The sequence below is a fragment of the Caulobacter sp. 10L414 genome (assembly GCF_056395525.1).
On sequence record NZ_JBFTJR010000017.1, the window covers coordinates 1 to 56,413 of the forward strand.

General features: G+C 68.8%; 53 protein-coding genes and 1 pseudogene (1 of these 54 cut by a window edge). 28 read left to right on the forward strand and 26 right to left on the reverse strand.

Translation table 11 applies throughout. The features are described from left to right. Positions 1-182 (reverse strand): annotated as a pseudogene (locus tag AC1DCG_RS09110) (acetyl-CoA carboxylase biotin carboxyl carrier protein); the annotation flags it as partial. Positions 183-220: 38 nt separating this feature from the next. After that, positions 221-664 (reverse strand): type II 3-dehydroquinate dehydratase, encoded by a 444-nt coding sequence (locus AC1DCG_RS09115; RefSeq protein WP_058346515.1) that lies wholly within the window; start codon positions 662-664, stop codon positions 221-223. 78 nt (positions 665-742) lie between these two features. Here AC1DCG_RS09115 and thiS point away from each other — a divergent pair, with 78 nt between their 5' ends. Then, positions 743-943, forward strand: coding sequence for a sulfur carrier protein ThiS (gene thiS, locus AC1DCG_RS09120; protein WP_058346516.1), 201 nt, complete (start codon positions 743-745; stop codon positions 941-943). An 855-nt stretch (positions 944-1,798) separates the two neighbouring features. Next, positions 1,799-2,614, forward strand: a complete 816-nt coding sequence (locus tag AC1DCG_RS09125; RefSeq protein ID WP_165255896.1) for a thiazole synthase — start codon at positions 1,799-1,801, stop codon at positions 2,612-2,614. Positions 2,615-2,876: 262 nt separating this feature from the next. Here the strand turns inward: AC1DCG_RS09125 and AC1DCG_RS09130 are convergent, their stop codons facing one another. From AC1DCG_RS09130 to AC1DCG_RS09145, 4 genes are all read right to left on the reverse strand, one after another. After that, positions 2,877-3,206 (reverse strand): hypothetical protein, encoded by a 330-nt coding sequence (locus AC1DCG_RS09130; RefSeq protein ID WP_477030121.1) that lies wholly within the window; start codon positions 3,204-3,206, stop codon positions 2,877-2,879. Positions 3,207-3,393: 187 nt separating this feature from the next. Beyond that, positions 3,394-4,131, reverse strand: a complete 738-nt coding sequence (locus AC1DCG_RS09135; protein WP_165255892.1) for a DsbA family protein — start codon at positions 4,129-4,131, stop codon at positions 3,394-3,396. A 29-nt stretch (positions 4,132-4,160) separates the two neighbouring features. After that, complete coding sequence (locus tag AC1DCG_RS09140; RefSeq protein WP_165255891.1) at positions 4,161-5,567, reverse strand: M48 family metalloprotease; 1,407 nt, start codon at positions 5,565-5,567, stop codon at positions 4,161-4,163. A 151-nt stretch (positions 5,568-5,718) separates the two neighbouring features. After that, positions 5,719-8,400 carry an Rne/Rng family ribonuclease gene (locus AC1DCG_RS09145; protein ID WP_477037016.1) on the reverse strand — a complete coding sequence of 894 codons (2,682 nt, stop codon included), beginning with the start codon at positions 8,398-8,400 and terminating at the stop codon, positions 5,719-5,721. Between the two features lie 539 nt (positions 8,401-8,939). Here AC1DCG_RS09145 and AC1DCG_RS09150 point away from each other — a divergent pair. From AC1DCG_RS09150 to prfB, 3 genes are all read left to right on the forward strand, one after another. After that, positions 8,940-10,136 carry an N-acetylmuramoyl-L-alanine amidase family protein gene (locus tag AC1DCG_RS09150; RefSeq protein ID WP_477037015.1) on the forward strand — a complete coding sequence of 399 codons (1,197 nt, stop codon included), beginning with the start codon at positions 8,940-8,942 and terminating at the stop codon, positions 10,134-10,136. A gap of 283 nt (positions 10,137-10,419) precedes the next feature. Continuing rightward, positions 10,420-12,801 carry a penicillin-binding protein 1A gene (locus AC1DCG_RS09155; RefSeq protein ID WP_477030125.1) on the forward strand — a complete coding sequence of 794 codons (2,382 nt, stop codon included), beginning with the start codon at positions 10,420-10,422 and terminating at the stop codon, positions 12,799-12,801. Positions 12,802-12,875: 74 nt separating this feature from the next. Further along, positions 12,876-13,995 (forward strand): peptide chain release factor 2 gene (gene prfB / locus AC1DCG_RS09160; protein WP_165255884.1). Its coding sequence is split into 2 segments (ribosomal slippage): positions 12,876-12,944 and positions 12,946-13,995, totalling 1,119 coding nucleotides; the frame shifts between segments, so codons are not numbered across the junction. 67 nt (positions 13,996-14,062) lie between these two features. Here the strand turns inward: prfB and AC1DCG_RS09165 are convergent. The 7 genes from AC1DCG_RS09165 to tyrS form a co-directional block, all read right to left on the reverse strand. Next, positions 14,063-14,308: a hypothetical protein gene (locus AC1DCG_RS09165; RefSeq protein ID WP_477030126.1), complete on the reverse strand. Its 246-nt coding sequence runs from the start codon at positions 14,306-14,308 to the stop codon at positions 14,063-14,065. Between the two features lie 86 nt (positions 14,309-14,394). Further along, positions 14,395-14,889: a bactofilin family protein gene (locus tag AC1DCG_RS09170; RefSeq protein ID WP_477037014.1), complete on the reverse strand. Its 495-nt coding sequence runs from the start codon at positions 14,887-14,889 to the stop codon at positions 14,395-14,397. Next, positions 14,870-16,021, reverse strand: a complete 1,152-nt coding sequence (locus tag AC1DCG_RS09175) for a M23 family metallopeptidase (RefSeq protein ID WP_477037013.1) — start codon at positions 16,019-16,021, stop codon at positions 14,870-14,872. Before AC1DCG_RS09175 ends, AC1DCG_RS09170 begins: the two co-directional genes overlap by 20 nt. Positions 16,022-16,235: 214 nt before the next feature. Beyond that, positions 16,236-16,511, reverse strand: coding sequence for a type II toxin-antitoxin system RelE/ParE family toxin (locus AC1DCG_RS09180; RefSeq protein WP_165255878.1), 276 nt, complete (start codon positions 16,509-16,511; stop codon positions 16,236-16,238). Further along, the gene (locus tag AC1DCG_RS09185; RefSeq protein WP_477030130.1) at positions 16,511-16,762 is read right to left on the reverse strand and encodes a CopG family ribbon-helix-helix protein; all 252 of its coding nucleotides are present in this window, start codon (positions 16,760-16,762) and stop codon (positions 16,511-16,513) included. The genes AC1DCG_RS09180 and AC1DCG_RS09185 overlap by 1 nt, the downstream gene beginning before the upstream one ends. A 47-nt stretch (positions 16,763-16,809) precedes the next feature. Further along, positions 16,810-17,274, reverse strand: a complete 465-nt coding sequence (locus AC1DCG_RS09190; protein ID WP_165255875.1) for a peroxiredoxin — start codon at positions 17,272-17,274, stop codon at positions 16,810-16,812. A gap of 69 nt (positions 17,275-17,343) precedes the next feature. Continuing rightward, on the reverse strand, positions 17,344-18,672 hold the full coding sequence (gene tyrS / locus AC1DCG_RS09195) for a tyrosine--tRNA ligase (RefSeq protein ID WP_477041459.1): 1,329 nt from the start codon (positions 18,670-18,672) through the stop codon (positions 17,344-17,346). A gap of 198 nt (positions 18,673-18,870) precedes the next feature. On the opposite strand from tyrS, the gene AC1DCG_RS09200 reads away from it, so the two are divergent. Then, positions 18,871-19,977, forward strand: coding sequence for an anhydro-N-acetylmuramic acid kinase (locus tag AC1DCG_RS09200; RefSeq protein WP_477037020.1), 1,107 nt, complete (start codon positions 18,871-18,873; stop codon positions 19,975-19,977). Between the two features lie 154 nt (positions 19,978-20,131). Here the strand turns inward: AC1DCG_RS09200 and AC1DCG_RS09205 are convergent, their stop codons facing one another. Further along, positions 20,132-21,412, reverse strand: a complete 1,281-nt coding sequence (locus AC1DCG_RS09205) for an NAD(P)/FAD-dependent oxidoreductase (RefSeq protein ID WP_477037011.1) — start codon at positions 21,410-21,412, stop codon at positions 20,132-20,134. 229 nt (positions 21,413-21,641) lie between these two features. Further along, positions 21,642-22,295 carry an alpha/beta hydrolase gene (locus tag AC1DCG_RS09210; RefSeq protein ID WP_101717897.1) on the reverse strand — a complete coding sequence of 218 codons (654 nt, stop codon included), beginning with the start codon at positions 22,293-22,295 and terminating at the stop codon, positions 21,642-21,644. A gap of 195 nt (positions 22,296-22,490) precedes the next feature. On the opposite strand from AC1DCG_RS09210, the gene AC1DCG_RS09215 reads away from it, so the two are divergent. The 8 genes from AC1DCG_RS09215 to AC1DCG_RS09250 are packed head-to-tail and all read left to right on the forward strand — an operon-like array spanning position 22,491 to position 29,311. Further along, entirely contained in the window at positions 22,491-22,943 is a 453-nt protein-coding gene (locus tag AC1DCG_RS09215; RefSeq protein WP_101711976.1) for an Rrf2 family transcriptional regulator, read from the forward strand. Continuing rightward, entirely contained in the window at positions 22,940-24,076 is a 1,137-nt protein-coding gene (locus AC1DCG_RS09220; RefSeq protein WP_477037010.1) for a cysteine desulfurase family protein, read from the forward strand. Before AC1DCG_RS09215 ends, AC1DCG_RS09220 begins: the two co-directional genes overlap by 4 nt. After that, positions 24,076-25,545, forward strand: a complete 1,470-nt coding sequence (sufB, locus tag AC1DCG_RS09225; RefSeq protein ID WP_116563600.1) for a Fe-S cluster assembly protein SufB — start codon at positions 24,076-24,078, stop codon at positions 25,543-25,545. The genes AC1DCG_RS09220 and sufB overlap by 1 nt, the downstream gene beginning before the upstream one ends. Continuing rightward, on the forward strand, positions 25,546-26,295 hold the full coding sequence (gene sufC, locus AC1DCG_RS09230; protein ID WP_477041460.1) for a Fe-S cluster assembly ATPase SufC: 750 nt from the start codon (positions 25,546-25,548) through the stop codon (positions 26,293-26,295). Next, positions 26,295-27,320, forward strand: coding sequence for a Fe-S cluster assembly protein SufD (gene sufD, locus AC1DCG_RS09235; protein ID WP_477041461.1), 1,026 nt, complete (start codon positions 26,295-26,297; stop codon positions 27,318-27,320). The genes sufC and sufD overlap by 1 nt, the downstream gene beginning before the upstream one ends. Beyond that, positions 27,317-28,537 carry an aminotransferase class V-fold PLP-dependent enzyme gene (locus AC1DCG_RS09240; RefSeq protein ID WP_477030137.1) on the forward strand — a complete coding sequence of 407 codons (1,221 nt, stop codon included), beginning with the start codon at positions 27,317-27,319 and terminating at the stop codon, positions 28,535-28,537. The genes sufD and AC1DCG_RS09240 overlap by 4 nt, the downstream gene beginning before the upstream one ends. Positions 28,538-28,541: 4 nt before the next feature. Continuing rightward, the gene (locus AC1DCG_RS09245; protein ID WP_165255866.1) at positions 28,542-28,892 is read left to right on the forward strand and encodes an SUF system Fe-S cluster assembly protein; all 351 of its coding nucleotides are present in this window, start codon (positions 28,542-28,544) and stop codon (positions 28,890-28,892) included. 8 nt (positions 28,893-28,900) lie between these two features. Beyond that, positions 28,901-29,311, forward strand: a complete 411-nt coding sequence (locus AC1DCG_RS09250; RefSeq protein ID WP_477030138.1) for a HesB/IscA family protein — start codon at positions 28,901-28,903, stop codon at positions 29,309-29,311. A 250-nt stretch (positions 29,312-29,561) separates the two neighbouring features. Here the strand turns inward: AC1DCG_RS09250 and mazG are convergent, their stop codons facing one another. From mazG to AC1DCG_RS09275, 5 genes are all read right to left on the reverse strand, one after another. Then, a complete protein-coding gene (mazG, locus tag AC1DCG_RS09255) occupies positions 29,562-30,392 on the reverse strand; it encodes a nucleoside triphosphate pyrophosphohydrolase (protein ID WP_165255862.1) in 831 nt (276 codons plus the stop codon). Next, on the reverse strand, positions 30,346-31,743 hold the full coding sequence (locus AC1DCG_RS09260) for an MFS transporter (RefSeq protein ID WP_477037006.1): 1,398 nt from the start codon (positions 31,741-31,743) through the stop codon (positions 30,346-30,348). Before AC1DCG_RS09260 ends, mazG begins: the two co-directional genes overlap by 47 nt. Before the next feature lie 89 nt (positions 31,744-31,832). Continuing rightward, positions 31,833-32,333 carry a hypothetical protein gene (locus AC1DCG_RS09265; RefSeq protein ID WP_477030140.1) on the reverse strand — a complete coding sequence of 167 codons (501 nt, stop codon included), beginning with the start codon at positions 32,331-32,333 and terminating at the stop codon, positions 31,833-31,835. Between the two features lie 29 nt (positions 32,334-32,362). Continuing rightward, positions 32,363-33,538 (reverse strand): Na+/H+ antiporter NhaA, encoded by a 1,176-nt coding sequence (nhaA, locus tag AC1DCG_RS09270; protein WP_477030141.1) that lies wholly within the window; start codon positions 33,536-33,538, stop codon positions 32,363-32,365. A gap of 71 nt (positions 33,539-33,609) precedes the next feature. Then, on the reverse strand, positions 33,610-35,067 hold the full coding sequence (locus AC1DCG_RS09275; protein WP_477030142.1) for a cobyric acid synthase: 1,458 nt from the start codon (positions 35,065-35,067) through the stop codon (positions 33,610-33,612). Positions 35,068-35,156: 89 nt separating this feature from the next. Between AC1DCG_RS09275 and AC1DCG_RS09280 the strand changes: the two genes are divergently transcribed. The 7 genes from AC1DCG_RS09280 to AC1DCG_RS09310 all read left to right on the forward strand — a co-directional run bounded on the left by AC1DCG_RS09280 (position 35,157) and on the right by AC1DCG_RS09310 (position 45,113). After that, positions 35,157-35,450: an FAD assembly factor SdhE gene (locus tag AC1DCG_RS09280; protein WP_477030143.1), complete on the forward strand. Its 294-nt coding sequence runs from the start codon at positions 35,157-35,159 to the stop codon at positions 35,448-35,450. Between the two features lie 70 nt (positions 35,451-35,520). Beyond that, positions 35,521-38,985: a transcription-repair coupling factor gene (mfd, locus tag AC1DCG_RS09285; RefSeq protein WP_477041462.1), complete on the forward strand. Its 3,465-nt coding sequence runs from the start codon at positions 35,521-35,523 to the stop codon at positions 38,983-38,985. 206 nt (positions 38,986-39,191) lie between these two features. Further along, positions 39,192-41,519: a methyl-accepting chemotaxis protein gene (locus tag AC1DCG_RS09290; protein WP_477030145.1), complete on the forward strand. Its 2,328-nt coding sequence runs from the start codon at positions 39,192-39,194 to the stop codon at positions 41,517-41,519. Positions 41,520-41,558: 39 nt separating this feature from the next. Beyond that, positions 41,559-42,056: a GAF domain-containing protein gene (locus AC1DCG_RS09295; RefSeq protein ID WP_165255849.1), complete on the forward strand. Its 498-nt coding sequence runs from the start codon at positions 41,559-41,561 to the stop codon at positions 42,054-42,056. 69 nt (positions 42,057-42,125) lie between these two features. After that, on the forward strand, positions 42,126-43,265 hold the full coding sequence (locus AC1DCG_RS09300; RefSeq protein ID WP_477030146.1) for a GNAT family N-acetyltransferase: 1,140 nt from the start codon (positions 42,126-42,128) through the stop codon (positions 43,263-43,265). Then, on the forward strand, positions 43,265-44,185 hold the full coding sequence (locus AC1DCG_RS09305; protein WP_477030147.1) for a glycosyltransferase family 2 protein: 921 nt from the start codon (positions 43,265-43,267) through the stop codon (positions 44,183-44,185). Before AC1DCG_RS09300 ends, AC1DCG_RS09305 begins: the two co-directional genes overlap by 1 nt. 10 nt (positions 44,186-44,195) lie before the next feature. Beyond that, positions 44,196-45,113, forward strand: coding sequence for a hypothetical protein (locus AC1DCG_RS09310; RefSeq protein ID WP_477030148.1), 918 nt, complete (start codon positions 44,196-44,198; stop codon positions 45,111-45,113). A gap of 11 nt (positions 45,114-45,124) precedes the next feature. Here the strand turns inward: AC1DCG_RS09310 and AC1DCG_RS09315 are convergent, their stop codons facing one another. After that, entirely contained in the window at positions 45,125-46,027 is a 903-nt protein-coding gene (locus AC1DCG_RS09315; RefSeq protein WP_477041463.1) for a LysR family transcriptional regulator, read from the reverse strand. 119 nt (positions 46,028-46,146) lie between these two features. Here AC1DCG_RS09315 and AC1DCG_RS09320 point away from each other — a divergent pair, with 119 nt between their 5' ends. The 5 genes from AC1DCG_RS09320 (at position 46,147) to AC1DCG_RS09340 (ending at position 51,009) form a co-directional block, all read left to right on the forward strand. Further along, on the forward strand, positions 46,147-46,902 hold the full coding sequence (locus AC1DCG_RS09320; protein ID WP_477030150.1) for an SDR family oxidoreductase: 756 nt from the start codon (positions 46,147-46,149) through the stop codon (positions 46,900-46,902). A 174-nt stretch (positions 46,903-47,076) separates the two neighbouring features. After that, a complete protein-coding gene (locus AC1DCG_RS09325; RefSeq protein ID WP_477030151.1) occupies positions 47,077-47,790 on the forward strand; it encodes a DUF2786 domain-containing protein in 714 nt (237 codons plus the stop codon). 126 nt (positions 47,791-47,916) lie between these two features. Next, positions 47,917-48,441 (forward strand): flavin reductase family protein, encoded by a 525-nt coding sequence (locus tag AC1DCG_RS09330; protein ID WP_101717335.1) that lies wholly within the window; start codon positions 47,917-47,919, stop codon positions 48,439-48,441. 89 nt (positions 48,442-48,530) lie between these two features. Then, positions 48,531-50,027: a CoA-acylating methylmalonate-semialdehyde dehydrogenase gene (locus tag AC1DCG_RS09335; RefSeq protein ID WP_477030152.1), complete on the forward strand. Its 1,497-nt coding sequence runs from the start codon at positions 48,531-48,533 to the stop codon at positions 50,025-50,027. Positions 50,028-50,046: 19 nt separating this feature from the next. Further along, on the forward strand, positions 50,047-51,009 hold the full coding sequence (locus AC1DCG_RS09340; RefSeq protein ID WP_477030153.1) for a M15 family metallopeptidase: 963 nt from the start codon (positions 50,047-50,049) through the stop codon (positions 51,007-51,009). Between the two features lie 12 nt (positions 51,010-51,021). Here the strand turns inward: AC1DCG_RS09340 and AC1DCG_RS09345 are convergent, their stop codons facing one another. The 5 genes from AC1DCG_RS09345 to AC1DCG_RS09365 form a co-directional block, all read right to left on the reverse strand. Next, entirely contained in the window at positions 51,022-51,453 is a 432-nt protein-coding gene (locus AC1DCG_RS09345; protein WP_477030154.1) for a hypothetical protein, read from the reverse strand. A gap of 17 nt (positions 51,454-51,470) precedes the next feature. Continuing rightward, a complete protein-coding gene (locus tag AC1DCG_RS09350) occupies positions 51,471-52,193 on the reverse strand; it encodes an endonuclease III domain-containing protein (RefSeq protein WP_477030155.1) in 723 nt (240 codons plus the stop codon). A gap of 64 nt (positions 52,194-52,257) precedes the next feature. Further along, positions 52,258-52,827 (reverse strand): NUDIX hydrolase, encoded by a 570-nt coding sequence (locus AC1DCG_RS09355; protein ID WP_477036850.1) that lies wholly within the window; start codon positions 52,825-52,827, stop codon positions 52,258-52,260. Further along, on the reverse strand, positions 52,824-53,825 hold the full coding sequence (locus AC1DCG_RS09360) for an inorganic phosphate transporter (protein WP_477030157.1): 1,002 nt from the start codon (positions 53,823-53,825) through the stop codon (positions 52,824-52,826). The genes AC1DCG_RS09355 and AC1DCG_RS09360 overlap by 4 nt, the downstream gene beginning before the upstream one ends. 12 nt (positions 53,826-53,837) lie before the next feature. Then, entirely contained in the window at positions 53,838-54,482 is a 645-nt protein-coding gene (locus AC1DCG_RS09365; protein ID WP_477030158.1) for a DUF47 domain-containing protein, read from the reverse strand. Positions 54,483-54,705: 223 nt separating this feature from the next. On the opposite strand from AC1DCG_RS09365, the gene AC1DCG_RS09370 reads away from it, so the two are divergent. Beyond that, positions 54,706-55,170: a (2Fe-2S)-binding protein gene (locus tag AC1DCG_RS09370; protein ID WP_477030159.1), complete on the forward strand. Its 465-nt coding sequence runs from the start codon at positions 54,706-54,708 to the stop codon at positions 55,168-55,170. A gap of 4 nt (positions 55,171-55,174) precedes the next feature. Next, a protein-coding gene (locus AC1DCG_RS09375) for a xanthine dehydrogenase family protein molybdopterin-binding subunit (protein ID WP_477036848.1) crosses the window boundary here: on the forward strand, positions 55,175-56,413 show its 5' portion. 927 nt of this gene lie beyond the right edge of the window; 1,239 of the gene's 2,166 nt are visible here — the first part of the coding sequence; its start codon is at positions 55,175-55,177; the stop codon falls past the right edge of the window.

A 56,413-nucleotide genomic window follows, 5' to 3' on the forward strand; every position in this document is an offset into this window, starting at 1 on the left:
GCCTGGACGTAGGCGGCCGGGGCGACGGTCACTTCACGGGCGACGCGGATCTTCAGGCCGATATGCTCGACCTCGATCTCGGTCAGGCCGGTGTCCTTCAGGATGTCGGCCAGCTTGCGGACCAGGCGGGCGTCGATCGACGGGGTTTCGGCCGTCTCGGCGGGGGCCTTCGGATTAGACATTGAAGCTTACCTTATCAGTTGGGGCCGGGGCGCGGACGTCAGTCGACGCTGATCAGTCCGGCGGCGGCCTCGATGGCCAGTTCATAGCTCGCAGCGCCGAAGCCGGAGACCAGGCCGGTCGCCGCGAGCGAAACGAAGGTGTGGCGGCGGAACTCCTCCCGCGCCGCAGGGTTCGACAGGTGACACTCGATGACCGGGATATTCAAGGTCTTCAAGGCGTCGAGGAGGGCGATGGAGGTATGTCCATAACCCGCCGGATTGATCACGAGCGCGCTGGCCTCGGTGCGGGCTTCCTGCACCCAGTCGATCAGCACGCCTTCGTGATTGCTCTGCCGGAACACGACGGAAAGCCCCCTGGCCGCGGCCCGCGCTTCGCAGCGCACGCGCACGTCATCCAGGGTGTCCTTGCCGTAGATCTCGGGCTCCCGCGTTCCCAACAGGTTGAGATTGGGCCCGCTCAGCACATGGATCGGTTTGACCATTCGGCTCCGCCGTCGATTCCGGAGGTCTTGTATAGCCGGTTCCGCCGCGTCACAAGCAGGGCTCGCTTCGGAGGTGAGATGAGACTTCTACTGAACGGCGAAGACCGCCAATTCGACGGCGTCGCCAGCATCGCGGACCTGGTGGCCGCCCTGGGCCTGGACGCGCGCAAGGTGGCGGTCGAACGCAACCTCGAGATCGCGCCGCGCTCGCTTTATGCGGACACCGCGCTGGCCGATGGGGATCGGATCGAGATCGTGACGTTTATAGGCGGCGGGTGACCCCCTCCGGCCCTTCGGGCCACCTCCCCCTTCAGGGGGAGGATCTTGGCTGGCGCCTTGCGTCCTTCGAGGCCCGCTGCGCGGGCGCCTCAGGATGAGGAGATCAGCGCACCCGACGTCCTCATCCTGAGGCGCGAGGCGAAGCCGAGCCTCGAAGGACGCACGGCTTCTCAGCCTCTCGTGGAAACCACGGAAGTTGATGGAGAGGGCGCGGGGCGTCCGGGCCTCGCCCGGATGTGTTTGTTTAAAGTACCGTTTCGACGAAGCTGAACGCCCCGCACGATCGTTATTCCTCAGGCCGGGGCGCGCAGGCCTCTTCCACCTTTTGCCCCTTCCCCATGCAGTGCGCCCCGTTTCTTGGCGGCCAGGCGTGCATGGCGGCGCGGACCCTTGGACGGGCGGAGGTCCATACCGACGGACCAACCGATGGATGGGTTTACGTCCCCCATCCTCATTTAAGCCTTCAGGCCCGGCTCACGCCGCTCCTTCAGCCCCGCTCGATCGCATCCACGTCGCACGCTTCGGGCCGGATCCTTGCGCCCTCTCCCCGCGACGGGACCCAATGATTATGCGGGCGTTCTGAGCGCGTCTGATCCAGGCGCGTGAGAAAGTTGCAAGCGGCTGAATTGGTTCAGGACTTTTCGGCGAACGCCGAGGATCGACAGGGCTCTATCCCCGTCCGATCCACAAATCCGTCCAATCCCCGCTTTCGCGGGGATTTTACGGATGGGGAAGCTGCACAGCCCCCTCCGGCCCTCTGGGCTGCCTCCCCCAGAGGGGGAGGATCTGGGGGAGGTTCCCGATCCGCGCCTCTACGGATTTGAAACCCAGGCTGCCCAGGCGTAAACCGGCCGCATGAACGCGCACGTCTCCCCCGAATCCGCCGCGCCGGCCGCCTCCGCCGACGAAACCTGGACCGTCGCTGGTCGCACCTTCCGCTCGCGCCTGATCGTGGGCACGGGCAAGTACAAGGACTATGCGACCAACGCCGCCGCCGCTCGCGCGGCCGGGGCCGAGATCGTCACCGTGGCCGTGCGCCGCGTGAACCTGACCGACCCGAGCCAGCCGCTGCTGGTCGACTACATCAAGCCGACCGAGTTCACCTATCTCCCCAATACGGCGGGTTGCTTCACCGGTGAGGACGCCGTGCGCACCCTGCGCCTGGCCCGCGAGGCCGGCGGCTGGGACCTGGTCAAGCTGGAGGTCCTGAGCGACCCCAAGACCCTGTTCCCGGACATGGAAGAGACCCTGCGCTCGCTGAAGCTGCTGGTCGCCGACGGCTTCCAGGTGATGGTCTACTGCTCGGACGACCCCGTCTACGCCAAGAAGCTGGAAGAGGCCGGTGCGGTGGCGATCATGCCGCTGGGCGCGCCGATCGGCTCGGGCCTGGGCATCCAGAACCGGGTCAACCTGCGGATCATCGTCGAGAACGCCAAGGTCCCGGTGCTGGTCGACGCGGGCGTCGGCACCGCCTCGGACGCGGCCATCGGCATGGAGCTGGGCTGCGACGCCATCTTGATGAACACCGCCATCGCCGAAGCCAAGGACCCGATCCGCATGGCCAAGGCCATGAAGCACGCCGTGATCGCCGGTCGCGAGGCCTACCTCGCCGGCCGGATGCAGAAGCGCCTGTACGCGGATCCCAGCTCGCCGCTGGCGGGGCTGATCTAGCGCCTATCCTCGTCATCCCGGGCGGAGGCGCGAAGCGCCGCAGACCCGGGACCCAGGGGACTGGGCTTTGCGGCTAGGTTTTCTACTGGACGGCGGCCGGCGCGTTGCGGCCGCCCCTGGGTCCCGGCTCTTCGCTTCGCTGCGGCCGGGATGACGATTGAGAGGCGGGCAGGGGTGTAGGCCTGCCCTCTCAGCACCAGCTGAAAACGGCCCCCCTCCGTCCGCTTCGCGGACACCTCCCCCAGAGGGGGAGGATCTTCTTCTAGGCCTTGAAGTCGACTAGCACGCCTTTCTTTTCCTCGGCCTGCTGGGTGACCTCGTCCTTGATCATCTGCTTGATCTTGGCTTCCAGCTTCTCGCGCTCCTTGGAATCCATCGCCGCGACGTCTTCCTCGGTCAGGCCCAGCTTGCCGAGGATCGCCGCGCGCATCTTCTCGGCCGGAGACTTGGCGGCGTAGTCGTAGAGGTCCTGGCGGGCGGAGGCGCCGCCGGTCCCGGTCGTGGCGGGCGTGAAGGCCGAGGTGACGCTGTCGACGCGGCTGGCCGCGTTGGTCGACATCGTCGCCCAGGGATTGGAACCGGAGACAAGCATGAGAACTCCCGCCGCTGATCTGGCGGGAGGCGCCAAGCAAACGCCGTGCAAGCAGGGGCTGGCACGGCGTTTCCAAAGATTTCAAAAGGTTGCGACAGCGTGTCGCGGAAGCCAAGGCCCGTCGCGGCAAAGCTTGCCGCGACGTTTCAACCGCCGGGCGATCCTTGCCGCCCGATCGGCCGGAGCGTCAGCCCTTCTTCTTGGCGGCGATGCGGGCTTCCTCGATGGCCAGGCTAAGGGCCTTCATGTCGGCGCCCGGGATCATCTTGTCGCCGACGATGAAGGCCGGCGTGCCTTCGATGTGCAGCGCCTGGGCCAGGCCCTGGACGTCCTGCAGCTGCTGGGTGACCGCGGCCGAAGCGCCGTCCGCGCGGGCCTTCTCGACGTCGACGCCGGCGGCCTTGGCGATGCGGGCGATGGCCGCCTCGTCGAGGCTCTTCTCGGCCATCATGCCCTTGTAGACGGGCAGGGTCTTGCCTTGGGCCTGGGCGCCGATGGCCATGCGGGCGGCCAGTTCGGAATCACGCCCGAAGATCACGAACTCCTTGAAGACGAAGCGGACGTCGGGGTTCTTCTCGATGATCTCGACCACCTGCGGGGCGGCCAGCTTGCAGTAGCCGCACTTGTAGTCGAAGAACTCGGTGACGGTGATCGTGCCGTTCGGGTTGGCCACGAAGTCGCGCGGATCACGCTCGATGGCCTGGCGGTGCTTGGCGATCGCGCCCTGCGACTTCGAGGCGGCCTGGGCCATCTGCTTTTCCTGCAGCTTGGCGCTGACCTCCAGCAGGACCTCGGGGTTCTCCAGCAGATAGGCGCGGACCTTCTTGCCGAATTCCTCGTCGCTCTTGGGTTGGCTGCAGGCGGCCATGCCGGTCGTCAGGACGAGGGCGGCGGCGGCCAGGGCGAGGGAGCGGCGAAGAGGCATTCGGATCTCGGTCTTTGGGGAATCGGCGATCAGGGATTGGACGCCGTCAGGCCTTCCTTGGCCAGGGCCTTGAGGTCCTGGTCGCTGGGGCGGGAGGCCAGCACGATGTCGGTGGCGCGCCGCCAGTCGGGCGTGTCCTTCTTCAGGAGCTCGCGGGCGCGCATGGCGAACACCCGGGCTTCCTGCACGGCGCCCAGGTTGAAGTACTGCTCGGCGGTGGCCAGGCGGGCCTCGCCGTCCTTGCCCTGCTTGTCGTAGGCCTGGGCCATCAGGCGCCAGGCGACGGCGTTGTCGCCCTCGTTGATCAGGGCGCGCTTCAGCTCGGCGACGCCTTCCTCGATCTTCTTGGGGTCATCCAGGCCGATCAGGGTCTGGCCGAGGTTGATGCGCAGCAGGGCCGCGTCGGGCTTGAGCGCCACCGAACGGCGCTGGGGCTCCTCGGCCTGGGCCACGCGGTTGAACTCAAACAGGATCTGGCCCTTGAGCTCCCACAGGTAGGGGTTCTTGTCGTTCTCGGCGATCAGGTCGTCGAGGATCTTCAGAGCCCGGTCTGGCTCCTTCATCTGGTAGTAAGCGATCGAGCGGGCGTAGCGGGCCGGGAAGCTGCGATCGGTTTCCTTGTACTTGATCAGGGCCGTCTGGGGATTGATGAACCCCTCCAGCTTGGCCTTCATGATCTCGTGTTCGGCCAATTCGTCGGGGGTGTCGACGGCGTCGTAGTGCGGCAGGCGCTCGACCTTGGCCCGCAGCGCCTCGATGCGGTCGGACGACAGCGGGTGGCTGCGGAAATAGGCGAAGCGCCGCGACTGGTCGAAGACCTCCTGGTAGCGGAAGTTGTCGAAGAACTCGACGAGGCCGCGGCCCGACTGGCCGGTGGCCTCCAGGAAGTTGGCGCCGGCCTGGTCGGCGCGGGACTCCTGCTCGCGGCTGTAGCCCAGCGCGCCCAGGGTGCCGAAATAGCTGGCGTTGCCCATCAGCACGGCGCCCGCGTCGGGAGCCCCGGCCAGGGCGGCCAGAACCCCTAAGCCCATGGTCAGGATCATCGGCTTGAGGCCGGCCTTCATCATCTCGTCGGAGCGCAGCGGATGGGCGCCGGCGAGGTGGCCGGTTTCGTGGGCGATGACGCCCTTGAGCTGGTTGGGGGTCTCGGTCTGCAGGATCAGGCCGGTGTTGAGGCCCATCATCAGGCCCTGGGTGGCGAAGGCGTTCAGTTCCTTGTCGCCGACCAGCAGGATGCGGACCGTCTTGGGGTCCAGGCCCGCCGCCGCGTAGATGGGATCGGAATCGCGGTGCAGGATCTCTTCGATCTCGGTGTCGCGGATCAGCGACAGGCCCTGGGCGCTGGCCGCGATCGGGGCGGCTGCGGAGGCCAGCAGGGCGAGGGCGGAAAGGCCGGCGCCGAACGTCTTGCCGACGGTCCTCTTGCGGGACGTCATCGATGGTCTCCTGGTCGCGCCCCCGCGCCGTCCGGCAGTCTAGCGTGCCCGGGGCACGGCTGGAAATCGCTAGGGCGTGGCTTGTCTAGGAGGGGATATAGGCGCGAACCGCGGCGACGCCATGGCGCCGCCGCGGTCCTTTGCGGTCGGATCAGCCGCGACGCCACCAGCCGCGCTTGGGCTGGGCGGGCGGAGCGCCGACCTCGTTCGGATCGGGCTCGGCGGCGATCGGCGCGGGTTCGGGCTCGACAGCCGCCGGAGCGGCTTCGGCCACCGGCTCGGGAGCCGGCTCAGGGGCGATCTCGACGTCGGCGGCGACGATCGGCGTGGCGTCGACGACGGCCTCGACGACCGGCTGTTCGGCGACGGCTTCGACCGTTTCCACGGCTTCCACCGTTTCGACGGCCTCGGTCGTCTCGACCTCGGTCTCGGCGGCGGCCTTGCGGCCACGGCTGCGCGAGCGGCGCGGCTTCTTGGCCGGGGCGGCCTCTTCCGGCGTCGGCAGTTCGACCCAGACGTCGGCCGGCGGGCCTTCGATCACCGGCGGCTCGAGCACCAGCGGGGCGACGTCCTCGACCACGACCGGGGCGATCGGGGTCTCGGCGGCCGGCTGGCGGTCACGACCGCCGCGACGGCGTTCGCGGCGCTCCGAGCGCTCGGCGCGTTCCGGACGTTCGGCGGCCTCGGCGCGTTCCTGGCGCTCGGGGCGTTCCGGACGCTCGCCGCGGTCGCGACGGCCTTCGCCGCCACGGGCTTCGAGGGCTTCCGGGTCGTGCCAGACATAGGGGTTGTCGCCGAACGGAACGCGCGGGCGGTTCCAGACATAGACGTCGGCGGCGCGATCGCCGTCCTCGCGACCTCCGCGGCGACCGCCGCGACGGCCACGACGGCGGCGGCGGCGGCGCGAATCCTCGTCGTCGCCGTCGGCGTCGCCTTCAGCGTCGAACTCGGCGCCTTCGCCGTCCTCGGCGGCCTCGTCGGAGGCCTCCTCGTCACGGCGGCCGCGGCGGCGGCGCTTGTTGCGGCGACCGTTGCGGTCGTCGTCCGAGCGGGCCTTGCGGGGCGCTTCGTCCTCGTCTTCGTCCTCGTCGCCTTCGTCGGCGATGATTTCTTCTTCCTCGTCTTCGTCCTCGTCGTCGAAGACGTCGTCGAACACCGGATCGGGCTCGTAGGCGATGGCCGGCGGCGCGATGCGATCGCCCAGCTCGGTGCGCTCGATCTCGTGCTCGGCCTGGCGCAGGCCGTCATCGACCAGCACGGTGACGAACACGCCGTGGTTCAGCTGCAGGCGCTGCAGGTAGGCGCGCTTTTCGTTGAGGATGTAGATGCCGACGGCGCGGCTGACCTTCAGGGTCACGGCGCCGCTGCCCTTGAGGGCCTCGACCTCGACGCCGCGCAGGGCGGCCAGGGCGCTGGATTCCACCGAGCGGACGCGGCCGGTGCCTTCGCAGTGCTCGCAGACGTGGGTGGTGCCTTCCAGGACGCCGGTGCGGCGACGCTGGCGGCTGATCTCCATCAGGCCGAAGCCCGAGATCTTGCCCATCTGGATGCGGGCGCGGTCGTCCTTGAGGGCGTCCTTGAGGACCTTCTCGACCGTGCGGTTGTTCTTGGCTTCATCCATGTCGATGAAGTCGATGACGATCAGGCCGGCCAGGTCGCGCAGGCGCAGCTGGCGGGCGGCTTCTTCAGCCGCCTCGATGTTGGTCTTGAGGGCCGTGGCCTCGATGTTGCGCTCGCGCGTGGCCTTGCCCGAGTTGACGTCGATGGCGACGAGGGCCTCGGTCTGGTTGATCACCAGATATCCGCCCGAACGCAGCGGAACGACCGGCGAGTAGATCTGCGCCAGGTGGTCCTCGATGCGGTTCTTGACGAACAGCGGCGTGGCCTCGCGGTACGGGAAGACCTTCTTGGCCTGGCTGGGCATCAGCATGCGCATGAAGTCGCGCGCTTCGCGGTAGCCGGCCTCGCCCTCGACCCAGATGCCGTCCAGGTCCTTGTCGTACATGTCGCGGATGGCGCGCTTTACGAGGTCTTCCTCCTCGTAGATCAGCGCCGGCGCGACCGAGTGCAGCGTGTTGTCGCGGATGTTCTCCCACAGACGCAGCAGGTATTCGTAGTCGCGCTTGACCTCGGCCTTGGTGCGCTTGGCGCCGGCCGTGCGGACGATCAGGCCCATGCCTTGCGGCACGTCCAGGCTCTGCACCACGCTCTTGAGGCGCTTGCGGTCGGTCACGGCCGTGATCTTGCGGCTGATGCCGCCGCCGCGGGCGGTGTTGGGCATCAGGACGCCGTAGCGGCCGGCCAGCGACAGGTAGGTGGTGAGCGCCGCGCCCTTGTTGCCGCGCTCTTCCTTGACGACCTGGACCAGCATGATCTGCCGACGGCGGATCACTTCCTGGATCTTGTACTTGCGCATCAGGCGGCGCTTGCGGCGCGCCAGCTCTTCCTCGACGTCGTCTTCCTCGTCGTCGATGGCGTGATCGTTGGCGTCGTCCTCGTCGTCGCCGCCGGTGGCGCGGCGCGAGATCGGGGTGTCGTCCTCGTCGTCGTGCGAATCATCGCGCATCAGCGCTTCGCGGTCGGCGACCGGGATCTGGTAGTAGTCCGGGTGGATCTCGTTGAAGGCGAGGAAACCGTGGCGGTTGCCGCCGTATTCGATGAACGCAGCCTGGAGGCTGGGTTCAACGCGGGTCACCTTGGCGAGATAGATATTTCCACGAAGTTGTTTGCGGGTCTGGCTCTCGAAATCGAATTCTTCAACCCGCGAACCGTCCACGACCACCACACGCGTCTCTTCGGCGTGGGCGGCGTCGATCAACATCTTCTTCGACATACAGGGAATCTCCACGGCGCGCGGCGGGCGCGAGGCCCGGGCGCCGATATGAAAGGAGGGCGCGCGCATCGCAGACCGCGACTTCGCCGGAGCGAAGTTCGAAGGGCGGTTGCCAGAGGCGATCGGGTGCGGCGCAGCCCATGGGGTTTCGTTTGTTTCCTTTGACGCGCCGAATGGCGCGGATCGGATGACGCGTCGTCGCCGGGAACGGCCAGGGCCCGACGCGGGCCCTTTTGGGCTCAGGCCGTCGAGACATCCGCCCCGCGCCGACCATCGCCCGCAAACTCAAAAGTCCGGCGGTTCCGGCTTGAGGGCGCTATGGACGCGTCCGTCATTTGGGAACCACTCACGCAAAGCGCCATGTCTGACGACGTCGCTCTGCGCACGGCGCCACTTTAGCAACATCGGAAGACAAATGAAAAGCGCCGTGGAGCAACCGGCGAAATTGATGAAGTCGACGGTTTCCTTAACGGTTTCTCTACCCGCCCCGGGCGATATCCGTCATTGGTTTTTCAGGTAACGCCATTGGCTGGGCGGTAATGCGTAAGGTCGTCATCGGAGCAGCGCGAACGGGTTGGGCGAAGGCGGCCGTGATCGTCGGCGCGCTGGCGCTCGCCGGCGTGGCCGTCGCCACCGTGCAGGGCCCCGCGCCCGCCGCCGGCGTCCAGAAGGTCCGCTTCGGCGGCGATCGCGCCGAGACCCGAGTCGTTATCGACCTCGACCGCGCCGCGGTCGGCAAGCTGATCGGCGACGGCGCCGCGGCCAGCCGAGTCGTCGTGGGCCTGCCCAACGTGACGGTCTCCGGCGACCTGCAGGGCGCCGGCCATGGGCTGGTCGACCGCTGGGTCATCGACGAGGCGGCCGGCGGCGCGCGCCTGTCGCTGGATCTTTCGTCCAAGGCCGTGGTCAAGCGCCGCTTCCTGCTGCCGCCCGCCGACGGCGCGACCGCCTTTCGCTACGTGATCGACCTGGCCGCCGCCGATCCGGCCTCGGCCGGGGCCGCCGTCATGCGTCCGACCACCATCTCGACCCCGGCCAAGCCCGCGACGCTGAAGCTGAAGAAGACGATCGTCATCGACGCCGGCCACGGCGGCAAGGATCCCGGCTCGGCCGGCGCCAACACCAACGAGAAGGACGTCACCCTGGCCGCGGCCAAGGCGCTGAAGGCCAAGCTGGAGAAGTCCGGCCGCTTCAACGTCGTGCTGACCCGCGACACCGACACCTTCATCCCGCTGGAATCGCGCGTGCAGATCGCCCGCCGCTCCGACGCGGACCTGTTCATCTCGCTGCACGCCGACTCGGGGCCCGACGTCGGCACCCGCGGCGCCAGCGTCTACACCCTGTCGGAAAAGGGCGCCGAGCGCGCCGCCCGGGTGCTGGAAAAGGACGACTGGCTGATGAAGGCCAGCCTGCCGGGCCGCGACCGCGCGGTCGGCCAGATCCTGCTGGACCTGTCGCAGCGCGCCACCAAGAACCGTTCGGCCGCCTTCGCCGAGACCCTGCTGGAAAAGGTCGGTGACGAGACCGTGCTGCTGCGCCGCAGCCACCGCGACGCCGGCTTCATCGTGCTTCTGGCGCCGGACGTGCCGGCGGTGCTGCTCGAGATGGGCTTCATGACCAATGTCGAGGACGAGAAGCTGCTGAAGAGCCCGCACGGCCGCGAGCGGCTGATGAACGCCGTCGCCAGTTCGATCGAGAGCTACTTCGCGACCCAGACCCGGATCAGCGCCCGCTGAGGCGGGGGCGTTTTCTCCGGCAGTAACAGCTAACAATCCTCGTCATCCCGGAAGCCTCGCAGAGGCTATCCGGGACCCAGGGGACTGGGCGCTGCATGCAGTCCATCTCCCCGGCGGCGGCCAAGGCAACGCGGCGGCCCCTGGGTCCCGGCTCTGCGCTTCGCTTCGGCCGGGATGACGTCCGTTGGGAGGGCAGGGGCGTTGGCGCCTCGCCCGATGCGGGTTACAGCCATCCTCTGGATGATTTGAGCGCGCGGCCGTCGCGTCGCTCGACGGAGGCCGTGTGGACTTGAAGCCCGCCGAAAGATGGATCGCCATAGCCGGCGTCGCGGTGCTGTCGACGATCGCGGTGGCGGGTTTCGCCATCGCCATCTATGCCGCGTGGCTGTTCCACGACATGCCCGACGCCGGCGAGCTGCAGGATTATCGTCCGCCGACGGCGACGCGCGTMTATGCCTGGGACGGCACCCTGATCGGCGAATACTCCAAGGAACGCCGGATCTTCGTGCCCTACGACCAGATCCCGCCGCAGCTGGCCCAGGCCTTCATGGCCGCCGAGGACCGCAACTTCTTCAAGCACGGCGGCGTCGACGTGGGCGGCTTCTCGCGCGCGATGCTCAAGAACGTCGGCAACGCCATGCGCGGTCGGCGCCTGGAAGGCGGCTCGACGATCACCCAGCAGGTGGCCAAGAACGTCCTGTTGACCAGCGACGCCACCGTCGGCCGCAAGTTCAAGGAAGCGATCCTGGCCCGGCGCCTGGAACAGTCGCTCGACAAGCAGCAGATCCTTGAGCTGTACCTCAACGAAATCTGGCTGGGTTACCGCTCGTTCGGCGTCGGCTCGGCCGCCTACAACTACTTCGGCAAGTCGCTGCCCGAGCTTTCGCTGTCGGAAGCGGCGTACCTGGCGGCGTTGCCGAAGGGGCCGGACAACTACCACCCGATCCGCAACAAGGCCAAGGCGATCGCCCGCCGCAACTGGATCCTCGACCAGATGGCGGACCTGGGCTGGGTCAGCCGCGCCGAGGCCGAGAAGGCCAAGGCCGAGGACCTGGTCGTGCAGCCGGCGCCCAAGCGCGCGGCCTATGCCGACGCCGACTACTTCGTCGAGGAAGTGCGCCAGCGCGGCATGGCCACCCTGGGCGAGCGGATCAGCGAGGGCGGCTACTACATGCGCACCACGCTGGACCCGACGCTGCAGACCGCGGCGCGGGCCTCGCTGATGGACGGGCTGGAGAAGTACGACCGCCGCCACGGCTGGCGCGGGGCCTGGGGCCATGTCGAGAGCCTGGACGAGGGCTGGGAGAAGGCCGCCCAGGCCAAGCGTCCGCCTTCGGAGCGGCGCGGCTGGCGCGCGGCGGTGATCACCTCGGCCGGCGGCGGCGTGCGCCTGGTCAAGGACGAAGGGGAGGGGAGCCTCACCGGCGAAGACGTCGCCTGGGCCAAGGCCGGCAAGGGCCTGAAGGTCGGCGACCTGGTGTTCGTCGAGCAGGTGGCGGGAACCTCGTCCTATCGCCTCAAGCAGATCCCGGCCGTCAACGGCGCCCTGGTGGCCATCGAGCCCTATACCGGCCGCGTGGTGGCCCTGGTGGGCGGCTATTCGTTCTCGCTGTCGAACTTCAACCGGGCGACCCAGGCGATGCGCCAGCCCGGCTCGTCGTTCAAGCCGTTCGTCTACGCCACGGCGCTGGAGAACGGCTACACGCCGGCCAGCGTGATCCTGGACAGCGCCATCACCTTCAAGGGCGCCAACGGCCAGGACTGGAGCCCCGAGAACTACGAGAAGAAGTTCTACGGCGCCCTGCCGCTGCGCAAGGGCCTGGAGCGGTCGGTCAACGCCATGACCGTGCGCCTGGCCCAGGGCGTGGGCATGAAGAAGATCATCGAGATGTCCAAGAAGACCGGCGTGACGCGCGACATGGCGCCCGTGCTGGCCATGGCGCTCGGGGCCGGCGAGACCACGCCGTTCAAGATCACGGCGGCCTACGCGCCGTTCGCCAACGGCGGCCGTCGCATCGAGCCGCACCTGATCGAGCTGGTGCAGGACCGCGAGGGCAAGGTGATCTTCCGCGCCGACAAGCGTGACTGTTCGCGGTGCGACAACGGCTTCAACGGCGACGAGAGCCCGCGCATCACCGCGCCGGGCGAGCAGGTCATGGACCCGGTCACGGCCTATCAGATCACCTCGATGCTGCAGGGCGTGGTCCAGCGCGGCACGGCCGCCTCGGTCAGCCAGTTGGGCTATCCGCTGGCGGGCAAGACCGGCACCACCAACGAGTATCGCAGCGCCTGGTTCATCGGCTATTCGCCCGACCTGATCGTCGGCGTGTTCGTCGGCTTCGATGACAACCGCTCGCTGGGCGCGGGCGAAACGGGGTCGCAGGACGCCGTGCCGGTGTTCATCGACTTCATGAAGGTGGCGCTGAAAGACAAGCCCAAGACCGACTTCAAGCCGCCGAAGACGGCCAAGTTCGCCATGGTGCGCGGCATCCGCGAGGCCTTCCGTCCGGGCACCGAGCCCAAGGTCGCCGCGCCGACGCCGACCGGCGGACCGATCTCGTACGGCGACGCCTGGCCCAACGGCGTGCCGACCGGCCAGCCTTCGCCGTCGGAGCCGCAGCCCAGGCAACAGCCTAAGCAGCCCGACATCAGCGGGCTTTATTGACCCCGGCGCGGTTGCGCTGAATCTGGTCGCGGGGTATCTCCCGCGCCCTTCACTTTGTGTCACGGAGTTACGTGATGAGACCGGATGTCGAGGCCGCTGCGGCCGACATCGAGCAGTCCGTTGGACTGCTCAGGAGGCGTCTTTGACTGGGATGTCGCCCTTAGAAAACTCGATGAACTGAACGCTCGGGTCGAAGACCCGACGCTGTGGGACCGTCCGTCAGAGGCCCAGGCCGTGTCGCGCGAGCGCGCCAACCTGGCCGCCAAGGTCGAGGCGGTGCAGAGCATCGAGCGCGACGTCAAGGACGCGCTGGAATATGCCGAACTGGCCGACATGGAGTCCGACGAGGACTCCCTGAACGACGCCCGTGCGCAGCTGAAGGCCATCAAGGAACGCGCCGCGCGCGCCGAACTTGAGGCCCTGCTGTCGGGCGAGGCCGACGGCAACGACGCCTATATCGAAATCAACTCGGGCGCCGGCGGCACCGAGTCGTGCGACTGGGCCGGCATCCTGCTGCGGATGTACACCCGCTGGGCCAACGCCCACGGCATGACCACCGAGCTGATCGAAGAGACCGACGGCGACCAGGCCGGCATCAAGTCGGCCACGCTGCTGGTCAAGGGCGCCAACGCCTATGGCTGGCTGAAGACCGAGGCCGGCGTGCACCGCCTGGTGCGCATCAGCCCGTACGACAGCAGCGCCCGTCGCCACACCTCGTTCGCCTCGGCCTGGGTCTATCCGGTCATCGACGACACCATCGAGATCGAGATCAACCCGTCGGACGTGCGCACCGACACCTACCGCGCCTCGGGCGCCGGCGGGCAGCACATCAACAAGACGGACTCGGCCGTGCGCCTGACGCACATCCCGACCGGGATCGTGGTGGCTTGCCAGGCCGGCCGTTCGCAGCACCAGAACCGCGACGAGGCCTGGAAGATGCTGCGCGCCCGGATGTACGAGGCCGAACTTCAGAAGCGTGAAGCCGCCCAGCAGGCGCTGCACGACCAGAAGACCGACATCGGCTGGGGTCACCAGATCCGCTCGTACGTCCTGCAGCCGTACCAGATGGTCAAGGACCTGCGGACCAACGTCGAGACCTCCGACACGGCCGGCGTGCTGGACGGCGATCTGGACGCCTTCATGGGCGCCTCGCTGGCCCAGCGGGTCGGCGCGACGCGGGACGCCGAGGGCTGAGGCCCTTGGGTCTTGCCTGAAACGACGAACGCCCCGGAGTGATCCGGGGCGTTTTTCGTTTGGGGGCCTAGGTGCGATCGCGGAAGAAGGCGTTCGCGGCCATTTCCTCGGCCGTCTCGCCGGGGACCGGTGGAAGAGGCGCGACGCGGCGGTTGGCCAACCATATGAAGAGCGGCGTTTCTAGGAGCGCCAATGCGCCGCCGATCAGGTCCCAAGGTGGAGCGGCGTCGAAAAGCACGATCCAGGCCCATCCGGCCAAGCCCACGGAGACCACGCACGTCGCGAGCAGCGCGCCGATCCAGGCCAGGATCACGAAGGTGGACTGGCGCGTACGCCTGCGATCCCGCGCTCTCAGCGAGGCGCGCCAGCCGAGCTTGGGCGAAGATGGCAAGGCGAGCCCTACCCGACCGGGCGCGCCGTCAGCGTAAGGTCGGCGGTCGGAGCGGCGGGGGCGACGGCCACGGGCGCGGCCTGGGGCGGCGCCTGGCGCTGGAACTTAAGGCTGCGGCCCTGGAAGAAGGCGCCGGTTTCCATGGCCAGCTGCTCGTGGGTGATGTCGCCGTCGACATAGGCCGTGCCGTAGAGGCGCACCTGCTTGGCGGTGACGGCGCCGACCACGCGGCCGCGGATCTCGACGGCCTCGGCGAAGACGCCGCCTTCGACATGGCCGGTCTCGCCGACGGTCAGGCGGCCCACGCGGACGTCGCCGCGCACCACGCCGTCGATCTGYAGTTCGCCGTCGCCGTTGACGCCGCCCTCGATGGTGATGTCCGACGAGATCAGCGAGGCCACGCGGGGCGGGGCCTTGCGGGTCTCGACCGGCGCGGGCACCAGGGCGGGAAGGGGCTCGATCTGGACCGGGGTCTTGGACCCCTTAGCCGGCTTGCTGAACATACTCGCCTGCCTTGAGGAAGCGGTTGGGGTTCTGGGCGCGACCATTGACCCAGACCTCGTAGTGGAGGTGCGGGCCGGTGGAGCGGCCGGTGGAGCCCATGGCGCCGACGCGCTGGCCGATGACGACGCGCTGGCCGACCCGGACGGCGATGCCCTGCAGGTGCGCGTAGCGGGTCTTGAAGCCGCCGCCGTGGTCGATCTCGACGGTGTTGCCGTAGCCCGAGCGCACGCCGGTGAACGAGATCACGCCGGGCGCGGTGGCCATGATCGGCGTGTAGAAGGCGCCGGGGAAATCCAGGCCCGAATGGAAGGCCGGGCGATGCGTGAACGGGTCGAAGCGGACGCCGTAGCTGCTCGACAGGGCCGGGTTGGCGGTCGGGCGGTTGAACGGCAGGCGCTGGGCCGCGGCGCCTAGGGCGCGCATGTCCGACATGTCGCTGGCGGCGCGGTGGATGCGGGCGGCGAACTCCTCGTCGACGTCCAGCACGGCGGCCAGGGCGCGGGGGTCCTTGGCCTCGATCAGCGGGCCGCCCAGCGAGCCGCCGCGGCCGGTGAAGCTGCCGGCGTCGAGGCCGGCCATGCGCATGGCCTGGCGCAGGCGCTCGGCGCGGCTCTTGGAATAGCCCTCGGCGGCGTCGATCAGGCGTTCCTGATCCATGCGCGTGGCCTGGATCCGCTCGACGGGCGAGGCCGAGGCCGGGGTCGGCTTGTTGACGGCCAGGGCCTGGGCGGCGCCGGGCGCGCCCTTGAAGTCGCTGACCAGCAGCGCCAGCGCGGCGTGGCGCTTTTCGACCGAGGTGGCCAGTTCGTCGAGCGAGCCGCTGGTGGCCGACAGCTGGGCCACGGCGCTGTTCAGACGGGCCTGGCGGTCGGCGTTGATGCGCTCGTAATAGGCTTTCTGCTTGAGAACGACCTGGTCGGTGTTGCTGACGGCCAGGGCGTTGACCAGCATGGCGGCGGTGCAGACGCCCATCCAAAGCGCCGCGGCGCCGACGCCGGCCGCGCAGGCCAGCTGCTTGTTGGTCGACAGCACGTAGCCGCGCATCTCGCCGCCCGAGCGGACATACAGATGACGTTCCGGAAACAGACCTTCGAGGGTCTTACGCAGGCGTTGAAAATGCGCGATCGCCATGCCCAGGAAACCCCCCAGTTTTCAAGGTCTGGGGGATATGCAACGAGAAAGCGGAAATGCGCAAGACTCTTCGCACCTGCGAAGGCGCGGATGGCCAAGTTTCGACCATGAACTTGCGTCGATTAACCCGACATGAACGGGCTGGCTACACGCGACACGGGAGAAGTGGCGGAAAAGCGTGACTTTGCGGCGCCGGCGCCACAGTGGGGCTTGGCTACCGGTCTTCCAGCGTGTGCCAGAGCCGCAGCACGAAGATCGTGGTCGTGGTCAGTTCGTAGCGGAGCTCATAGCCGCCGATCACCAGGCGTCGCACTTCGCGCGGGGAGAACTCTTCCAGCCGCTCGCCGAGCCTGGGCGCGTCGAGAAGGCGCTTGGGAGCGGCCACAAGTTCCCTGGCCGTGCGGGCGGCGGCGCGTGGGTTCACGTCCGCCAGGAAGGCGTGAAGGCGGGCGAGGTCCGACGCGGCCTTGCCGGTCCAGACCAGACGCATCAGCGCCGCGGGCTATCGCTGTCGAGGCCTTCGGCCCAAGCCTCCATCGCGGCCTGCTCGACAAGGCGGCCGGCGTCGACGTCGGCTATGCCCTCGATGGTCAGCGTGCGCCGGCGTTCCTCGCGATCGGCCCAGGCGGTCAGCGCCTCACGAACGACTGCGTCCTGCGATCGATCCTGGCGAACGGCCAGCCGGCCGATCTGATCGGCCAGCGGGGCGGGCACTTCGACGGTCAAGACCTTGGTGTGCACGGGCGACTCCGGCTGGACCCCGATGGTAGCCCAGCGAGATCTCATTGCTAGCCCTTCAAGGCCTGGGTCGCCTTGAGCACCGCCTTGACGTGGTTGGGCACCTTCACCTTGCGCCAGATCTCGCGGACCACGCCTTCGCCGTCGATCAGGAAGGTCGAGCGGTCGATGCCCATGTACTTGCGGCCGTACATGCTCTTTTCGACCCACGAGCCGTAGGCCTCGACGGTTTCGCCCAGGGTGTCGGAGCCGAGCTCGACCGTCAGGTCGTGCTTCTTGCGGAATTTGCCGTGGCTGGCGGCGCTGTCCTTGGACACGCCGATCACCACCGCGCCGGCCTTGGCGAACTCCTCGACCTCGGCCGAGAACTGCAGGGCCTCGGAAGTGCAGCCGGTCGTGTCGTCCTTCGGGTAGAAGTAGAGCACGACGTTCTTGCCCTTCAGGCCGGCCAGGCTGACGCGGCCGGTATCGGTGGGCAGGTCGAACTCGGGGGCCTTGTCGCCGGGGCTCAGCATCGCACTCTCTCCAAAACCATCACGCAAGCATCCCGGGTCGGCTCGGGCGACCCGGGATGAAGCATCAGCTTAGACCGGCTTGACCAGCACGATCTTCTTCTTGCCCTGGCTCAGCTTGACCACGCCGTCGATCAGGTCGGCGTTGGTCACCAGGCGGTCGCCGTCCTTTTCCTGGGCGTCGTTGAGGCGCAGGCCGCCGCCCTGGGCCAGGCGTCGCGCTTCGCCGCGCGAGGCGGTGAGGCCGATGTCGGTCGCCAGCACGGCCAGGGCCACGCCTTCGGCCAGGACCGAGGCGGCGACTTCGACCGTCGGCAGGTCGGCCGACAGCGCGCCCTGCTCGAAGGCCTTTTCGGCGGCGTCGCGGGCGGCCTTGGCGGCGTCCTCGCCGTGGGCCATGCGGGTGGCCTCGTCGGCCAGCACCTTCTTGGCCTCGTTGATCTGGGCGCCCGGCAGGGCCTCCAGCTCGGCGATCTTGTCCAGCGGCAGGTCGGTGAACAGCTTCAGGAAGCGGCCCACGTCAGCGTCCTCGGTGTTGCGCCAGAACTGCCAGTAGTCGTAGGGCGAAAGTTGCTCGGCGTTGAGCCAGACGGCGCCCGACATGGTCTTGCCCATCTTGGCGCCCGAGGCCGTGGCCAAGAGCGGCGTGGTCAGGCCGAAGGCGGCCTTCTGGTCGACGCGGCGCGTCAATTCGACGCCGTTGAGGATGTTGCCCCACTGGTCCGAGCCGCCCATCTGCAGCACGCAGCCGTACTTCCGGTTCAGTTCCAGGAAGTCGGTGGCCTGCATCAGCATGTAGTTGAACTCGAGGAAGGTCATCGGCTGCTCGCGTTCGAGCCGCAGCTTCACCGAGTCGAAGGCCAGCATGCGGTTGACCGTGAAGTGCACGCCGTAGTCGCGCAGGAACTGCACGTAGCCGAACTTCGAAAGCCACTCGTCGTTGTCGACCATGATGGCGTCGGTCGGTCCGTCGCCGAAGGTCAGGAACCTGGCGAACACCTGCTTGATGCCGGCGATGTTGGCCTGGATGTCGGCGTCGGACAGCAGCTTGCGGCTTTCGTCCTTGCCGGTCGGATCGCCGACCTTGGTCGTGCCGCCGCCCATCAGGACGATCGGCTTGTGGCCGGCCTGCTGCAGGCGGCGCAGCATCATGATCTGGATCAGAGAGCCCACGTGCAGGGACGGCGCGGTGGCGTCGAAGCCGATGTAGGCGGTGACGACGCCGCTGGCGGCGGCCGCGTCCAGCTCGTCCGGGTGGGTGATCTGGTGGATGTAGCCGCGCGCCTGCAGGGTCTTGAGGAATTCGGACTTGAAGCTCTGCGGCGCGGACATGGCTCGACTCTCTGTATCGCTGGTCCGCGCGTCTAGCACGGGCGGGGCGGTCTGTGGCGAGGGTTTCATCGATAGTCTCCTTGAAGGCTGGGCGCCGGAGACGTCGTCTTGAAGGGAGAAGGACGCATCGCCGGCCAGGTGGCGGTGCGTCGACATGACCGGTCGTTCGCCCGCTAGATCAGCGGGCGGTAATAGGCTCGGGTCTTGAGGGCCTTGGCGGTCATGGGGCCTAGCTACCCGAGGCGGGGCGTGGCAGTCAACGCAACCATGCGCATTCTCGGATTCATGACCGGCACTTCGCTCGACGCCGTCGACATGGCGGTGCTCGACACCGACGGCGAGGCGATCCAGGGCTTTGGCCCTAGCGGCGAGCGCAAGCTGCGCGAGGAGACCCGCGCGCTTCTGCTCGAAACCACCCGCCAGGCCCTGGCCTGGAAGCGCGGCGAGCCTGAGCCCGCGATCTTCGCCTACGCTCGCCACGAGGTGGCCGAGGAGCACTTTCACGCCGCCGACAGCTTCCTGGCCGAGCACGGCCTTTCCTGGGACGCGTTCGACCTGCTGGGCGTGCACGGCCAGACGGTGCTGCACGAGCGCCCCAACGCCGAGCGGGTGGGACGGACGGTGCAGTTGCTCGACGCCGAACGGCTGGCGGCCCTGACCGGACGGCCGGTGGCCTTCGACTTCCGCACCGCCGACGTGGCGGCCGGCGGGGAGGGCGCGCCGCTGGCGCCGATCTATCACGAGGCCCGGGCCCGCGCCTCGGGCCTGGCCGCGCCGGTGGCGGCGCTGAACATCGGCGGGGTGGCCAACATCACCCTGATCGGCGCGGACGGAACCCTGCTGGCCTTCGACACCGGCCCCGGCAACGGCATGATCGACCTGATGCTGCAGGAGCGCGGGCTTGGCCGCTTCGACGAGGGCGGCAGGCTGGCGGCGGCGGGCAGGGTGGACGAGGCGGCGCTCAACAGCCTGCTGGCCAGCGCCTATTTCGCGGCCCCGGCGCCCAAGTCGCTGGACCGCTACGACTTCTCGCTGGACGCGGTGGCGCACCTGTCGGCGCAGGATGCGGCCGCGACCCTGGTGGCCTTCACCGCGGCGGCCGTGTTCAAGGCCTTCGACAAGAACGACGCTCCGCCCAGCGCGCTGATCGTCTGCGGCGGCGGGCGGCACAATCCGCAGATCATGGCGGCGCTGGCGCAGCGGGTTCCCGTGCCGGTCAAGGCGGCCGAGGATTACGGCTGGCGCGGCGACGCCATCGAGGCCGAAGCGTTTGCGTATCTGGCGGCGCGTACGGCGCGGGGGCTGCCGATCAGCTTTCCGGGGACGACGGGGGTGAAGGCGCCGATGACGGGCGGGCGGATCGTCAATCCGTGATCCTTCTCCCTGGGGGGAGAAGGTGGCGGCCGGAGGCCGCCGGATGAGGGGTTAGGGGCTGAAGACGGCGTGCCGGCACGCCGGCCCACGGCGTAACCCCTCACCCTCCCACGCTTCGCGCGGGCCCCTCCCTCTCCCTCTGGGAGAGGGGGAGTCAGTGCAGCTTCAGCCGCCCCGCCACGCGCTGCTGCAGCAGTCGGGCCAGCGCCAGGGTGGCGGTCTTGCTGACGCCGAGGATGGCCTTGTGGTGGGCCAGGTGCAGCGAGACGTAGAACCACTTGGCCACCAGGCCCTCGATGAAGAAGTTGGGGCCGCCCAGTCCGCCCATCAGGGCGCCGACGCCCTTGTTCTCGCCCAGCGACACCAGCGAGCCGAAGTCCTTGTAGACATAGGGCTCTTCCAGCCGGGCCTGGCGCAGGCGGGCCAGCAGGGCCTTGGCGAGATAGCTGGCCTGCTGGTGGGCGGCCTGGGCGCGGGCGGGAACGAACTTGCCGTCCTTCCACGGGCAGGCGGCGCAGTCGCCCATGGCCCAGACGCCCGGTGCGGAGGTCTCCAGCCGGTCGTTGACCACGAACTGGTTGAGGCGGTTGGTCTCCAGGCCCAGCTCGACATTGCTGTCGGCGGCCTTCACGCCGGCGGCCCAGACGATCAGGTCGGCGGGGATGTCGCCGACGCTGGTCTCCAGCCGGTCGGGATGGACGGCGATGACCTTGGCGTCGGTGCGTACGTGCACGCCCTTGCGCTCCAGCGCGACCGTGGCCTGGGCCGAGGTCTTGTCGGGCAGGCCGCCCAGGATGCGCGGGGCGGCCTCGACGATGGTGATGTCGAGACGGAAGCGCTGTTCGGCGCCCAGGCTCTGCAGCAGGGCGCGATGGGCTTCCAGCAGTTCGGCCGACAGTTCGACGCCGGTGGCGCCGCCGCCGACGATGGCCACGCCCATGGTGCGCTCGGGCGCGAACGAGGCCTTCATGAAGGCGGCCAGCAGGCGGGTATGGAAGGCCTCGGCGTCCTCGGTGCGCTCCAGCAGGTGGGCGGTCTCGGCCCCGGGCGTGCCGAACAGGTTGGAGCCGCTGCCGATGGCGATCACGCCCCAGGTGAAGGTGATCGAGCGTTCGGGGACCAGCACCGCGCCGTCCTTGGTGGTTATGGCCTTCAGCGTCAGGCGCTTGGCGGCCGGGTCCAGGGCCGACAGTTCGCCCAGGTGGAAGCTGAAGTGGTTGGCGCGGCCCAGGATCGGGTAGGACAGGCCCTCCTGGTGGACGTCGAGCGTGCCGGCGGCGACCTCGTGCAGGGTGGGCTTCCAGATGTGGAAGCCGGAGCGGTCGATCAGCAGGATCCGCTCCTTGCCCTGGCGCCGCCCCAGCTTCCGGCCCAGCTGCGCGGCGAGCTCAAGGCCGCCCGCGCCGCCGCCGACGATCACGATGTCATAGTGCATGAACCGGCGATCTCCGCTGATAGCGATACCTCCGGTCTTAGAACTTTGCGGCGGGGCTGTCTCGCAGTTGCGTCCTTCGAGGCTCGCCTCTGGCTCGCGCCTCAGGATGAGGAGCGCCCTGCACCGATTTCCTCATCCTGAGGCGCCCGCGCAGGACGCAGGATGACCAAACAAAAAGCCCGCCCTCGTCGCCGAGAGCGGGCTCTTCGAAGCCTGAAACCAGCGACCCCTACGGGATCGGGTTGGCTTCCAGGCGCTTGTCGATGTAGCCGCCGACGGTCTGCTCGACGAACGGCAGGTGCTCGGCCCAGAAGTGGGTGGCCTTGTCGATGACTTCGTAGTCGATGACGATGCCCTTCTGGGTGCGCAGCTTTGAGACCACGCGCTCGACCTCGACGGGCGGCACGACGGTGTCGGCGCCGCCGGTCAGGATCAGGCCCGAGGCCGGGCAGGGGGCCAGGAAGCTGAAGTCGTACATGTTGGTCGGCGGCGACACCGAGATGAAGCCGTCGGTTTCCGGACGGCGCATCAAGAGCTGCATCCCGATATAGGCGCCGAAGCTGTAGCCTGCGACCCAGGTCTGGGCGGCGGCGGGGTTGTTGGCCTGCAGCCAGTCGAGCGCGGTGGCCGCGTCGGCCAGCTCGCCGATGCCGCTGTCGAACTCGCCCTGGCTGCGGCCGACGCCGCGGAAGTTGAAGCGCAGGGTCGCAAAACCGCGCTTCATGAACAGGTGGTACAGCTGCACCGACACCGGGTGATTCATGTGGCCGCCGGCCTTGGGGTGCGGGTGCAGGATCAGCGCGATCGGCGCATTGTCGGTCTTGCCCGGCGAATAGCGGCCTTCGATACGGCCCGCGGCGCCAGTCAAAATAACGTCAGGCATTCAGATCCCCGTCACGAGTTGGGGCGTCGGGGGCCACGCCATTCGCCGCGAAGGGCGCATGGAATACTTGACCGCCGCGCTTGGTCTTCCTAAATCCGCATCGCGCGAAGCGCCCTTGCCGGGCGCGGCGCGAAGTCGCGGCTTGTAGCATACGCAAATGCGGTTGCGCGGGGAATCTGCAAGGGAGAGCGCCGGATGCGCCTGAGCACGAAGGGACGTTACGCCGTGATGGCCATGACCGACCTCGCCCGCAAGCAGGACGAGGCGGAGGGCCGTGCGGTGGCCCTGGCCGAGATCGCGGCCCGCCAGCAGATCTCGCTGTCGTATCTCGAACAGCTTTTCGCCCGCCTGCGCCGCAAGGGTCTGGTGGTCAGCGCCCGCGGGCCCGGCGGCGGCTATCGCCTGGCGGCCGACGCCCGCGCCACGCGCATCTCCGACATCGTCATGGCCGTGGACGAGCCTCTGCGCGCCACGCGCTGCGGCGTCGGCAAGAGCGGCCACAAGGGCTGCATGGCCGGCGGCGCCAAGTGCCTGACCCACGACCTGTGGGAAGAGATGGGCCGGCAGATCCATTCGTACCTGGCCTCGGTGACCGTCGCCGACGTGCTGGAAGGGCGCCTGCGGCCGGAGGCGAAGGTCGCGGCGTGACCAGCAAGCCCGCCATCTATCTGGACTACAACGCCACCGCCCCGATCCGCCCCGAGGCGCGTGAGGCGGTGCTGCGCGCCTTCGACCTGGCCGGCAATCCAAGCTCGGTGCACGCTTTTGGCCGCGCCGCCCGCGACGTGGTCGAGACCGCCCGCAAGGCCGTGGGCGAACTGGTCGGCGTGGTCGCCGGCTCGGTCACCTTCGTCAGCGGCGGCACCGAAGCCAACGCCCTGGCCATCGACAGCGCCGTCGCTTCGGGCGTCGGGCGCATCGTCGTCAGCGCCATCGAGCATGACGCCGTGGTCGAGACGGCCGCCGCCAGCGGCGTTTCCGTCGCGGTCCTGCCGGTCGATGGGCATGGCGTCGCCGACCTTTCCAAGCTGGCCGACCTGCTGGCGGGCGAGGGGCGGACGCTGGTCTGCCTGATGCTGGCCAACAACGAGACGGGCGTCATCCAGCCGGTCGCCGAGGCTTCGGCGATCGTCCGCGCGGCCGACGGCCTGCTGCATGTCGACGCCGTGCAGGCGGCCGGCAAGATCGCCATCGACTTCACCGCCCTGGGCGCCGACACCATGGCGCTGTCGGCCCACAAGATCGGCGGCCCGCAGGGCGTCGGCGCTCTGGTCGCCGGCACGCGGGCCAATGTGGTGCGTCGCCAGCATGGCGGCGGCCAGGAGCGTGGCCGCCGTGCAGGCACCGAGAACGTGGCGGGCATCGCCGGGTTCGGCGCGGCGGCGGCTGCGGCCCTGCGGGACTTGCCCCAGGCGGCCGATCAGGGCATTTGGCGCGACGCCTTGGCCCAGCGGGTCAAGGACGCTGGCGGCGTGGTGCTCGGGGAGGGGGCTGGTCGCCTGCCTCAAACTCTTTGTTTGGCCGCCGAGGGCTTCGCCTCGCAGGTCCAGGTCATGAACCTGGATCTCGCCGGGGTGATGGTCAGCGCCGGCAGCGCCTGCTCGTCGGGCAAGGTCAAGGCCAGTCGCGTGGTCGAGGCCATGGGCCGCTCCGATCTCGCCCCGTTCGCGCTGCGTGTCAGCGGCGGCTGGGCGAGTACGGAAGCGGATTGGATTGTGTGCGGCGACGCCTGGCTCGCCGCCTGGAAGCGTATCGGCGCACGGCGCCGGGAGGTGGCGTGATGGCCGCGGTCAAGGAAACGATCGACACCGTCGCCGCGCTCGAGAAATACGAGCACGGCTTTACGACCGATATCGACCAGGAGTTCGCCCCCAAGGGGCTCTCCGAGGACATCGTGCGCTTCATCTCGGCCAAGAAGGACGAGCCGGAGTGGATGCTGGAATGGCGTCTGGAGGCTTATCGTCGCTGGCTCGAGCTTGAAGAGCCGGACTGGGCCAAGGTCAGCTATCCCAAGATCGACTACCAGGACACCTACTACTACGCCGCGCCGAAGACCAAGGAAGGGCCCAAGAGCCTGGACGAGGTCGATCCCGAGCTGCTGGCCGTCTACGAGAAGCTGGGCATCCCGCTGAAGGAGCAGGCCGTGCTGGCCGGCGTCGAGGGCGCGCCCCGCTACGCGGTCGACGCGGTGTTCGACTCCGTGTCGGTCGTCACCACCTTCAAGAAGGAGCTGGCCCAGGCCGGCGTCATCTTCTGCTCTATGAGCGAGGCGATCCGCGAGCACCCGGAACTGGTCAAGCAGTACCTGGGCAGCGTCGTGCCGACCTCGGACAACTATTTCGCCTGCCTCAACAGCGCGGTGTTCTCGGACGGCTCGTTCGTCTACGTGCCGCCGGGCGTGCGCTGCCCGATGGAGCTGTCGACCTATTTCCGGATCAACGCCAAGGATTCCGGCCAGTTCGAGCGCACCCTGATCATCGCCGACAAGGGCGCCTACGTCTCGTACCTGGAGGGCTGCACGGCCCCGATGCGCGACGAGAACCAGCTGCACGCGGCCGTGGTCGAGCTCGTCCTGCTGGACGACGCCGAGATCAAGTATTCGACCGTCCAGAACTGGTACCCGGGCGACCCGGAGACGGGGAAGGGCGGCATCTACAACTTCGTCACCAAGCGCGCCGACTGCCGCGGTGATCGTTCGAAGGTGTCGTGGACCCAGGTCGAGACCGGCTCGGCCATCACCTGGAAGTATCCGTCCTGCGTGCTGCGCGGTGAGGGTTCGTCGGGCGAGTTCTACTCGATCGCCGTGACCAACGGTCATCAGCAGGCCGACACCGGCACCAAGATGATCCACCTGGGCGCCAACACCAAGTCGCGGATCGTCGCCAAGGGCATCAGCGCCGGCAAGTCGACCAGCACCTATCGCGGCCTTGTCTCGGCTCACCCCAAGGCCAAGGGCGCGCGCAACTTCACCCAGTGCGACAGCTTGCTGATCGGCAAGACCTGCGCGGCCCACACCGTGCCCTACATCGAGGCCCGCAACGGCCAGTCGGTGTTCGAGCACGAGGCCACGACGACCCGCCTGTCGGACGACCAGCTGTTCTACTGCCAGCAGCGCGGGCTTAGCCAAGAAGAGGCCGTGGCCCTGCTGGTCAACGGCTTCGTCCGTGATGTGCTGCAACAACTGCCCATGGAGTTCGCCGTCGAGGCCCAGAAGCTCGTGGCGATTTCTCTCGAAGGATCCGTCGGTTAAATGCTTTCGATCAACAACCTCCACGCCCGCGTCGAAGACAAGCCGATCCTGAAGGGCGTCACGCTCGAGGTGCCGGCCGGCGAGGTGCACGCCATCATGGGTCCGAACGGCGCCGGCAAGTCGACGCTGTCCTACGTGCTGAGCGGCCGCGGCGGCTATGAAGTGACCGAAGGTTCGGCCAGCCTGAACGGCGAGGACCTCCTGGAGCTGGAGCCCAACGAACGGGCCGCCAAGGGCGTGTTCCTGTCGTTCCAGTATCCGCYGGAGATCCCCGGCGTGCCGGCCCTGACCTTCATCCGCACCGCCGTGAACGCCCAGCGCCGCGCCCGCGGCGAGGACGAGATCGCCGCCCCGGCCTTCCTGAAGCTGGCCAAGGAAAAGGCCGCCTCGCTGAAGATCGACTTCGAGATGCTCAAGCGCGGCCTGAACGTCGGCTTCTCGGGCGGCGAGAAGAAGCGGATGGAAATCTTCCAGATGGCGATGCTGTCGCCGAAGTTCCTGATCCTCGACGAGACGGACAGCGGCCTCGACATCGACGCCCTGAAGATCGTCTCCGAAGGCGTCAACGCCCTGCGCAGCCCCGAGCGCGGCATGCTGGTGATCACCCACTATCAGCGCTTGCTCGACTACATCAAACCCGACCGTGTGCACGTGCTGGCCGCCGGCCGCATCGTCGCCTCGGGCGGCCCGGAACTGGCCCTGCAGCTGGAAGCCGAGGGCTACGACAAGTACGTCGGGGCCGCCGCCTGATGAGCCTTTCGACCGCTCTCAAGACCGGCGACGTCACTGTCCTGCCGTCGCGCCGCGACGAGGACTGGCGCTGGACCGACCTGCGCGGCCTGATCCGCGTGCTGCCCGAGCCCGCGCCGAAGTTCGACGGCGTGGTTTCGGYCGGTCCGTTCGCGGGCCTGACCGATGGCGAGATCCTGTTCGTCAACGGCCGCCACGTCGCCACGAGCGGGCAGGGCGAGGTCATGGGCCTGCGCTTCGTGGCTGCGACCGACAAGGCCTCGCAAGCCGCGTCCTACGCCCTGGTGGTGGAGCCGGGCGCGAGCCTGACCCTGCTGGAGAGCCATGAGGGCCGCGCGGCCGGCTACGTCACCGACGTGGCGCTCGACATCGCCGTGGGCGAGGGCGCGAGCCTGACCCGCATCGTGCTGGTCGACGACGAGGCCGAGGCGGTCAACGTCGTCACCGCCCGTGTGGAGCTTTCCGCCGGCGCGACCTTCAACCAGACCGTCCTGACCGGCGGCGCGCGTCGCCAGCGGATCGAGACCCACGTCGCCCATCCCGGCGCCCACGCCCAGGTGCGCCTGGACGGGATCTATCTGCTGAACGCCCAGCGCCACGCCGACCAGACCACCGTGGTCACCCACGGCGGCGTCGACGGCGTCACCAGCCAGCTGACCAAGGGCATGGTGGCCGACCAGGCCCGCGGCGTGTTCCAGGGCCGTATCATTGTGGCCGAAGGCGCCGACCAGACCGATGCGCGCATGGGGCACCACGCCCTGATCCTGTCGGACAAGGCCGAGATCGACGCCAAGCCGGAACTGCTGATCTTCGCCGACGACGTCTCGTGCGCCCACGGCAACACGATCGGCGCCCTGGACGAGGAAGCGGTGTTCTACGCCCGCCAGCGCGGTATTCCCGAACTGGAAGCGCGGGCGATGCTGACGGAGGCCTTCGTCGGCGAGGTGGTCGAGCGCATCGAGCACGATGGCGCCCGCGAGATCGCCGCCGCTTGGGTGGCCAAGCAGCTGGGGCGCTCCGAATGACGGCCGCTTTCGACGTCGAGGCGATCCGCGCCCAGTTCCCGATCCTGTCGCGCACGGTGCACGGCAAGCCGCTGATCTATCTGGACAGCGCCGCCAGCGCCCAGAAGCCCGACGTGGTGCTGGACGCCATGACGGGCCTGGCCCGCACGTCGTACGCCAACGTCCACCGCGGCCTGCATACGCTGGCCAACGAAACGACCGAAGCCTATGAAAAGGCTCGCGAAAGCATCGCGCGGTTCATCAACGCCGACGTGGGTGAGATCGTCTACACCAAGAGCGCCACCGAGGCGGTGAACCTGGTGGCCGACACCTTCGGGCGCAGCCTGAAGGCCGGCGACGAGATCGTGCTGTCGGAGATGGAGCACCACGCCAACATCGTGCCCTGGCACTTCCTGCGCGAGCGCTACGGCGTCGTCCTGAAGTTCATTCCGGTGCTCGACGACGGCCGCCTCGACATGGAGGCCTTCCAGGGCCTGCTGTCGGAAAAGACCAGGATGGTCGCCGTCACTCACATGTCGAACGTGCTGGGCACGGTCAACGACGTGGCCACGATCGTGCGTCTGGCCCATGACGCCGGCGCGCCGGTGCTGCTCGACGGTTGCCAGGGGATCGTGCACACCAAGGTGGACGTCAAAGCCCTGGACGTCGATTTCTACGTCTTCTCCGGCCACAAGCTCTACGGCCCGACCGGCATCGGCGTGCTTTACGGCAAGGCCGAGCGCCTGGCGGCCCTGCCGCCTTATCAGGGCGGCGGCGAGATGATCGGTTCGGTCAGCCTCGACAGGATCACCTACGCCGACCCGCCGCATCGCTTCGAGGCCGGCACCCCGGCGATCCTGGAAGCCGTCGGCCTGGGCGCGGCCATAGAGTGGCTGAACACCATCGATCGCGACGCGGCCCTGGCCCACGAGCATGCGCTGTACGAGCGGGTCTCCGCCCGGCTGGAAGGCGTCAACGGCGTGCGGATCCTCGGCACGGCGCCCGGCAAGGGCGCGGTGATGAGCTTCGTCGTCGAAGGCGCCCACGCCCATGACGTGGCCCAGGTGCTGGACCGCTACGGCGTGGCCGTGCGCGCCGGCACCCACTGCGCCGAGCCGTTGATGAAAAGGTTCGGGGTGACGTCGAGCGCTCGCGCTTCCTTCGCCCTATATAATACGCCTGCCGAGGCCGACGCGTTCGTGGACGCGCTGGACAAGGCCCGCAGCTTCTTCAGTTGAGCCGATGACCGACCAAGCCCCCGCCGCGACGGCCCTGTCCCAGGACGAGCTGAACCGCCTGACCGACCAGCTGATCGAGAAGCTGAAGACGGTGTTCGACCCGGAAATCCCGGTCGACATCTATGAGCTCGGCCTGATCTACAAGGTCGACGTCAGCGACGACAAGGACGTGGCCATCGACATGACCCTGACCGCGCCGGGCTGCCCGGTGGCCGGCGATATGCCTGGTTGGGTCAAGGACGCGGTGATGGAGATCGACGGCATCCGGTCGTGCAACGTCGACCTGACCTTCGATCCGCCGTGGGATCCCTCGCGCATGAGCGACGAGGCCAAGCTGCAGCTGAACATGTTCTGAGGCACGCCATGGAAGCCGCCGTCAGCCCCCGTCCGCGCCGCCCCCGTCCCAAGGTCGTCACCCTGACCGACGCCGCGGCCGCGCGCGTGAAGGAGATCATGGACCGCAAGGCGGTCGAGGATCCCGATCAGGCCTATGCGGGCCTGCGCGTGGGGGTGAAGAACGGCGGCTGCGCGGGCCAGGAATACGTCTTCGAATACGCCAAGGAGAAGGGCCCCATCGACGAGGTCGTCGAGGACAAGGGCGTCACCATCCTGATCGAGCCGAAGGCCGTGCTGTTCCTGATCGGCACGCAGATCGACTACGAGATCACCAAGCTGTCGTCGAAGTTCGTGTTCCATAATCCGAACGAGACCGATGCTTGCGGATGTGGCGAGAGCGTCACCATCCAGCCCGCGCCCGAGGCGCTGGAGGACTAGGGTCTGGATTAAGTTGATCTGATCCACGGCCGAGCATTTTCAGCCACTTATGATCTTGTCATCCCGGCCGTAGCGCAGCGGAGCGCCGGGATCTCCCACCGTTTCGAAACTGCAGATGTGGGAGATCCCGGCTCTACGGATCGCTTGCGCGCTCCTTCGGCCGGGATGACAAGTTTCTTGGACCCTTCAATTGAGTAAGGGCCCTAGGGTCTGGAGCGCGCCGGCTCGCGCTCCAGCCGTCGTCTGCCGACTACTTCCTTTCAGCCGCCTTGGCTGCGTCCCACAGGGCGTCCATCTCGGCCAGGTCCGACTGGTCTGGCGTGCGCCCGTCCTTGGCCAGTTCGGCCTCGATGAAGGCGAAGCGGCGAGCGAACTTGGCGTTGGTGGCGCGCAGGGCGTCCTCGGGCTCGACGTCGAGCTTGCGGGCCAGGTTGGCGCAGACGAACAGGATGTCGCCCAGTTCCTCGCGCGCTTTGGCCTGGTCGCCGGCGTCGATCTCGACCTGCAGCTCGGCCACTTCCTCGGCCAGCTTGGCCAGGACCTCGTCGGTCGAGGGCCAGTCGAAGCCGACGCGCGCCGCGCGCTTGGTCAGTTTCACGGCGCGGGTCAGGGCCGGCAGGCCGGCGGGCACGTCGTCCAGCACGCCGCCCTTCTTCTTGGCCTTGCGTTCCTGGGCCTTCAGTTCCTCCCAGCCGGCCTTCTGGTCGGCCAGATCGTCATAGGCGTGGTCGCCGAAGACGTGCGGGTGGCGGCGGATCATCTTGTCGGAGATCGCCTGGGCCACGTCCTCCAGGCTGAACGCCCCCTGTTCCTGAGCCATCCGCGAATGGAAYACCACCTGCAGCAACAGGTCGCCCAGTTCCTCCTTCAGGTCCGACAGATCGCCCCGCTCGATGGCGTCGGCGACCTCGTAGGCCTCCTCGATCGTGTAGGGGGCGATGGTGGCGAAGGTCTGCTCGATGTCCCACGGGCAGCCGTCCCGCGGGTCGCGCAGGCGGGCCATGATCTCGACGAGGGTGAAGAGCGGGTGCTCCTCACTGAGCTGCAGAGGGCGCGGGGCTGGGGTCGGAGAGGCGGTCATGCGGGCTCGTCTGGGCGTTGGCTTCCGCCGCGTCGCGCGCGTCCAGTTGGGCGCGGATCTCGGCGTGGCGCTTGGCGTCCAGCGGATAGCGCACGATGATGACCGAGACCAGCACGCCCAGCGCCGCCGGCACGGCGGTGTAGAGCACGATCAGGGCGGTATCGCCTTGCGCGCTCGGGATCTTGGGGTCGAAGCCGAGCTTTTCCAGCACCAGGAAGACGCCGATGGCCAGGGCGAAGCCCAGCTTCACCGTGCCGTTGACGATGGCGTAGAGCAGGCCGGTGCGGTCGACGCCGGTGTTCAGTCGCTCCTCGTCGCCGATGTCGGCCATCATCGAGCGCACCAGCAGCGGGGCTGCCGAGTAGGGCAGGCCGGCCAGCACCAGCACCGCGATCCCGAAGGCGTTGACGCCGTTGGGGGTGATCACGGCGGCGACCTGGAACACGGCGTACATGATGCTGGCGATCGCCAGCGAGGTGTGCTTGCCCATGGTCTTGGCGATCCAGGGCCACAGCGGCGCACCGGCCAGGGCGGCGACGAAATAGACCAGCAGCAGGATGCCGGCCTGGTCCTTGGGGATGCCCTTGATGCGCTCGAAGAAGAAGAAGAACAGCGCGCCGCCGATGCCCGGCGCCAGGCCCATCAGCAGGTCTGCGGCCAGCAGCTTCTGCACGGTGGGGCGCTTGAGCAGGCCCAGGTACTGTTTCAGGCCCGCCTCGTGACGCTGGGTCGGCGCGGCCGGCTCGCCCACGACGACGCCGGCCAGCAGGGCGGTCAGCGGCATCAGCACGATGATGAACCAGCCCATGGCCTGCACGCCCGCGGCGTGGTCGCCCTTGAAGGCGAAGGCCACCAGCGGCGGCAGCAGCAGCACCAGGATCATGCCGACCACGTTGCCGGCGCTCCAGAAGCCGTAGATGCGCGAGCGCTGCTGGTAGTCGGGCGACAGCACCGCGCCCCAGGCCGTCTGGGCCAGCACCGCCATCGAGAAGCCGATGTAGACGATGATCAGCCACGACCAGAGAAACACCGGGCCGATGCCTGGCCTGGCCATGAACAGGGCATAGGAGGCGGCCATCAGCAGCGGCACGCTGGCCGCCAGCCAGGGGCGGAAACGGCCCCACTTGCTGCGGGTGCGGTCCATCAGGCCGCCAAGGATCGGATCCAGGATGATGTCGGCCAGGCGCACCAGCAGGAAGGCCATGCCGACCACCGACAGCGAAAGGCCAAGCTCGCTGACATAGTATTCGGGCAGGTACACGACGAGCGGCAGGCCAAGGCCCGCCAGCGGCAGGGTCGGCGAGGCGTAGGCGGCCAGCACGGCGTTGGATCGTCGTGGCGCAGCGGTCATGCTTCCTCCCCCGGGGCGCGGCGTCCGCGCCCCTCTCTACTGAACGGCGATCAGACGCTGCGTCGAGGGATCTGGCAAGCGAGCGCCGTTCAGTCCTTCACGAACCGGCCGTCCTCGATGCGGCGGGCCAGGAGGTCGAAGGCCGTGCCCGCGTCGGTCCAGGTGCCGACGTACTGGGCCTGCCAGATGTCGTTCTCGTACCAGCGATAGCGGATCGGCGTGCTGGCGCCGTCGGCGGCGACGTACTGGCCCGAGATCTCGGCGCCGCCGACGCCGAAGCTTTCCATCGACAGCCCGGGCTTGCGGCCCAGCTGCATCGGCGTGGGACGGTTGGGCGTGGCGTCGTCGATCACCAGCCGCAGTCGCCCGCCCGACGGGGTGAGGCCGCCGGCGCGCTGCAGTCGCCGCTCGACCGTGCGCTGCAGGTCGCGGGCCAGGTAGTCGAGCTCGCGCTCGCCCAGCTTGTCGGCCTTGGCGGCGAGGTCCGGGCCGATGGTCACCTCGACCTGGGCGACCGATGGCGCGCCAGCCAGGGCGGCGGCTGGGGCGAGGCCGGCCGCCGCGGCGGCGATGAGGACGAAACGCAGCATGGCCGACGCTCCTCGTTGAACTGACCGTTCTAGTTTGAACCCGCTTGGCCCGGCGCGCCAGCCTTGTCGCGCGGCAGGCAGAAGACCAGCCAGGCCAGCAGGGCCGAGGCCACCGATCCGGCCAGCACGCCGATCTTGGTCTCCTCGCGCAGCAGGGCGTCCTGGAAGGCCAGGTTGTTGATGAACAGGCTCATGGTGAAGCCGACGCCGCACAGGACGGCGACGCCGTAGAGCTCGCCCCAGGTCACGCCGGTGGGGCGGCGCGCCAGGCCAAGGCGGATGGCGCCGAGGCTGAAGGCCATCACTCCGACCTGCTTGCCGATGAAAAGACCCAGCGCCGCGCCCAGCGTCGCCGGCGCGGTGAGGGCCGAGGCGTCCATGCCGCCCAGCGCCACGCCGGCGTTGGCGAAGCCGAACACCGGCACGATCAGATAGGCCACCCAGGGATTGAGGCCGTGCTCCAGCCGGTGCAGCGGCGAGTGCTCGCCGCGCGAGCCGGTCAGTGGGATGGTCATGGCCAGCAGCACCCCGGCCAGGGTGGCGTGCACGCCTGACTTCAGGAACAGGAACCACAGCACCGCGCCCAGCAGCAGATAGGGCCAGAGGACGGCGACCTTCAGGCGGTTCAAGGCGATCAGCAGGGCGAGCACGCCGGCGGCCGCGCACAGCGCCCATAGCGTCAGGTGGTCGGTGTAGAAGAAGGCGATGATCAGGATCGCGCCCAGGTCGTCGATGATCGCCAGGGCCGCCAGGAAGATCTTCAGCGCGCCGGGAACGCGCGGGCCCAGCAGCGACAGCACGCCCAGCGCGAAGGCGATGTCGGTGGCGGCCGGGATGGCCCAGCCGGCGCGGACGTCCGGCGCGTCGCGGGCGACGACCAGATAGACCAGCGCCGGCGCGATCATGCCGCCCAGGGCCGCGAAGCCGGGCAGGGCGCGGCGCGGCCAGGTCGACAGCTCGCCGGCCACGACCTCGCGCTTGATCTCCAGCCCGACCAGCAGGAAGAAAACCGCCATCAGGCCGTCATTGACCCAGTGCTCGACCGACAGCGGGCCCAGATAGGCGTGCAGGGTGTGGAAGTAGCCGGCCGCCAGCGGCGAGTTGGCCACGACCAGCGCCGCGGCCGCCGCGATCATCAGCAGCACGCCGCCGGCGGATTCGCTGCGCAGGAAGTCGCGCAGGGCGGAAACGGCGCGTGCCGGCATGAGGGCCCCCAACTCGGATTCGTCGGCGCCGATTTTGGCCGCTGGCGGCGCCCGGGGCCAGGAAAACCGGATCAGGGCAGCCCGGCGATACGGGCGATGGCGTCGATGTCGAGGCTGCGCTCCAGGATTTGCGCGATCTCGTCCAGCGCCGCATCGACCCGCGCCGACTGGTCCTGGCCGTCGGCCGCGACGCCGAGCGGGGCGAGGAGGGCGGCGCGCGCTGAGGCCTTATCGAACAAGCCGTGGACATAGGCGCCGGCGATCCTGCCGTCGGCGCAGACCGCGCCGTCCGGCCCGTGGCCGTCGATGGTCAGCAGCGGCCGGGCGGTTCCTGCGCCGCTGGTGCGGCCCACATGGATCTCGTAGCCCTCGAAGGCCGCGCCGCCGGCGAGACGTCCTGTCACCGGACGCACGGTCTTGTCGCCGGCCAGCACGGTTTGGACATCCAGCAGGCCAAGGCCCGCCGCCGAACCGGGCGGTCCTTCGACGCCGTCCGGATCGCTGACGCTGCGGCCCAGCATCTGATAGCCGCCGCAGACGCCCAGCACCCGCCCGCCGCGCCTGGCGTGCGCCAGGATGTCGACGTCCCAGCCCTGGGCGCGCAGAAAGGCCAGGTCCGCCAGCGTCGCCTTGGTCCCGGGCAGGATCACCAGATCGGCGTCGCGCGGCAGCACCGCGCCCGGCGGCAGGAACTGAAGGTCGATCGCCGGATCGTTCCGCAAGGGATCGAAGTCGTCGAAATTGGCGATCCGCGACAGCATCGGCACGACCACCTTGGCGCGCCCGGCGGCGGCGTCGGCCGGACGCTCCAGCACCACGGCGTCCTCGGCGGGCAGGAAGCGCACCGGCGGCAGCCATGGGACCATGCCGAGGTCCGGCCAGCCGGTCCGCCGGAAGATTTCCGCCCGCCCGTCGTCGAACAGCGCCGGGTCGCCGCGGAACTTGTTGATGATGAAGCCCTTGATCCGCGCCCGGTCGGCGTCGTCGAGCACCAGGTGGGCGCCGGCCAGGGCGGCGATCACGTGTCCCCGGTCGATGTCGCCGACCAGGGCCACCGGCAGGTCGGCGGCGTGGGCGAAGCCCATGTTGGCGATGTCGCCGGCGCGAAGGTTGGTCTCGGCGGGGCTGCCGGCGCCCTCGACCAGCACCAGGTCGGCCTCGGCGGCGAGGCGACCGTAGCTGTCGAGCGTGGTGGCCAGCAGGTCGGGCTTCAGTCCCTGGAACGCCCGGGCCTTGTAGTTGCCGACGACGCGGCCCTGCACCACGACCTGAGCGCCGATGTCGCTCTGCGGCTTCAGCAGCACCGGGTTCATGTGGACGCTGGCGGGAACCCGGCAGGCCACGGCCTGCAGCGCCTGGGCCCGCCCGATCTCGCCGCCGTCGGCGGTGACGGCGGCGTTGTTGGACATGTTCTGCGGCTTGAACGGCCGCACCGTAAGGCCGCGATTGGCGAACAGCCGGCACAGCCCCGCCACCAGGGTCGATTTGCCGACGTCGGAGCCGCAGCCCTGGATCATCAAGGAAGCCATGTCCTCGCGCCTAAAGGCGTCAGCAGGTTCGGTCAATCGACGCCGCGACGCTGGCGCGAGGCCTCGGCGCGCTCTATATCGGCGGCCGCATGACCATCGATCACGACGCCCGCCTCCGGCGGCTGAAGTTTCGGGCCTGGCACCGCGGCTTTCGTGAAGCGGACCTCATTCTGGGGCCGTTCGCGGAAACGCATGGCCCGAACCTGACCCCCGACCAGCTCGACGTGCTGGAAACCCTGCTCGAACAGTCCGATCGCGAGATCTACGCCTGGATCGTCGGCCAGGAGCCGACGCCCGAAGCGTTCGAGACCGAGATCATGGCGATGATCCGCAAGTTCCGCTTCGAGGCCCACGCCTCGCGGCCGCCCGGCGACGGCGCCTGACACACGTCGGTCAGCGCCTGAACCCTTTGCATTCCGGCGGGTTGTTTCCCGCCAACAGTTGAAGAGCAGCATGGCCTACGACGCCAAACAGATCGCCAAGGCCGCCGGCGGCCTGACCCTGGCCGGCGCGCCGGAGGGCTTCGACGCGCTGGTGATGGCCGACGTCGCCCGGGCGCGGGGTGGGCTGACCGCCTTCGTGGCCCGCGACACCGCCCGGGCCAGCGCATTCATCGACGCCTTGAAGTTCTTCGCGCCCGAGATCGAGGCGGTTCTGCTGCCGTCGTGGGACTGCCTGCCCTATGACCGCATCGGCCCGTCGGCCGGGGTGGCCGCCACGCGCATGTGCACCCTGCACCGGCTGGCGAACGGCCTTGGCCAGGCCAAGCCGGCGATGCTGGTGGTCGCGGCTCCGGCCCTGCTGCAGCGCGTGCCGACCAAGGAGGTGCTGCTGCGCGCCAGCTACAGCGCCAAGGTCGGCCAGAGCGTCGATATCAAGGACCTGGAGCGCTATTTCGCGGTCAACGGCTATGTCCGCGCTTCCACCGTCTCCGAGCGCGGCGAGTTCGCCATCCGCGGCGGCGTCATCGACGTCTATCCGCCGGCGTCGGAAGAGCCGGTGCGCCTGGACCTGTTCGGCGATACGCTGGAGAGCATCCGCGCCTTCGATCCGGAAACCCAGCGCTCGACCCGGCAGCTGACCTCGATCGAGCTGTTGCCGGTCAGCGAGGCGCTGCTGGACGCCGACGCCGTGTCGCGCTTCCGCGGCTCGTACGTGCGCCTGTTCGGCGCGCCGGGCGATGATGCGCTGTACGCCGCGGTCAGCGACGGCGGCCGCCGCGCCGGCATGGAGCACTGGCTGCCGCTGTTCTACGAGCGGATGGCGACGATCTTCGACTATCTGCCGGCCGGAAGCCTGATCGGCGTCGACCACCAGGCCGCCGAGGCCCGCGACGAGCGGCTGTCGATGATCGCCGACGCCTACGACGCCCGCGCCGCCGCCGACCGCAAGTCGGCCTATCGTCCGCTGGAGCCCAAGGCCCTCTACCTGACCGCCCAGGAATGGGACGAGGCGGTCGGCGACCGTCCGCACCGCCAGTTCACGCCGTTCCAGCCCCAGGGCCTGGACGTCGTCGACCTCGGCGCCAAGCAGGGCCGCACCTTCGCCGCCGAGCGCGCCCAGGACAGCGTCAACCTGTTCGAGGCCACCGCCGACCACGCCAAGAAGCTGGCCGGGGAGGGGAAACGCGTCCTCTTCGCCTCATGGTCGGAAGGCTCGTCCGAGCGCCTGGGCACGATGCTGTCGGATCACGGTCTGAAGAAGGCGCCGTATGCCGGCTACTGGCAGGCGGCCAAGGCCAACGACCCGAAGGTACCCCAGCGCGTCGTGCTGCCGCTGGACGCCGGTTTCGAGACCGACAGCCTGGCCGTCATCTCCGAGACCGACATCTTGGGCGATCGCCTGGCCCGCCCGCGCAAGAAGCGCCGCGCCGCCAACTTCCTGGCGGAAGCTTCGGCCCTGACGCCGGGCGATCTCGTCGTCCACATCGACCACGGCATCGGCCGCTACGAGGGCCTCAAGACCCTCGACGTGCAGGGCGCGCCGCACGACTGCCTCGACCTGATGTATGGCGGCGAGGCCAAGCTCTACCTGCCGGTCGAGAACATCGACCTGCTCACCCGCTACGGCGCCGACGGCGAGAACGTGCAGCTCGACAAGCTGGGCGGCGCGGCCTGGCAGGGCCGCAAGGCGAAAGCGAAGGAGCGCCTGCGGGTCATGGCCGAGGGCCTGATCCAGATCGCCGCCGCCCGCTCGCTGAAGTCGGTGGAAGAGACCGACCCGCCGTCGGGCGTGTTCGACGAGTTCTGCGCCCGCTTCCCCTACGAGGAGACGGACGACCAGCTGAACGCCATCCACGACGTGCTGGAAGACCTGTCGTCGGGCAAGCCGATGGACCGCCTGATCTGCGGCGACGTCGGCTTCGGCAAGACGGAAGTGGCCCTGCGCGCGGCCTTCGTGGTGGCCATGAGCGGCAAGCAGGTCGCCGTGGTCTGCCCGACCACGCTGCTGGCCCGCCAGCACTACAAGACCTTCAAGGAACGCTTCCAGGGCTGGCCGGTGAAGGTCACCCGCCTGTCGCGCCTGGTCACCGGCAAGGAAGCCGCCGACACCCGCGAGGGCCTGGCCAACGGCCAGCTGGAGATCGTGGTCGGCACCCACGCGGTGCTGTCCAAGCAGGTGGCGTTCAAGGACCTGGGTCTCGTGATCGTCGACGAGGAGCAGCACTTCGGGGTCAAGCACAAGGAGAAGCTGAAAGAGCTTCGCGCCGACGTGCACATGCTGACCCTGACCGCCACGCCGATCCCGCGCACCCTGCAGATGGCGCTGTCGGGCATCCGGGAGATGTCGATCATCGCCACCCCGCCGGTCGATCGCCTGGCGGTGCGCACCTACATCACGCCCTTCGACGCCGTCACCGTGCGCGAGGCCCTGCTGCGCGAGAAGTATCGCGGCGGCCAGGCCTATTACGTCGTGCCGCGCCTGAAGGACCTGGAGGACATCGAGAAGTTCCTCCGCACCCAGGTGCCCGAGGTGAAGTACGTCGTCGGCCACGGCCAGATGAGCGCCACCCAGCTCGAGGAGGTGATGACCGCCTTCTACGAGGGCCAGTACGACGTGCTCCTAGCGACCACTATCGTGGAAAGTGGGCTCGATATCCCCTCGGCCAACACCCTGGTGGTGCACCGCGCCGACATGTTCGGCCTGGCGCAGCTCTATCAGATCCGCGGACGGGTCGGCCGCTCCAAGGCCCGGGCCTACGCCTATCTGACGACGCCCGCCGAAAAGCAGATCACCCAGTCGGCAGAAAAGCGCCTGAAGGTGCTGCAGTCGCTCGACAGCCTGGGCGCCGGCTTCCAGCTGGCCAGCCACGACCTCGACATCCGCGGCGGCGGCAACCTGCTCGGCGACGAGCAGAGCGGTCACATCAAGGAGATCGGCGTCGAGCTCTATCAGCAGATGCTGGAAGACGCCGTCGCGGCCCTGCGCGAGCGCCAGGGCGCCGAGGCCCTGCTGGAAGACCGCGCCTGGTCGCCGCAGATCAACACCGGCGCGGCCGTGATGATCCCCGACGATTACGTGCCCGACCTGAACGTGCGTCTGTCGCTCTACCGCCGCCTGTCGGAAGCCGAGAAGGCCGCCGACCGCGAGGCCCTGGCCGCCGAGATGATCGACCGCTTCGGCCCGCTGCCGCCCGAGACCGACTCCTTGCTCAAGGTCGTCGGCATCAAGGGCATGTGCCGCGAGGCCAATGTCGCCAAGATCKACGTCGGCCCCAAGGGCGCGGTGCTGAGCTTCCGCAACGACGAGTTCGCCAACCCGCTGCCGTTGATGCAGTTCATCGGCAAGAACAGCCTGATCTGGAAGGCCCGTCCCGACCAGAAGGTGGTCGTGAAGGGCGAATGGGACACGCCGGCCCAGCGGCTGGACGCGGCCGAGAAGATCCTGGTCCAGCTGGTGAAGCTGGCGAAGGGGTGACCCCCTCCGGCCCTCCGGGCCACCTCCCCCAGAGGGGGAGGATCTATTGGCGCAAGCTTCGAGATGCTCCCCCTCTGGGGGAGCTGTCGCGGAGCGACTGAGGGGGACGCGCCGGCGCCAGATTGTCGCAGCTTAACTACGGTTAACAGCTGCTTAGGAATCGCCAGCCACAACGAGGTTAACGGCTCGGGTTGCGGAGATTCTCGATGAAGGCGTTCGGTCGGCTGACCATCGCGTGGAAGCTGGTGACGGTGGCGGGTCTGGCCATCGGCCTTCTGCTGATCGCCGCCGCCGTGGCGGTGTCGATGCACACCTCCAGCATCGTCGCGGGCCTGACGCATCGCTACGCCGACGCCGTGGCCGACGACGCCATCGAGCAGATCCGCACCGAGATCGGCAAGGTCGAAGCCACCTCGCGCGCCACCGCCGGCTCGATCGCCGCGGCCCATACGGCCGGAGTGCGCGATCGCCGCGCCTATATCGAGATGCTGCGCCCGCAGGCCGACGCCACCCCGATCGTCATGGGCGCCTGGTTCATGGCCGCCCCCGACGCGCTGGACGGAAAGGACGCCGAGTTCGCCGGCCAGACCGCCATGGGCTCGACCGCCCAGGGCAACTTCACCCCGTACTGGGTGCACAACGACGGCAAGGTGATCTTCGAGCCGCTGAGCGAAGGCAACGAATACAGCCAGCCCTACTACACGGTGCCGCGCGACACGCGTAAGGCCGCCATCCTCGAGCCCTATCCCTATACCGTCGCCGGCAAGACCCAGTTGATGACCTCGGTCGTCTATCCGGTGCTGGTGAACGGCCAGTTCCTGGGCGCCGAGGGCGTCGACCTGTCGCTGGACGGCGTCTCGCAGCGCCTGGAGAAGATGCAGCCCTTGGGCGGCGGCCGCGTGATGCTGCTGTCCTCGAGCGGCAAGTGGGTGGCCCACCCCAACGCCGACCTGCGCACGACCGCCTACGCCGACGCGGGCGCCGACAAGGTCAAGGGCGTGCTGAGCGGCGGCGAGCCGGCGATCTTCGAAGGCGTCAAGGTCGGCGACGAGGAGATGGAGCGGATGATCCGCCCCATCGCCATGCCCGAACTCAACACCACCTGGGCGCTGGTCATGGACGTGCCGCGCTCGGCCATCACCGGCCCGGCCGACCGCCTGGCCATGATCCTGTTCATCGGCGGCATGGTGATCACCGGCGCGGTGCTCTTGGCCCTGTTCCTGGCCAGCGCCAGCCTGGTGCGCCGCCCGCTGTCGGGTCTGACCCAGTCGGTCGACGCGTTGAGCGCCGGCCGCTACGACCAGCCCGTGCCCGGCGTGACCGGCGGCGACGAGATCGGCGCCATCGCCAGGGCCCTCGACGGCTTCCGCCACGACCTGGCCGACGGCCAGCGCCGCCGCGCCGAGCAGGAGGCCGAACGCGCCGCCGCCGAGATCGAGCGCCAGCGCCATGCCGAAGAAGCCGAGGCCTTCGCCAAGGCCCAGGCCGCCGCCGTCGCCACCCTTGGCCAGGGCATGGAGAAGCTGGCCGATGGTGACCTGATCTGGCGCATGCGCGAGGACGGCTTCTCGGGCGAGGCCCGCAAGATGCCGCGCGACTTCAACGCCGCCGTCGACAGCCTGCAGCAGACCATGGCCGGCATCCTGTCGGCCGCCCAGAGCATCCGCGCCGGCTGCGCCGAGATCAGCCACGCCTCCGACGACCTGGCCCAGCGCACCGAGCGCCAAGCCGCCGGCCTGGAGCAGACCGCCGCGGCGCTCGACCAGATCACCGCCACGGTCAAGAAGAGTTCGGAGGGCGCCGAGCGCGCCCGTCAGCTGACCGAAAGCGCCAAGGCCAACGCCGAGAAGAGCGGCAAGGTCGTCACCGAGGCCGTCCAGGCCATGGGTGGCATCGAGAAGTCGTCGCAGTCGATCACCCAGATCATCGGCGTCATCGACGAGATCGCCTTCCAGACCAACCTTCTGGCCCTGAACGCCGGGGTCGAGGCCGCGCGGGCCGGCGAGGCGGGCAGGGGCTTCGCGGTCGTCGCCCAGGAAGTGCGGGCCCTGGCCCAGCGCAGCGCCGACGCGGCCAAGGAGATCAAGGGCCTGATCCGCGCCTCCACCGACGAGGTGGGCAAGGGCGTGCGCCTTGTCGGCGAGACCGGCGAGACCCTGCAGCAGATCATGGAGCAGGTGTCCGAGATCAACGCCCTGGTGGGCGAGATCGCCGCCTCGGCCAAGGAACAGTCGGTCGGCCTCGCCGAGGTCAACACCGCCGTCAACCAGATGGACCAGGTGACCCAGCAGAACGCGGCCATGGTCGAGCAGTCGACCGCCGCCGCCCACGCCCTGTCCAGCGAGGCCGGCGAGCTGGAGCGCCTGATCGGCCGCTTCCAGGTGGGCGCCGAGGTTCGCGACCTGCATCCCCGCCAGGCCCCGCGCCAGCCGGCCGCGCCCCGTCGCGAAGCGTTCCGCGAGCGCTACGTGCAGGGCGCCAACGCCCTGAAGATCGCCCCGCAGTCGCGTCCCGGCGACTGGGAAGAATTCTAGGCCCTCGCATTACGCCATGGGCGCGCTATATCCGCGCCCATGGCTGAAGCTTTCAACGACAAGACCCTCTCCGCCGACAAGGCCGCCCGCTATGCCGAGGTCGCCGAGGAGATCGCCTCCGTCCTGGACGGCGAGGGCAACCTGACCGCCCGCATGGCGACCGTGGCCTCGATGCTGGCCAACAGCTTCGACCACTATTTCTGGACCGGCTTCTACGTCGTGGATCCCGCCAAGGAGCGCGAGCTGGTCGTGGGGCCCTACCAGGGCACCCTGGGCTGCCTGCGCATCCCGTTCGGCCGCGGCGTCTGCGGCGCGGCCGCCGCCACCGGCCAGACCCAGCTTGTGCCAGATGTGCACGCCTTCCCGGGCCACATCGCCTGCGACAGCCGCTCGGCCAGCGAGGTCGTGGTGCCGGTGTTCGACGCCGAGGGCCGCCTGCTGGCCGTGTTCGACGTCGATTCCGACCGTCCGGCCGCGTTCGACGAGGTCGACCAGGCCTGGCTGGAGCGCATCCTGGGTGCGACATTCCGCGCCTGAGCGTGGCCCCTGGATTGCAGTGACATTTCCATCATTCCCTAACCGAGCCGGTTTAGGACAGAGGTGGACATGTTGGACATCGAGACCCTGCACCCCGCTGATCTGACCCCCGCGGACGTCGCCCTCTGGCGAGCGTTCGCGATGGCGGATCCAGTCCTGGCCAGCCCTCTGCTCGGTCCGGACTTCGCCCAGGCCGTCGGCCGGGTGCGCGAGGACGCTCGGGTCGCCGTGATTCGTCGCGGCGGCGAGACGATCGGCTTCCTGGCCCATCATCGCCGTCCGGGCGGGGTGGCCCGTCCCATCGGCGCGCCGCTGTCGGACTATCACGGCCTGGTCGCCAAGCCGGGCGAGACGATCGACGCGGCCCAGGTGCTGCGCGCCGCCGACCTGGCGGTCATGCGCTATACGGGCCTGGTCGATCCCGCCGGAGCCTTCCAGGTCGAGCCGACCATCCCGGCCTATGTCATCGACACGCAGGGCGACGCTGCGGCCTATCTGGAGGCGGTGCGCGCCGGCAGCCCCAAGAAGATCAAGAACTACCGTCGTCTCGACAACAAGCTCGAACGCGAGATGGGACAGGTGGAGCTGCGGGCCGGCGACGACAGCCAGGAGGCCTTCGACCAGCTGATCGCCTGGAAGCGCGAGCAGATCGAGCGCACCGGCGTCCACGACTTCCTGCGCCCGCAATGGACGCGCGACCTGTTCCAGATGCTGTTCGAGCAGCGCGACGGCGAGTTCCGCGGCCTGATGATCAACCTCTATGCCGGCGGCCAGCTGGTGGCGGGCCACTTCGGCGTGCGCCAGGGCGAGATCTACCACCCGTGGATCGCCTCGACCAATCCGGCCTTCGGCGCCTGGTCGCCGGGCCAGATCTTCTTCCTGCGGGCCATCGCCGCCATGCCGCAGTTGGGTCTGACCCGTTACGACCTGGGGCCGGGCTCGGACCACTACAAGCATTCCTACGGCCTGACCCAGACCCTGATCGCCGACGGCGCGGCCACGGCCGCCAGCATGGCCGGCCGCGTGGCCGGTTCGGTCGAGGGCGTCTGGGCCCTGGCCGGCGCCAATGGCGCTGGACCCGTCGCGCGCCTGCGTCGGCGGATGGACATCATCGCCAGCACCGAGCTGACCATGGGCGGCCGGGTGAAGGGGCTGGTCGACGCCGTCGCCGCCCAGGGCAAGCGCCGAAACGCGACGATGGAGGTCTGATGGCCCGCGTGACGATCATGATCCCGACCCAGCGTCGGCTCGGCGGCCTGGCCGTCGCGGCCCGCTCGGTCCTGGCCCAGGCCGGCGTGGATCATTCCGAGCTGGAACTCGTGATCGTCGACAACGACCAGACGCCGTCCGCCCAGGGCGTGGCCCAGACCCTGGCGGCCGAGGCGCCGTTCCCAGTCCACTACGTGCACGAGCCGCGCGCCGGCGTCGCCAACGCCCGCAACGCCGGCATGGCCAGGGCCTCGGGCGCGTTCGTCGCCTTCCTTGACGACGACGAGGAGGCCCCCGCTGGCTGGCTGGCCGCCTTGCTGGCCGCGCAAGAGCGGTACGCCGCCGACGTCGTGTTCGGCCCTGTCCGAGCCCGTGCGCCAGACAGCGTCACTAGTCACCGCGACTATCTGGAGCGGTTCTTCTCGCGCATCGGTCCCGAGCGGGCCGGCGTCATCGACCACTACTACGGCTGCGGCGACAGCCTGCTGAAGCGCTCGAGCCTGCCCGATCCGGTCGCGCCCTTCGCGGCCGAGCGCAATCATATCGGCGGCGAGGACGACATGCTGTTTGGCCACATGCGGGCCGCCGGCGCGGTCTTCGCCTGGGAGCCCGCCGCCTGGGTGTGGGAAGACCCCGTGCCCGACCGCCTGACGCTGGACTACACGATCCGCCGCGCCTTCGCCTACGGCCAGGGCCCCTCGGCCCACTGCGCCGCCGCTGTGCCCCCCGACCGCGTGGGCGTGGCCCGCTGGATGGCCGTCGGCGTCGTCCAGGCCGCGCTGTTCGGCGCCGTGGCCGGCTTCAAGTGGCTGACCCGCGCGGGCGACCGGGCCGAATGGCTGGACCGCGCCGCCCGGGGCCTGGGCAAGACCCTGTGGTGGGGTCCCTTCAAGATCCATTTCTACGGACACACGGCGTGAGGCTGGCGGCATGACCATCATCCACGACTGGACCCCCGAGAAGGCCAAGGCCTTCGGCAAGGAAAACCTGATCTTCAAGCACGGCCTGCACGAGCGGCCGATGTTCGACGACGAGGGCCTGGCGCGCCTGCTCGACCGCTATCCGCGCGAGCTTCTGGGCGTCTTCACGATGGGCGAGGACCCCAAGGCCTGGACCACCTGGCGCAAGGGCTCGGCGGGGAACCTGTCGGGTGATCAGCTGCTGGAGGCCGCCAAGGCCGGCCGCATCTGGCTGAACCTGCGCCACACCAACGACCACGTGCCTGAGTACGCCGCCCTGTGCGACGAGATCTTCGCCGAGAAGGAAGGCAAGGTTCCGGGCCTGAAGACCTTCAAGCGCGATCTGGGCATGCTGATCAGCAGCGCCAACGCCCAGGTCTTCTATCATCTCGACGTGCCGCTGGTGTCGCTGTGGCAGATCCGCGGCGTCAAGAAGGTGTGGGTCTATCCGGTGGCCGACCCCTATGTGGGCGACTTGGCGCTGGAGAAGATCGTGCTGCGCGAGACCGCCGAGCAGTTCGCCTTCGACCCCGCCTGGGACGCCGGCGCCCAGGCCGTCGAGCTGACGCCCGGTTCGATGGTCACCTGGAAGCAGAACGCCCCGCACCGCATCGAGAACGGCCCGATGCTGAATGTCTCGATCTCGATCGAGTTCATGACCCCGCCGGCCCTGATGCGCGCCAACGTCATCTACGCCAACGGCGTGCTGCGTCGCCGGCTGGGCGCAAACCCCAAGGTCCAGGCGGGTTTCGGCCCGACGGCCCTTGGCAAGCTGGCCGTCGCCCGCGGCGCCAAGGCCCTGAATCTGCAGACCCCGCACGTGCGCCACCTGCCGGTGACGTTCGGCCTGGACGCCGGGCGGCCGGGGGTTCTGGTCGAGGGGGCTTAAAGGCGCGCGGCCTACTGGGTCGGCCGATCCTGGCTGAACACCGCGGCCAGATGATCGATGAACGCCCGCACGGCTGGTGGAAGGCCGCGCCGGGTGGTGAAGACGATGTGGACGATCCCGTCCTCCGATCGCCACTCCGGAAAGACCTGAACCAGGCGGCCGGTCATGAGGTCGGCCTTGCAAACATGATCCGGCAGGAAAGCGACGCCGATGTTCGCAGCCGCGGCGTCGCGCAGCGCCAGGAAGTCACCGCAGGCCAAGCGGGGCTCGTGACGGATCGCGCAGGTCGCATCGTTCGGCCCTAGCAGGTCCCAGGTGAGCTCGCCTGACTGGTCGRTGGGACTGAGGGTGGGCAGGCTGGCCAGTTGGTCGATCTCCAGGTCGGCGCAACGGGCGGCGAGTTGAGGCCCTGCCACCAGAATTCGGCGCGAACGGCCCAGCGTGCGCATGGTCAGCGCCGCGTCGGTCGTCAGCACGGTGCGCACCCGCAGGGCGACGTCGATCCGCTCCTCGATGAGATCCACTGGCCTGTCGACCGCGATCACCTGCAGCCGCACCTTGGGAAACCGCGCCAGAAACCGCGGCAAGCTCGCTGACAGGGTCTCGACCAGGCCGGTGGGACAGCTGAAGCGGATCAGGCCTTGCGGCTCGCTCCTGGCCTCGGCGGCGACGGCGTTGGCCTGCTCGACATCGAGCGCCACGATCCTGCAGCGCTCATAGAACGCCTGGCCGACCTCCGTGACCCGAAAACGGCGGGTCGTACGCTCGATCAATCGTACGCCCAGGCGCGCCTCCAGCTGAGCGATCCGGCGGCTCAGCGTCGACTTCGGCTGGCGCAGGGCGCGGCCGGCGGGCGCGAAGCCACCATGGGCCACCACTTCGGCAAAGAGCAGGTAGTCGTTGAGGTCGGGCATTTCATCGTCTCATTATCGAGACACTGAATGCCACAATGCCTGGCTACCGGCCAGATCGTTCCAGATGCATCTCTTTGTCCACGGCGAACGGTTCGCCGCACAAGCCAAGGAGACTTCAGATGACCGGCAAGTTCGAAAACAAGGTGGTGGTGGTCACCGGCGGCACCAGCGGCATCGGCCTGGCCACCGCCCGCGCGTTCGCGGCCGAGGGCGCCAGCGTGTTCATCACCGGCCGCCGCCAGGCCGAGCTGGACGCGGCGGTCAAGTCGATCGGCGGCAAGACGGTCGGCGTGCAGGCCGACATGTCCAAGCTGGCCGACATCGACCGCCTCTACGACGCCGTGCAGCAGCGCCACTCTCAGATCGACGCCCTGTTCGCCAACGCGGGCGGCGGCGACATGCTGCCTCTGGGCGCGATCACCGAGGAGCACTACGAGGATATCTTCGGCCGTAACGTGAAGGGCGTGATCTTCACCGTGCAGAAGGCGCTGCCGCTGCTGCGCGACGGGGCCAGCGTGATCCTGTCGGGCTCGACCACGGCCACCACCGGCACGGCCGCCTTCAGCGTCTACAGCGCCTCGAAGGCCGCCGTGCGCAACCTGGCCCGCAGCTGGACCCTCGACCTCAAGGATCGCGGCATCCGCGTCAACGTGGTCAGCCCGGGGCCGATCAAGACGCCCGGCCTGGTCGAGCTTGCCGGCTCGGATCCCTCCCAGCAGCAAGGTCTGCTCGACTACATGGCCAGCCAGACCCCGATCGGCCGCGTCGGCGCGCCCGAGGAGATCGCCAAGGCCGTGCTCTTTCTGGCCTCGGACGACTCCGCCTTCATGGCCGGTTCGGATTTCGCCATCGACGGCGGCGTGGCTCAGGTCTAGCCGGTAAAGGCCTTCCGCTCATTCGATGCTCCGAATGAGCGGAAGCCGGCCTCTGATACAAGAGGGGCTCGATCTCGGGCCCTTCGATGTGCTGGGATCAGCCTCAGGCTTCGCCTAGAAGGCGGGGCAGGCGAACTTGGCGGGTTGGCGCTGAGACACTTTCGGGGCGCAGCCGTGAACGAACATCTGGCAGACCTTGAAAAGCTCAGGGCGCGCATCGCAGGGCTCCGAGCCAAGACCACGGACAATGGCTGCACGGAAGCCGAAGCCATGTCGGCCGCCGCGAAGGTCGCCGAACTGCTCGATCGATACGACCTTTCCCTCACCGACGTTGAACTCCGCGATACGCTGTGCGAGCGGCGCGAGTACGAAACGCACCACAATAAGCGGATACCGTTGGGCGATTGCATCGTCGCCATCGCCAGTTTTTGCGATTGCCGAGTTTGGCGCGAGAAGGGCCCGACCGGAGAGCCACGGTACGTATTCTTTGGGCTCCCTTCGGATATTGAAGTCGCGCACTACCTGACCGAACTGATCGACGGCGCTGTTCGGTTCGAGCTTGGCCGCTACAAGACCTCTGCCGACTATCAGCGATTTCGGCACAAGGATCGACATGTGGCCAACGCCTCGTTCACTCTGGGCATGGTCACGTCCATCGCAGACAAGCTGACCGCGATGAAGGCCGGGCGCGACCGGGTGAACAGCGAAGCCGGGCGTGATCTCGTCGTTCTCAAGTCGGCTGTCGTTGATGCAGAACTCGACAAGCTCGATCTGAAACTGAGGGCCGTGCTCCGGCCAGCCCGCATGGTGGCGCCAGAGGCCTATGGGGCCGGCGGCGTCGCGGGCGCGTCTCTAGCCATCGATCTCGGCGGCCCGAAGACCGCGTAGCGCCCTGTCGCCACTGATCACTAAGTAAGCAAAAACTTCATTACAGTCCGATCTTCGGGGCTCACGTGCCGCGGGATGGCATCCCGCCTTGCCCGTGGCCCGGCTTTGTCGCACTGCTAGGGCAAGATGAGTCAGGCAGTCACGATCGAACTGGGGGAGGGCGGCGCGCACGACGCCCGCGCCCTGCGCAACGCTTTCGGGTGCTTCACCACGGGGGTCACCGTCGTCACGACGCTGGGGCAGGACGGTCGCCGCGTCGGCCTGACCGCCAATTCCTTCACGTCGGTGTCGCTGGACCCGCCGCTGGCTTTGGTCTGCGTCGACCTGAAGTCGTCCAGCCTGCCGGCCCTGGACGCCGCGGGCCGCTTCGCCGTCAACGTGCTGCACGCCGATCACCAGGCCCTGGCCCGGCAGTTCGTGCAGAAGGACACCGACCGCTTCGCCGGCGTCGAGACCGAGACCTGGCGCACCGGCGTGCCGATCCTGCCCGGCTGCATGGCCAATTTCGAATGCGAGACCCACCACGTCTTCGACGCCGGCGATCACCGGGTCTATGTCGGGCGGGTGGTCAAGCTGCGTTACGACCCCGACCACGAGCCGCTGGTCTACCTGCAGGGCCGGTTCCGCCGGGTGCATGTCGACGCGGAGTAGGCGGCTGAGAGGCCGGGGATAGATTTTCCACGATACGCGCCGTTTCTCGGATGCTAATGACGCCGAAAAATAGCGTTAGGGAGCGCATCATGCGAGACATCGCCCATTTCGTGAACGGCCAAGCCTTCAATGGCGCCTCGGGACGCTTCGGCGACGTCTTCAATCCCAACACCGGCGAGGTGCAGGCCCGCGTCCAGTTCGCGACCGACAGCGAGATCGACGCCGCCGTCCAGGCCGCAGCCAAGGCCCAGGTCGGCTGGGCGGCGACCAACCCGCAGCGCCGCGCCCGGGTGATGTTCGAGTTCAAGCGCCTGATTGAGCGCGACATGAACAGCCTGGCCGAGATCCTGTCGTCCGAGCACGGCAAGGTCATCGCCGACAGCAAGGGCGACATTCAGCGCGGCCTGGAAGTCATTGAATTCGCCTGCGGAATTCCGCACATCCTGAAGGGCGAGTACACCGAGGGCGCAGGCCCCGGCATCGACGTCTATTCGATGCGCCAGCCGCTGGGCGTCTGCGCGGGCATCACCCCGTTCAACTTCCCGGCCATGATCCCGATGTGGATGTTCGGCATCGCCATCGCGGTCGGCAACAGCTTCATCCTCAAGCCGTCGGAGAAGGATCCGACGGTTCCGCTGAAGCTGGCCGAGCTGATGATGGAGGCCGGCGCGCCCGAAGGCGTGCTCAACGTGATCCACGGCGACAAGAGCGCCGTCGACGCCATCCTGACCCACCCGCTGATACGCGCGGTCAGCTTCGTCGGCAGCTCCGACATCGCCCACTACGTCTACCAGACCGGCACGGCGCACGGGAAACGCGTCCAGGCCATGGGCGGCGCCAAGAACCACGGCCTCGTCCTGCCCGACGCCGACCTCGACCAGGTGGTCAAGGACCTGTCGGGTGCGGCCTTCGGGTCCGCGGGCGAGCGCTGCATGGCCCTGCCGGTGGTGGTGCCGGTCGGCAAGAAGACCGCCGACGAACTGCGCGAGCGCCTGGTCGCCGAGATCGACACCCTCAAGGTCGGCATCTCCACCGACACGGCCGCCCACTACGGCCCTGTGGTCAGCGCCCAACACCGCGCCAAGATCGCCGACTACATCCAGATCGGCGTCGACGAGGGCGCCGAGCTGGTGGTCGACGGCCGCGACTTTTCCCTGCAGGGCTTCGAGAAGGGCTTCTTCATCGGCCCGTCGCTGTTCGACGGCGTCAAGAAGGGCATGAAGACCTATCAGGAAGAGATCTTCGGCCCGGTGCTGCAGATGGTGCGCGCCGAAAGCTTCGAGGAGGCGATCGCCCTGCCGTCCGAGCACCAGTACGGCAACGGCGTGGCGATCTTCACCCGCAACGGCCGCGCCGCCCGCGAATTCGCCGCCCGCGTCAACGTGGGCATGGTCGGCATCAACGTGCCGATCCCGGTGCCGGTGGCCTATCATACCTTCGGCGGCTGGAAGCGCAGCGCGTTCGGCGACACCAACCAGCACGGCGTCGAGGGCGTGAAGTTCTACACCAAGGTCAAGACGGTCACGGCCCGCTGGCCGGAAGGCGATGTCGAGGACAGCGCCTTCGTCATCCCGACGATGAAGTAGGGAAAAGGGGGCGGCGGCGATGCGGCAGACCCGTCGAACCGTCGCCGCCGGCGTCCTGGCCTCGAGCCTGGCGCCTGGCGCGGCCCTGGCGGCCGCCGATCTGGCCCTTGTCGGCCAGTACGGCGCGCCCGGGGCGCCCGTCACGATCTTCGAGACCGACGACGGCGCCTTGGCCGTCTTCGCCCACGGCGGTCCGATCCGGCGGCTGTCGCCGATCGCTCCGGGCCGTTATGGCGTCGCGGGCGGCGGGGAACTACTGGCGACGGCGCGCGGCGTGCGGCTGGACGGTGCGGTCCTGCCGCGCCGCGACTTCGGCGCCGAGGTGCAGGCCGGCATCCGCCGCGCCGTTCGCGCCGATCCCAAGGCCTTGCGCGCCCGGGCCCTGGCCGCGACGCCGCCGATCGAGACGGGCGCTTTCCTGCCGTCCGACCTCGTCGACCTGGCCGCGATCGATCCGACGATCGCTTTCGACATCCGCTATGCCGGCCGCGACAACTTCATGGGGCTGAAGCTCTACGAGCGCTCGGCCGCCTGGCTGCAGCGCCCCGCCGCCGAGGCTGTCGGCCGTGCGGCCAAGGCCTTGGCGGCCCAGGGCTGGGGCTTGACCATCCACGACGCCTATCGGCCGTGGTTCGTGACCTGGATGTTCTGGGAGGCCACGCCGCCGGCCAGCCGCGTCTTCGTGGCCGATCCGGCCAAGGGCTCGCGCCATAATCGCGGATGCGCCGTCGACCTGACCCTGCACGACCTGAAAACCGGCGAGGTCGTCCTGATGCCCAGCCGCTACGACGAGATGTCGACCCGCTCCTATGCCGACTTCGCCGGTGGAACGGCCGGGCAGCGGGCCCTGCGCAGGATGCTGCGCGAGGCCATGGTCGCCCAGGGCTTCGAGGTCTATCCGGAAGAGTGGTGGCACTTCGACTACGGCGACTGGCGCCGCTATCCGATCGGCACGCGGACCTTCACCGAACTGGCGGGGTAGGACTCGATCCCGTCAGTCCAGCCAGTCGAAGCTGACGACGGCCCAGCCGTAGGAACGGATCCGCCAGCCGTCGGCCTCGCGCACCTGCACGAAGGTCCAGCCGCCCAGCTCCTTGAACGGCTTGCCGCCGCGTACGCCGCTCCAGCGGGTGGGCAGGGTGAAGTGGACAGTGTCGCCGTCGAGACCGAAGTCCTGCGGCGCCTCGAACGCGTGCTTCAGCCCGTCGATCGCGCCGACATGGCGGGTCATGATCGCCCGCCATTGCGTCAGGCCTTGCTGGCCCAGGAAGACGTGCGGCGCGAAGTTCTCGAGGATCGTCACGTCGCCGCCGGAGAACACGCCATCCAGCAGCGAGGCGTCCGCCGTCTCCAAGAACCGCGCCAAGGCCTCTGGCGCGACCATCATGGCGGCGTCGGGAAGGGCGGGCGCGGCTGGCTTGCTCATGGGTCGTGCTTACCGCCTCAGCCCCGTGGCCGCCAGGCCAGCACCGTCGCGCCCTCCACGCCCACGCGGCGGCATTGCGCCTTCATCGGGCAGGCCCCGCATTGCGGCGCATCGTGGGTGCAGACCAGCTGTCCCAGGCCGTGCTTCATCAGGCAGTGAAGCTCGAACAGGTCGTCGGCGCTCCAGGCCTCGGGCGCCAGGGCCATCAGCGCGTGATAGCTGTGGGTGGGGTCGCCCGGGCCGACCAGGCCCAGGCGCTGGGCCGTGCGGTGCACGTGGCTGTCGACCACCAGATCGCGCATGGCCAGGGTGCTGAAGTTGAGAACGCTGGCGGCGACCTTCTGGCCGACGCCGGGCAGGGCGCGCAGTTCGTGCCGGGCCTGCTCGACGGTGAGGTTGCGCAGGTGGCTCAGCGACAGCCAGCCGATGCGGTCCTGGATCATGCGCAGGGCGATCGGCAGGCGACGGGCCTTGTCCTCGGCATGGGTGACGTCGGCGATCAGCGCCAGCACCTGCTCGGGCCCGGCCGCGGCGAGCTCTTCCCAGGTCCGGAACGCGCCCTGCAGCCGCAGGAACGCGGCCCAGGACACCGCGTCCAGCGTGCGGTGGCTGATCGAAGACTTCACCAGCTGGGAGACGGGGTCCATCCGCGCCTTGGGGCGCTGGGGGCCGAAGGCGGCCAGCAGGACGTCGCGCGCGTCTTCCAGCGGCGATCGGGCCAGACAGAGGGACAGCTGCATGGGCTCGCCTCGCGTGAACATAATGAGAACATTATGCTCTACCGAAGCGATTGTCGAGCCGTGATCAGCCCCGACGGCGGGCGCGCCCCCACAGGACAGTGACCCGTCGGCGCAGGCGTTGCAGCGCCACCCGCACCGGCGTCGGCGCCGGATCGAGCGGCGGGCGCTCGTCGAGCGGCAGGTCAACACGCGCGAAACGTGCGATCAGGCTGCGCAGTTCGGGCTCCTGCACCGCCAGCGCGGCCTCGACCGGCGTCATCCAGCGCAGGGTGCGCTGGCCCTTCTCGGGCCAGGTCGCATGCTCGCCGGTGACCTTCATCGGGAAGACGTCGACCTTGACCAGGCGCCCCGCGCCGCTCTTGAGGCGCTTGAGGTACTCGTACTCTCCGAAGGCGGTCTCGACGATCACGCCGTCGAGCCCGGCCTCTTCATAGGCTTCCTGGGCGGCGGCCTGGTGGTCGAGCTTGCCTTTCATCGGCCAGCCCTTGGGGATCACCCAGCGGCGGGTCTCGCGCGAGGAGACGAGCAGGACCTCGAGCCCGGCGCCTTGCGCGCGCCAGGGCAGGGCGGCGACCTGGCGACGCTTGCCGCCGCCCTTGGCCCCGCCGGTCTGCTTGACCGTCCCGTCCGTCACTGCATCCAGAACCCGAGATAGTAGAACGCCACGGCCATCAGCCCGGCCGCCGGGAGCGTGACGATCCAGGCCGTCACGATGCTCTTTGCGATACCCCAGCGCACGGCCGAAACGCGCCGCGATGCGCCCACGCCGACAATAGCGCCGGTAATCGTGTGAGTCGTCGATACCGGAACGCCCAGATGCGTCGCAAGGAACAAGGTGATCGCGCCGCCGGTCTCCGCGCAGAAGCCCTGCATCGGCGTCAGGCGGGTGATCTTGCTGCCCATGGTGTGCACGATCCGCCAGCCGCCGAACAGCGTGCCAAGACCCATGGCCGCCTGGCAGGTGATCACCACCCAGAACGGGATGTGGCCCGGCTGGTGCGTGGCGCCGTGGGCGAACAGCAGGGCGGCGATGATGCCCATGGTCTTCTGGGCGTCGTTGCCGCCGTGGCCCAGCGAGTAGAAGGCCGCCGAGACGAACTGGAGCTTGCGGAACACCTTGTCGGCCCAGAACGGCGAGCTCTTCAGGAAGGTCCACGACACGATCAGCACCAGCAGCAGCGCCAGGGCGAAGCCGACGGTCGGCGAGACGATGATGCCGGCGGCGGTCTTGCCCAGGCCCGCCCACTGCACCGCGCCCAGGCCGCCGACCTTGGCGACCGAAGCGCCGACCAGGGCGCCGATCAGGGCGTGCGAGCTGGAGGAGGGGATCGCCAGCCACCAGGTGATCAGGTTCCAGCTGATCGCGCCCATCAGCGCCGCGAAGATCAGGCGATCGCTGATGATGTGCGGGTCGATGATGCCCGAGCCGACCGTCTTGGCCACGCCCAGCCCCACGAACAGAAAGGCGATGAAGTTGAAGAACGCCGCCCAGATCACCGCCCACTTGGCCGAAAGCACGCGGGTGGAGACGATGGTGGCGATCGAGTTGGCCGCGTCGTGCAGCCCGTTCAGGAAGTCGAACGCCAGGGCGACGACGACCAGGAACACCAGGATGAGAAGCGTGGGGTCCACGGCGCGGGCTCTTTAGACCTGCTCGACCACGATGCCGCTGATGCGGTTGGCCACGTCCTCGAAGCGGTCGACGACCTTTTCCAGGTGGCTGTAGATGTCGATGCCCACGATGAAGGCCATCGGATCCTTGTCGCGGTGGGCCAGGAACAGCTCCTTGCGACCGATGTCGTACATCTGGTCGGCCTGTTCCTCGATCTGGGTGATCTTGACGGCCAGGTCGCTGAGGCGCTGGGCGTTGTGGCGCATCTTGGGCAGCAGAGACACGGCCTCGGCGGTCAGGTCGGCGGCCTGGACGATGATCTGCGCCATCGCCTTCATCTGCGGCTCGAAGGTCGTGACCTCGAACAGGCTGACCACCTTGGCGGTCTTGCGCATCTGGTCGATGGCGTCGTCCAGCGACGTCGTCAGGTCCTGGATGTCGCTACGGTCGAAGGGCGTGATGAAGCTGCGGCGGACGGCCTGCATCACCTGGCGGGTGACCTCGTCGGCCTCTTCCTCGTGCTGGTTCACCCGAGCGGTGGCGGCCTCGATGCTGTCGGCGCCGCTCATCAGGTCGCTGAGCGCCTTGGAGCCGGCGACCAGCGTCGCGGCGTGCTGGGAGAAAAGGTCGAAGAACCGGTCTTCCTTGGGCATGATCGCCCGGAACAAACCCAGCATGTCGCTTCATCCTCTGTTCGAAGCGGCGGAACGAAAAACGCGGACGTCCGTACCGGGAGCATCCGCGCATTGGGCGGACCGGAACCACGGAAGCGCCGGGCTTTCAAGCCCCGTGTGAAACTTTTGTGACAAATCGCTGCTCTGGCCGGGGGTGAGGCGCATGGCGCTCGGCAGGTTGCGCAGCTTGCGGCAAGATGACGCTCCACCTCCCGGAGTCGCGCGCATGGCCTACACCCTGACGGTCAACGGATTGCCCCATACGGTCGACACCGAGCCCAGCACGCCCTTGCTGTGGGTGCTGCGCGACCTGCTGAACCTGGTGGGAACCAAGTACGGCTGCGGCGTCGCCCAATGCGGAGCCTGCACGGTGCATCTGGACGGCGCGCCGGTGCGCGCCTGCGTGACGCCGGTGTCGCGGGTCGGGACCAAGGCCGTGACCACCATCGAGGGCGTCGCCGCCAATCCGGTCGGCGCCAAGGTGCAGCAGGCCTGGAAAAGCCTCGACGTGCCCCAGTGCGGCTACTGCCAGGCCGGCCAGATCATGTCGGCGACCGCGCTGCTGACGGCGACGCCCAAGCCGACGGACAGCCAGATCGACGAGGCGATGGACGGCAACCTCTGCCGCTGCGCGACCTATCCGCGGATCCGCAAGGCCATCAAGTCGGCCTCCGGCCAGGCGGAGGCCTGAGGTCATGAACGCTCCCGTCCTCTCGCGCCGCCTGTTCCTGGCCTCGTCGACCGCCGTCGGCGGGGGACTCCTGCTGTCGTTCGACATCGAGGGCGAGGCTCAGGCCGCCGGACCGGCCACGCTCAGCGCCTATCTGAAGGTCTCGCCCGACGGCAAGGCGACCATCGCCTCGAAGATCCCCGAGGTCGGGCAGGGGATGCGCACGGCCCTGCCGATGATCATCGCCGAAGAGCTCGACGTGGCCTGGGAGGACGTGATCGTCGAGCAGGCCCTGGCCGACACCAAGGTCTATGGCCGCCAGGTCGCCGGCGGCTCGATGGCCACCACCCTGGAGTGGGACGGCATGCGCCGGGTCGGGGCCGCGGGCCGCTGGATGCTGATCCAGGCCGCCGCGGCGAAGCTGAACGTCCCGACCGCCGAACTGACCACCGAGCCGGGCTTGGTCGTCCACGCCGCCAGCGGCCGCAAGCTGGCCTATGGCGACCTGGCCCAGGCCGCCGCCGCCATCGCTCCGCCCGATCCCAAGACCTTGGCTCTGAAGGATCCCAAGGCCTTCCGCATCATCGGCAAGAGCCACGTCCAGACCGACACCGACGCCATCGTCACCGGCAAGCCGCTGTTCGGGATCGACGTGCGCCTGCCGGGGATGGTCTACGCCACCTTCCTCAAGGCCCCGACCTACGCGGCCAAGGTCGCCTCGGCCGACCTCGCCGCCGCCAAGGCCGTCAAGGGCGTGCGCGACGCCTTCGTGGTCGAGGGCGGCACGGCGCTGGACGGCCTGCTGCCCGGCGTCGCCGTGGTCGCCGACAGCTGGTGGGCGGCCCGCAGGGGCCGCAACGCCCTGGATGTCGCCTGGGCCGATCACCCGACCAGCGCCCAGAGCACCGCCTCGCTGGCCGCCAAGGCCGCCGAATTCGCCAAGACCGGCGCCCAGCGGGTGGCCCGCGCCGATGGCGACGTCACCGCCGCCCTGAAAGGCGCGGCCAAGGTCGTCAGCGCCGCCTACGACTATCCCTTCATCGCGCACGCGCCGCTGGAACCGCAGAACTGCACGGCCCGGGTCAAGGACGGCAAGGTCGAGATCTGGGCCCCGACCCAGAACCCCGAGCCCGGCCGCGCCCTGGTCGCCAAGACCCTGAACGTGCCGCCCGAGAACGTGACCATCCACCTGGTTCGCTGCGGCGGCGGCTTTGGCCGGCGCCTGATCAACGACTACATGGTCGAGGCCGCATTCATCGCCAGC

Coding starts and splice junctions, on each gene's coding strand:
- AC1DCG_RS09175 (WP_477037013.1), bottom strand. CDS start 16,021: ATGGCGATCGCGCATTTTCAACGCCTGCGTAAGACCCTCGAAGGTCTG.
- AC1DCG_RS09335 (WP_477030152.1), top strand. CDS start 48,531: ATGCGAGACATCGCCCATTTCGTGAACGGCCAAGCCTTCAATGGCGCC.
- AC1DCG_RS09265 (WP_477030140.1), bottom strand. CDS start 32,333: ATGCTGCGTTTCGTCCTCATCGCCGCCGCGGCGGCCGGCCTCGCCCCA.
- AC1DCG_RS09365 (WP_477030158.1), bottom strand. CDS start 54,482: ATGCTGGGTTTGTTCCGGGCGATCATGCCCAAGGAAGACCGGTTCTTC.
- AC1DCG_RS09240 (WP_477030137.1), top strand. CDS start 27,317: ATGACGGCCGCTTTCGACGTCGAGGCGATCCGCGCCCAGTTCCCGATC.
- AC1DCG_RS09140 (WP_165255891.1), bottom strand. CDS start 5,567: ATGACGTCCCGCAAGAGGACCGTCGGCAAGACGTTCGGCGCCGGCCTT.
- AC1DCG_RS09290 (WP_477030145.1), top strand. CDS start 39,192: ATGAAGGCGTTCGGTCGGCTGACCATCGCGTGGAAGCTGGTGACGGTG.
- tyrS (WP_477041459.1), bottom strand. CDS start 18,672: ATGAAACCCTCGCCACAGACCGCCCCGCCCGTGCTAGACGCGCGGACC.
- AC1DCG_RS09245 (WP_165255866.1), top strand. CDS start 28,542: ATGACCGACCAAGCCCCCGCCGCGACGGCCCTGTCCCAGGACGAGCTG.
- nhaA (WP_477030141.1), bottom strand. CDS start 33,538: ATGCCGGCACGCGCCGTTTCCGCCCTGCGCGACTTCCTGCGCAGCGAA.
- AC1DCG_RS09330 (WP_101717335.1), top strand. CDS start 47,917: ATGAGTCAGGCAGTCACGATCGAACTGGGGGAGGGCGGCGCGCACGAC.
- AC1DCG_RS09210 (WP_101717897.1), bottom strand. CDS start 22,295: ATGCCTGACGTTATTTTGACTGGCGCCGCGGGCCGTATCGAAGGCCGC.
- AC1DCG_RS09215 (WP_101711976.1), top strand. CDS start 22,491: ATGCGCCTGAGCACGAAGGGACGTTACGCCGTGATGGCCATGACCGAC.
- AC1DCG_RS09305 (WP_477030147.1), top strand. CDS start 43,265: ATGGCCCGCGTGACGATCATGATCCCGACCCAGCGTCGGCTCGGCGGC.
- AC1DCG_RS09130 (WP_477030121.1), bottom strand. CDS start 3,206: ATGCTTGTCTCCGGTTCCAATCCCTGGGCGACGATGTCGACCAACGCG.
- AC1DCG_RS09135 (WP_165255892.1), bottom strand. CDS start 4,131: ATGCCTCTTCGCCGCTCCCTCGCCCTGGCCGCCGCCGCCCTCGTCCTG.
- AC1DCG_RS09115 (WP_058346515.1), bottom strand. CDS start 664: ATGGTCAAACCGATCCATGTGCTGAGCGGGCCCAATCTCAACCTGTTG.
- AC1DCG_RS09145 (WP_477037016.1), bottom strand. CDS start 8,400: ATGTCGAAGAAGATGTTGATCGACGCCGCCCACGCCGAAGAGACGCGT.
- AC1DCG_RS09250 (WP_477030138.1), top strand. CDS start 28,901: ATGGAAGCCGCCGTCAGCCCCCGTCCGCGCCGCCCCCGTCCCAAGGTC.
- AC1DCG_RS09320 (WP_477030150.1), top strand. CDS start 46,147: ATGACCGGCAAGTTCGAAAACAAGGTGGTGGTGGTCACCGGCGGCACC.
- thiS (WP_058346516.1), top strand. CDS start 743: ATGAGACTTCTACTGAACGGCGAAGACCGCCAATTCGACGGCGTCGCC.
- AC1DCG_RS09280 (WP_477030143.1), top strand. CDS start 35,157: ATGACCATCGATCACGACGCCCGCCTCCGGCGGCTGAAGTTTCGGGCC.
- AC1DCG_RS09200 (WP_477037020.1), top strand. CDS start 18,871: ATGCGCATTCTCGGATTCATGACCGGCACTTCGCTCGACGCCGTCGAC.
- AC1DCG_RS09345 (WP_477030154.1), bottom strand. CDS start 51,453: ATGAGCAAGCCAGCCGCGCCCGCCCTTCCCGACGCCGCCATGATGGTC.
- AC1DCG_RS09125 (WP_165255896.1), top strand. CDS start 1,799: ATGAACGCGCACGTCTCCCCCGAATCCGCCGCGCCGGCCGCCTCCGCC.
- AC1DCG_RS09310 (WP_477030148.1), top strand. CDS start 44,196: ATGACCATCATCCACGACTGGACCCCCGAGAAGGCCAAGGCCTTCGGC.
- AC1DCG_RS09300 (WP_477030146.1), top strand. CDS start 42,126: ATGTTGGACATCGAGACCCTGCACCCCGCTGATCTGACCCCCGCGGAC.
- AC1DCG_RS09260 (WP_477037006.1), bottom strand. CDS start 31,743: ATGACCGCTGCGCCACGACGATCCAACGCCGTGCTGGCCGCCTACGCC.
- sufB (WP_116563600.1), top strand. CDS start 24,076: ATGGCCGCGGTCAAGGAAACGATCGACACCGTCGCCGCGCTCGAGAAA.
- AC1DCG_RS09180 (WP_165255878.1), bottom strand. CDS start 16,511: ATGCGTCTGGTCTGGACCGGCAAGGCCGCGTCGGACCTCGCCCGCCTT.
- AC1DCG_RS09350 (WP_477030155.1), bottom strand. CDS start 52,193: ATGCAGCTGTCCCTCTGTCTGGCCCGATCGCCGCTGGAAGACGCGCGC.
- AC1DCG_RS09190 (WP_165255875.1), bottom strand. CDS start 17,274: ATGCTGAGCCCCGGCGACAAGGCCCCCGAGTTCGACCTGCCCACCGAT.
- AC1DCG_RS09150 (WP_477037015.1), top strand. CDS start 8,940: ATGCGTAAGGTCGTCATCGGAGCAGCGCGAACGGGTTGGGCGAAGGCG.
- AC1DCG_RS09275 (WP_477030142.1), bottom strand. CDS start 35,067: ATGGCTTCCTTGATGATCCAGGGCTGCGGCTCCGACGTCGGCAAATCG.
- AC1DCG_RS09370 (WP_477030159.1), top strand. CDS start 54,706: ATGGCCTACACCCTGACGGTCAACGGATTGCCCCATACGGTCGACACC.
- AC1DCG_RS09340 (WP_477030153.1), top strand. CDS start 50,047: ATGCGGCAGACCCGTCGAACCGTCGCCGCCGGCGTCCTGGCCTCGAGC.
- AC1DCG_RS09295 (WP_165255849.1), top strand. CDS start 41,559: ATGGCTGAAGCTTTCAACGACAAGACCCTCTCCGCCGACAAGGCCGCC.
- AC1DCG_RS09205 (WP_477037011.1), bottom strand. CDS start 21,412: ATGCACTATGACATCGTGATCGTCGGCGGCGGCGCGGGCGGCCTTGAG.